The following is a 57,671-nucleotide window of genomic DNA, read 5'->3' on the forward strand; positions in this document are numbered from 1 at the left end:
GTCGGTGCCCCTCATCCACTCCAGCAGCCGGATCGAGCAGCTCACCCGCTCCACACCCACCGTCACCATCGACGGCTCACGCACCGACGCGACCGAGATCCTCGCCATCGACCAGGCCCAGGCCGCCCGCATCGCCACCCAGCACCTGCTGGACCTCGGACACGAGACGGTCTGGCACATCGCCGGGCCGGCGGAGTGGCTCGAATCGGCCCAGCGCCGCGACGGCTGGCAGTCCGCCCTAGAAGCCGCAGGCCGCGCCGTGCCGCCACCGCTGGAAGGCGACTGGTCACCAGGCTCCGGCTACCGCAACGGACTCGTCCTCGCCCGGATCCCCGACGTCACCGCCATCTTCGTAGCGAGCGACGAAATGGCATTCGGGGTGATCAGGGCACTCCACGAAGCCGGACGGCGTGTCCCGGACGACATCTCCGTCGTCGGATTCGACGACATCGAACTCACCGAGTACTGCTCGCCCTCCCTCACCACCATCGCCCAGCCGTTCCAGCACATGGGCGCCCTCGCGGTGACCCACCTGCTCCGCCGGATCGAGGCGCCCGGCCCTCTTCCCGAGCCGCACTCCGTCGAGCCGCGCCTCGTCGTCCGTGCCAGCACGACAACGGCGCCCGGCCGCTGACCGACGCCGTCTCAGAAGATGCCGCGCCATGCACGCCGGTCGGTTGAGGACCGCGCCGGGAGGTTTCCTCGCTCCGCTCACAGCACCGCCCAATAGGTGGCACCGTGGTCCCCTCGGCTACAGCCGTGCGCGACTGCCAGCAGAGCGACGATGCCGAGGCCGCGGCCGTGTTCGTCGTCGGCGCAGCTGACGGTCCAGGCGCCGTCCCGCTCGGCGGGACCGCCGTCGTCGACCTCGATGCGCACGGGGACGCCCGGGGCCGGAGGGCCAAGGCGCAGGGCGATCGAGGGCAAGGCGTGCTCAACGGCGTTGGTGACGAGTTCGGAGACGACGAGCAGCGCCTGGTCGATGATGTCCACCCCCACGCCCCATTCGATGAGGACAGCGGTGGTGATACGTCGGGCGGTGCCGGCTGATTCTGGATGGTGTGCGAGCTCCCAGACAGTGTCCGACCGCCCGGGGGGCTGGGCGAGGGGCCGGCAGGGCGGCTCGTCAGCGAGGCGCGGCTCCGTAGAGGCGATGATCTCGGCGCCTGCCGTACGGTCCCCGGCATGGTCGAGGACTCCGGTGGCGATGGCGGCGATGGCGTTCATAGAGGGCTCCTCCGGCAATTCCCGACTGAGATCCTTTTCGCCCCCCCCTGCTTCCCCTCCATGAGGCCCGCGAATGAAGATCGAATGGTCACCGATAAGGTCACGGCGAGGTCACGGAACGCCCCGGTCGTACGGAATCAACAAGTACAAGAGCACGTAGTCGGGCGCGGGACGCAGGCCTGCTGGCACTTCTTTGTCGAGCTTGGCGAGGAACTTCCTGAACTCAGCGGCCCCGTGGCGGCGGTGGAGGGAGCCGATGACTTTGCCGGTTGCCACCTCCAGAGCGGCGAAGAGGGTGCCGGCTCGCCCTCGGACCCTCACACCCTCTCCAGCCCTCGGGTTCCCTGCCCGCATCAGCGCGATCGTCCTCCCCTCGCGTGGCACCAGGACCTTCTCCGGTGGGTCGAGGTAACGGCCCACCACGGACCCGCTGTTCATCGACAAGGCCCGCGACGCGCGGAAGTAGTCGTGGCTGCGTCGTTCGGGGACTCCGGGCATCATCGGCAGGACCGGCTGGGACCGGTCCAGGACCTGGATCTGCGACGGTTTTCCTGGACAAGGCGGGACTTGCCGACGCCAGGGGCTTCACGAATGGTGCCGCTCTTCCCTCGTAAGGTGAGTGAGGGTTGTGGCCGTGCCCGGTGGTAGCACACCGGTGGCGCGGATCTCACGGGACCAATCCGTCGTGGCGAGGTCGGTCGAGCACCACCACGCTGCTGTCCTCGACGGCCCTGCCCGTCGACGACCACTCCCGCGTCGCCTACAGCGATCCAGAACCCTGCGAGCTGACTTGGTCTCCTTGGCGCTGCTGCTGGTGAGGAATACGGCGACGTCCACGGGTGTGCGGAACCTGGCTGTCGAGGGTGGGATGGTGTGGCCGTTCTCCGCGAGGAGGGGCCGGACTTGGTGAACGGCCCTGGTCATGGTGTGGGCGTTAACTCCGAAGAGCTGGGCGATCAGGTCTCGGGTTCCGAGTTTGCGCAGGTAGAGCACAGTGGCCAGGACTCTGTCGGGGATGGTCAGCTTGTCCTTGGCGCCGGCTCCGCGAGCACGGACGCGTTCGCCTCCTCGTTGCTGGGACCGCCAGTGTTCACGTATCTCATCGAGTTTCCGGGACAGCTCGTCGACGAGCTCGTCCAGCACCTGCTCCGTCATGCTGGTCAGTTCCGGACTACGCAGACCGCCGGCGCAGGACTGCGGTGGCAGGCCCTCAGCTGCCCCGGGTCCTTGGTCGCCCCGGCCGAGTCGTGCCGTTGTGGGTGGAGGGTGTACTTCCAGTCGCTGTGGAAGCGGTGCCGCTGCATGGGCAGGGCGTCGATGTCGCTGTCGGTGACCTTGATGCCGGTGTCGTAGGTGCCAGGGTCGAGTTCCGCGTGGACTCTAAGTCCGGTGTGGGCGGTGGTTGCCTTGATGCTGTTCACGATGACGTCGTAGCTGTTCAGTGGCCTGCCTCTCCAGTTCATTGAGATGTGGGAGAACAGCCGGTGCTCGATCTTGTCCACCTCGAGGTGCCCGGCGGCATGTGGCAGACCGTGATCTTCAAGCCTGTCTCGGCAGCCAGGGTGGCGAGTTCGTTCTTCCAAGCGCGGGTGCGGTATCCGTTGGAGCCGCCCGCGTCCGCGGTGATCAGCAACCGGGCGGCCTGAGGGCAGTCGTGACTGCCACGGGCCTGTCACCAGCGACGGATCGAGGCAACGGCGAACGCGGCCGTGTCATGATCGGTGACGACGTTGACCCAGCCGGTGTTCGCGGCAACGTCGTAGATCCCATACGGGATCGCCTTGCCAGGTCCCTGCCGGTCAGGGAAGTGGGTCTTGACCTGGGTAGGCCGTCCTTTCCGATGCCACTCGCGGCCTCCGTTCTTGTACCGGCCAACCAGATCCTTCTTCTTGGTGTCCACGCTGATCACCGGGTCGCCTGCACCCATATGCTCCTTGGCCCGGTCGTTGATGTAGCGGAACTGGGCATCCCGGTCGGGATGCTGCCTGCCTTCGAGGGTTCTGGCGTTGGCCTGGAGACTGAACCCCTCCTCCCGCAGCAGGTCGGCGACGGTATCCGCCGAGAGGCGGTGGCCCTGCCCGGTGAGCCCTGCGACATAGCCGGCTGACCAGGCCACGGTGCGCTCGATGATGCAACGGTGGCGACCCAGCCCCTGCGGGGACTCCACACCTTTGCGGGCGAGGCCGCCGCAGGCAGATGAGCGCGTATCCCAGGGTGAGGGCGGGATGTCGGCTCGCCCACGGCAGCGAGGGTCCGAGGACGGAGAAGGAGCCGGATCGACTGTTTCTCGCTGTGCGGCCCGGCCGCCCGCTCCGTCCTCGGAGAGGGGCAGTGACTCGTCGCCAGGTGGCCTCTGATTCCGGTGACGCAACCGGATCGCCGGGCGCTGTCCGGCGGTCAGATGTCGACGGTGAGGAAGAGATCCGGGTCGAGGGGTGCTCCTGTGGTCAACTCTGCCCAGATGACCTTGTTGGTAGGCCCGAAGCGTTTGCCCCAGCGGCCCGCGAACTGGGCGACCAGGAAGAGTCCACGACCGCCCTCGTCCTGGACTTCGGCGTATCGCAGGTGCGGGGATGTGCTGCTGCCGTCTGTGACCTCGCATATGAGGGTGGGCTCGTCGTACAGCAGGCGGACACGGATGGGTTCGGAGCCGTACCGTATGGCATTGGTCAGGAGTTCGCTGAGGATCAGCTCGGCGGCGAATGTCTCTCCGGTCGGCATCCACGACTCCAGTTGGGCCGCCACCTCCCTGCGTACCGGCGCTACGGCCGACGGCTCCTGGGGTACATCCCATTCAACGACGTGTGAAGGATCGATCCGGTTCACCCGGGCCACGAGCAGCGCGATGTCATCGCCCGAATTCTTGGGTGCCACTTCTTCGATGACCTTGGCGCAGATGGCGTCCGGGCTCCCGGTGCTACGGACTAGGGTGCGACGCAGCAACGCCAAACCGTCGTCCGGGTCGCGACCCCTGCCGCTGATCAGGCCATCGGTGAACAGGACCAGGGCGCTGTCGGCGGGCAGGGTGAACTCGACGGTTTCATAGGGCAGCAGGCCTCCCAGGCCCAGGACAGGTCCGCTGGGTGCCGCGAGGAACTCCACGGTGCCGTCGGGCTTTACCAGGGCCGGTCCGGGTTGACCGGCGGAGGCCATCGTGAGGATGCCGGACACCTGGTCGTAGACGGCGTAGAGACAACGCGCACCGACGATCGTGACGTCGTGACGCGGCTCAGGGGCGGTCGTGTCCTCTACGTCGACCGGCGCCTCACGAGCCTCAGGTGTCCGGTACGGTATCGCGGATTCGTCGTGCTCGATGACAGAGACGAGGTCGTCGAGGCGGGCGAGCAGTTCGTCGGGCGGGAGGTCGAGAGAGGAGAAGTTGCGTACCGCAGTCCGCAGCCGTCCCATGGTGGCTGCGGCGTGCAGCCCGTGGCCGACCACGTCACCCACGACGAGGGCGACTCGCGCCCCTGGCAGTGGCATGACGTCGTACCAGTCTCCCGCAGCCCCGGTATGGGCGGGCAGATAGCGGCGCGCGACTTCGAGGGCGCTCGGTCGCGGCAGGGTCCGAGGCAGCAGACTTCGTTGCAGGGTGACAGTAAGACCGTGTTGCCATGTGTAGCGGCGGGCGTTGTCGATACAGAGGGCGGCGCGGACCGCCAGCTCCTCGGCAAGGGTCACGTCCTCTTTGTCGTACGGCTCGGTGCCCGCTGCGCGCCAGAAGGTGACCACTCCGAGGATGCGCCGACCAGCCCGCAACTGGGCCGTAATGACCGAGTGCATGCCGTAGGCGCGGACTTCCCTGGCCTTGTCGGGGTCCTCAGTCTCCCACGAGGGCCCTTCGTCCATGACGGCCCCGACCATGGGGCGCCGCGAGTGGATCTGCCATCCCTGAGTGGTGGAGGGGACAAATGTCGTGCGGGCCCCGGGGAGACGTAGGGGATGATCGGGCCGGATGGCAGCGATGGCTACCCGCTGCATTTGGATCCGTCCCTCAACCGGTTCGTCTCCGTGCAGGACGGGCTCGGCGAGATCGACGGTCGCGAAGTCCGCGAAGCGGGGCACGGTCAGTGCCGTCAGCTCTTCGGCCGTGCGCACCACGTCGAGTGTCGTTCCCAGGTACACGCCGGCGTCGTAGAGCAGGCGCAGCCGGCGATGCGCGGCCTCCGCCTGGCCGGTGACCCTCGCAAGTTCGGTGGTGTCTCGCAGGGTCACCACCGTGCCGTACCGGCGTCGGCTGCTGGCGGTGGTGCGCACGTTCACCGCCAGCACCCTGCCCCTGACAGTGTGCACCTGGTCGCTTGCCGGACGGCCGGAGGCGAGCAGTTCGGTGATCCCCGGCGGCAGGCCCAGTTCGGTCACCGCTTGCGACGTCCGGTGGGCGGGGAGTCCCAGCAGATCGGTGGCCTCGTCGTTGGCCAGCGTGACCTGGCCGTCGGGCCCGATGATGAGCACGCCCTCGCGGACCGAGTGCAGCACCGCATCGTGGTGCTCGTACATCTGTGTCATCGCCGCCGGGCCCAGGCCGTGTGTCTGGCGGCGTAGCCGCCTGCCGATCAGGCCCGTCACCGTAGCCGACAACGCCAGGGCGCCTGCCGCCGCGCCGAGCAACGGCGCCAGTTGCCGGTTCACACTCTGGTTGACCTTTGCTACGGGATAGCCGACCAGCACGGCTCCCACGACTGATCCATCCGCTCGCAGAACGGGGGCGGAAGTGGCGACGACAGAACCCACGGAGCCGGTGAACGTACTGGTGGCGGTGCCCCCGGCGAGCGCTTCTCGCAGGTCCGGGTTGATCACGTCGAAGTGGCCGACGAGCTGCCGCTCCGGGTGGGTGATCCGGGTACCTTCATTGTCATATATGACGATGTACGCGACGCCGGCGCTGCGACGGATCTGTGTGGCCACGGGCTGGAGGGCGGCGGTCGGATAGCTGCTCTGCAGCCCGAGCGCGATCGACGGGGAATACTCGAGCGTCTGCGCCACGGCGAGCGTACGGGCGCGGGCGCTCGCGATCTCCGACTGTTCGGTCTGCCGCACCAACACCAGGATGGCTGCCCCTACCAGCAGGACCACGAGGACAAGTTGCGACAGCAGGACTTGTGTCGCAACGCTACGCCTGCCGGCCCAAGACTGGAGCGCTCGCGGCACGCGCCTCAGTTGGCCGGCGACGGATGACATCGCTCTGCGGATAGGCTTCGAATGGGATATACCACCCATGAGGGTATTATCGCCTGATAGACGAGAAGGCGCCGCTCATCCTTCCCCTCGGCCGACCTGGCGACAGGCCCGGAAAGTGATACCGGGATCGTCGGGCTCAACGATCCCGGGGAGCGAGCCGCCCTCCCGCAAGGGCGTGACGTAGCGAGTAGCTGTCACTTTGCGAGATCATCTGCGGCCACTAACCCCCACCCGCGGTAGGGGGCGGCCCGCCCCACCGATGACACGGCCCGGCCATCTCCTCCCGGCAGGACAGAGAGGCCCCATCACGGAGTGGCCGCAGGTACGGTCACTCCGCGTCTTTCGTCTCTCTGCGCGTGACCTCGGCATCGGCGTGCTCCAGGGCCCTGCAGAAGGGGCACAGGAGTTGCTCGTCGCCGTCCTGGCCGGCCGTATCCGTCCCGTACGCACCCGGAGGCTCGACGCGAACTCCGGAGACGTACTCATCGTGTTGACGCGGACGCTTCTTCATGGTGAGCCAACCGCAACCTCCGCGGGCCAGGTGCGGGCCGTTGCGTTTACCAGCAGGAAAGAGACATTCACGCCCCTTGGAACCAGAAGGGTCACGATATGACCACAGAGAGTGTCCGAAGTTGCTCGCCGCCTTCTCCGCCTCCCTGGCTCCCCGCCGCGCAAGCCGGCTCATCCTCCTGGGCGTCGTACGCTCCCCCACACCCGGGATCGCCCCATACGTGAAGCCGGACGAACCGGGCGAGCACGCGCGTGTGCGCCGGGCAGGTCAGCCTGCTCGGCGCACAGCTCGAATGGCCTGCCGACAGCGGTGGACGGGCGGACAGCAGGTCACCGGCAGGGCTGGGTCAGCGGCGGTGGCGGTGGCCCCAGGACTCGGTGTCGACGGTGCGGCCGCGGTCGTCGCGGAGGGTCGCGGTGTCGGAGCGGTTGTCCCAGACGTAGTTGCGGCGGTCCTGGAACAGGTCGGTGCGGGTGTCGCGGCCCTCACCGGTGTGGATACGGATCGTGGAGCGGCCGGCGAGACGGACGTCGTTGAAGTGGTAGCGGTGGCCGTCCTCGTCCTGCAGGGTCCAGCCGTCGAGGTTGACCGCGTGACGGGTGTTGTTGGTGATCTCGACCCACTGGGCGTTCAGCGACCGGTTGGAGCGGTTGCGCGTCCGGGGCCGTACCCGCGACGGCTCAGTTTGACGTTTCACCAGCTCACAGCATGAGCGTCCGCCCGCTCCAGACCCCAGCCCCTCACCAGGCACAACCCGGCGGCCCGGGCGCCCCGCGAGGGATAGGCCGGTCTGGCCCCAGCGGTAGGCCATGCGGGAGAGGACGGGCGTGTCCTCTCCGGGCGGGTCGTCGGTGCGGGCCAAGCTCGGGCCATGAAACCCACTCGTATGCGCGCGGCCGCGCTCTCCACCGTGGCGGCCGCGGTACTGGCGGTCACGGGCGCCGGCCCGGCCGAGGCCCAGGCTCAGACTCAGACTCAGACTCAGACTCAGACTCAGACTCAGGCCAGGCCCGTCACACGGGCCGCAGTACCTCCCGCGGACCACAACTGCATCGGTCCCGACGGGACCAACCTCAACACCTTCCTCGGCATCAGCGAGCGGATCATGGGTCCGCCGGGCTGCCGCGAGGCCTTCGTGGGCGAGCAGTGGTACCGCTCCTTCCCCTCCTGGGGCACGGCCGCCGACGGCGACGACGCCCGCTATCCCCGCGGCTACACGCCCGCCCGCTTCGACCCGATGGACGACTTCGTCTCGAAGTTCCAGGGGGTCCGGGTCGTCAGCGACATCGGCACGGACCGGGAGCAGAGCCGGACCTTCGGTCCGGAGACCCTCCGCCGGATCGCCCCCTTCGAAGGGCTCCCCTTCGCCTCCTTCGCCGCGGGCCCGCTCCCCACGCTCCCGGCCGGCCGGCATACGTCGACGGTCTTCATGCGGCTGAGCGCGGAGCACTGCGACGGACTGAGCCGGCGGCGCGCGGTCAGCTGCCTGCCCGGAGGCGAGTCCCTCTACACGGGCCCGACGCCCGTCACGTTCTTCCTCAGGAACGCCTGACCGAAGCGTGGGGCCGGGGCGCGGACGGTGCACCCCGGCAAAAGGCGGGCCCTACCTCCCGCTCGACTGGCCCCGCAACGCTGGGCATGTGAAGGTCAACCAGCACCGCGCCGTGACCGGCCGGGTCAAGACCCTCCCGGTCAACCCGGCTGCACGGCGCTGTCCGGCGCCGTCGACTGGATCACGCGCACAAGACCGCCCTCAGTCTGGTCCTCGCGACGAAGACCTCAAGATCCGCAATATGAGCAAGGCCCCGGAGGCCGACCCCGGGCTGGCCGGGGCCGCACGGCGTCTGGAACAAGCCGGGTTCGATGTGGACGTACGCGTGGGTGACGGTGCGGGTGGGACGCCGGACGGCGGGACGCATGACCGGCTGATCGCCTGCGGGCATTTCGCGCTGACCGTCGCCGAGGACACGCATGGCGCGACGGGCCGGCTGCAGGGGCTCTCGTTGTTCGTGGGCGACCGCCACACCACTGCGGCGTCCCCGGTGCCGCCGCCCCATCGCCCTCGCCGGCGGCGGACCGGCAGCCCACGGACGAGGAACTGTTCGCCGATCTCGACGCCGGACATCTGCTGTTCGCGCTACGCGTCTCCCACCCCCCACATCGTGGTGAGTGTCGACCGGTCCGGCACCGGGGGCACGGGTGAACGTGCGGGACACGTGCGGACGTACCGCGCACGCCGGGACGTCTCCGCCATCGAGTTCGCGATGCGTCCCGGGCGTACCACGCCGAGTCCGTGACATTGCACGTCTGTCGCCAGTGGTCTGCCGACAGCGGTTGCCCCCCTCGACGCATCGTCACGACTCGCTGCAGAGAAGCGAGTTGTTCCATCGTCGACAGTGTCGGAGCCGTCGCGGCTCTGCTCGAGAACCCTGCGTGTGACTCTTGTTTTACCGGTCAAGAAGAGCGTAGGTTTCTTCCCGTCAGCAGTCCCGAGAACCGGACCACTGCTGGGCAGGGCATGAACCATTCGTCAGACCCCCCACAGGTGCGTCACGTTCCCACGACTGGCCTCCAGCCAGCGCACGCCTACGCGCCGACTGGTAAAGCCACCCGCACCGGCGCGACTGTTCGCTTTCCGTTGCCATGCTTTCGAGAACGCGCGCAGCGCATACGCACCTTCCTCTCTCCTCGTCATTTCTGTGTCCCATACGTGGGCCGCCGACGGCGTTTCCGGTGGTGATGGTCAAGGTGCGGGAGCGAATGGTCTACGCGAGGCGGCCGCCTTCGACGACCTGACACGGTTTTCCCTTACTCCGGGAGCCGCACACGAAGCGGCAGCCCGTCCGAGGTGGTGGCGGTCAGGGCTGTGCCTGAGCGCAGTCGGAGCGTCCACGGTCAACGGCGACCACCAAACTGCAGAGCTGCAACGGCGGGACCGGCCAGCAGTGGACGCGCGGCTTATTCCACCTGCCACTCGGGCGCAACAGTGACAGGACACGCAGGGTCTTTCGGTGGCTCGGGAGCGGTTCGAACCGAGTCGTACCGGGAGACCCTGGTCTCGTCATACCTGCCTGAGGGCGCTCCCAAAGAGCCGATGTTTGGACCGGCCCGAACAGGATGGTTTTCTCCGCACATGGCAAGAGCACACTCGAGGCGTGTGGTCCCCCGGCCCTTAGCGGCTCACGAGGACATTGCCGCCGCGCTCCCCGACGCCGAACTGGGTTCACTGGTACGCGCGACGGGTGACGCGTCCGCACTGTCCGAGCTGTATACGCGTCACCAGCCGGCGGTGCTGGCCTACGCCCGTACGTTCGTCCGCGATCCGCACACCGCCGAGGACCTGGCCTCCGAGGCGTTCGCCCGCACCATCCGTGCCGTGCGGGCCGGCAAGGGGCCCGAGGCCGCCTGGCGCCCGTACCTCCTCTCCGTGGTCAGACACACCGCCGCGGACTGGGCGGACTCGGCTCGACGCACCGAACTGATCGAGGACTTCGAGCGATGGTTCGACGCGTGGGGCGGTGCCGTCGGCAACAGCACGGATGAGGCCGATACCCAGAGCAGCGAGACCCGGATGCTCGAACTGGAGGACCGCAGCATGATCCTTCGGGCCTTCCGCTCACTGCCCGATCGCTGGCAAGCGGCCCTCTGGCACAGCGTGGTCGAGGGTGACACGACGGCCCGTACCGGGGCCCTGCTCGGGGTCTCGCCCAGTGGGGTCGCCTCGCTCACCGCCCGAGCCCGTGAAGGGCTGCGCGAGGCGTACCTCAGCGCGCATGCCGAGAGCAGCAGTCGCAGCGAGGGCTGCCGTCGCTACAGCGCACTGCTCGGGGCTGCGATTCGCCGGCCCGGAGGGCGAGAGCACCGTCTGCTGAAACGCCATCTGGACAGCTGCGCACACTGCCGGCACGCCGTCGTCGAGCTGACCGACCTCAATCAGCGTCTGCGAGCCGTGCTTCCCGCCGCTCTGCTGCTGTGGGGCGGCCCCGCCTACCTCGCCGGCCGCTTCACGGACGTGGCCGCGGGCGCAGCCAGGGGCACAGGAGACAGCGGGGGAGAAACGGCAGGGAGGGGGGCCGCCTCTGCGGCGAAGGCTTGGGGAGCGGTGGCCGTCTCCGGCCTCGCTCTCGGGAGCCTGCTGTTCCTTCAGCACGATGACGCGCCCACTTCCACCCAGCCGCAGGCAGTGGACGCCCCCACTTCCGCCCCGCCGCAGGCAGTGGAGGGGGAACGAACTCCCAGCGCAACCACCCCAACGACAACCGCCCCACCTGACCCGCTCGACGCACGGAAGAGCGGAATTCCGCTGGCCGAACCGACGAAGTCCGCCGGGCCCGCCTCGTGGTCCCCGGTGGCTGACGACCGCACCCGGCTCCGCCTGGCCGCGACCGGCCAGTGCGTCGAGATTCCGGACGGCCGGGATGCTATCGGCGTCCAGGCCAGAGAGGCACCGTGCGACGGCGGGCCGAATCAGCAGTGGGACCTGCTGCGCCCGGACCGAAGCAACCGGGTGCAGCTGCGGAACGTCGGCACGGGCAAGTGTTTGGCCAACTCCGCTTCGGAGGAGGACGGTTCGCCGGTCGTCCAGGCCGTATGCGTCCCCGAAGCAACCCGACAGCTATGGACCCTGTACGCCCCGGCCCGTTCCGGCGAGGCACGGTTCATCCAAGAGGGCGACACGATGTACCTGGGGCTGAGCGACTGGTGGAAGGCCGAGAAGGGCAGGCCACACGAGTCCGGCATTGGCACCAGTCACCACTACTACGGTTCGCCGTCGTTCGGCTTCGTCTACGACGGGGCCCTCTTCGACGAGAAGCCCCCGGCCGGGTAAAGGGTTGGCAAAGGTGCGGGACGGGTCCGGAGCTGCCGACTCTGTCACTACGAGTCCATCCGCAACCAAGGATCCCCATGCACAAGTACACCCGAACAAGCATCGCCTCCGGACTGACTGCAGGCGCCCTCCTGGGCGTCGTCTCCGCGACGAGCTCGGCGCATTCCGCGGAACCCACCGCTGAACAGCGGCGCGCCCTCGTGGTCGTCGTCAACTTCAAGGATGCCGAACACCCCGACACCGACCTCATCAAGGAGAACGCCAGGAGCCGCTACTTCAGCGGCAGCATGTCCCTCGCCGGCTACTACAGCAAGGTGTCGCAAGGCGCCTTCACATACGTCCCGGCAGTCACGGAGCAGGTCGTCGGTCCGTACGAACTGGACCTGCCGCAGAACCCGTGCAACGCGGGTGCCGTCAACGCGGCCACGCGCAAGGCCTTGCAAGAGGACGGCTTCGTCGAGGGCGACGACTACGACAGCCTGTCGATCATTCAGCCCGGGAGCAAAAGCAAGTGCGCCTGGTCCGGCCTGGGGTCGGTGCCAGGCCCCAACACCTGGATCAACCTGGGGGAGCACGACGAAGTGGGCGAGGCTCTGCTCATTCATGAGTTCGGCCACAACCAGGGCTTCGGCCACAGTGAGCGTGAGGTGTGCGCCGACGGCGACGTGAGCCGCTGCACCTCGGGCGGTGACAGCCGGATGACGCCCATGGGCGGTGGCGGCAGCGGAGTGGGCTTTTCCGCGCCCGAACTCATCAGCCGCGGCTGGCTCCCCGGCGGGCAGGCGGTGACGGTGGAGAAGTCGGCCACCTACAAGTTGAGCCCCCTGTACGGAGACGGCGGTGACGGGGTCCGCGCGCTCGACATACCGATGGGCGAGGACCGCCTCGTCATCGAATACCGTCGGCCGGATCCCGGGTACCGAAACCGCGCCGGCGTCCTCGACGCAGAAGCCGAAGGTGTGCACGCCTACCGGGTACCGGGCGGGAACTACAACCACGCCCGCCTCATTGTTCCCACCAGTGGTCGGAGCAGTGTCCGTGCCGACCCGATCAAGAGCCTGACCGACACCTTGAACAAGATCGAGGTGAAGGTCGGCGCATCCGGCAACGGGTCAGCCGTCGTGACCGTGAACCTGAACGGAGTGAAGGCCGACGCCGATACGCAGAAACTGACGGAGAAGGTGGATAGCCCTACCCCGCAGACCCAGTCGGGAGACGGCAAGCCGGCCTCCGAGGACGGAATCGACATCTCAGGCACCGGTGACCGATCGGCGGAGAATCCGAACGACACCGGCAGCGGTGCCGGCACCGACACCGACAGCGGTTCCGGCACCGGCACCGGCAACAGCAACAGCACCGACGCGACGGCGGAGGCTGGAACGCCCGACTTGGCCGAGACAGGAGCCGACACCACGACCCTTGTGCTGGCTGCCTCCGGCGCAGTGCTCGTCGTACTCGGCGGCCGACTGTTCCTGAGTAGGCGCCGGCGGGGACACGCCCGAACCTGACTCCGGGTACGGATCCCCGATCGGGCGACACCCCGACCGTGTAGAGCAGCGGGCCGCACGGAACTCTCCGTGCGGCCCGCACCGGAACCGGGCTTCGGCCTCCCACTTGCGACCCGGGCATCTGGGCCTCGGGTCCGGCATGACTTCCCCGCTTGTTGTCCATGGTCCGGGGGCGCCGGGCCCGGAGGCACCACCCCCAAGACCTGCGATCGGCAGGGGAAGAAGTTATGCCGACGGGACATCCAGCGGGCAGGGGTGGTTTCGCACAAGCGCACGGAAAACGCTGGGGTGCTCTCGGAGGGGGAAGTTCCGAGAGCACCCCAGCTGGGTCCCCCTATGCGCGGACACATAGGAGGAGGACTGATTCGTGCCGGTTCCGATCCCGCTTCTCGTCCTACGCGAAGCGGGAGATGATCAGCGTGACGCTGATCATCGCGCCCGTAGAGAGACTGGTTTCACCATGAGGCAACGCCGTTCAGAATCATGAGGTTGAGAGCCAGTTGGAGGGTGAGTACGCAGATGAGCGCAGCGGTCCCCCCGCCCCGGGGCCGGAGTTCGCCGGCCACCCCGGCCGGCACTTCGACTTTCCGGCTGACCGGATCTACTCAGTGATGGTCACGGCCGGATCACATGGAGCGGTGGGCTTGATGGTGCGAGTGGGCGTGGGCGTGGCCGACTCGTCGCCGGGGCTCTTGAAGCCGCCCATCATGGTCGTTCCGGTCGAGTCATGCACGCTCTTCAGCGCCCCAGGGCAGGCCGAGGACTTCTGGCGGAAGTCTCCCATGGACCCGGTCAGCGCACCGTTGTTCGCTGTGGGATTGCCGAACTTGACCTTGTAGTACGGCCAGGTGGTCGAGTTGCACGGCGGCATCTTCGGTCCCCTGTAGCGCTCTACCCAGGAGACATCCCAGGTAGAGATGTTCCGAGCTGCCGTACCGACGCTCCATTGGCCGACGACCGTCGACGCACCGGTTTCGGTGTCGATCACCCTGCCAGTCAGCTGGGTACCCGACTTCACGACCTGAAGCCGGTACGCGTGCCCGAGCGCACCCTTGATCGTGGTCTTGCACGAGACCCCGTTCGGGCTGCCGTCCGCGCCGCCGTGGCAATTGGGGTGGCTGGTGTGCGAGTCGGCCCGGAACGAGCTGAAGATGACCAGGAACTGCCGCACGCCCCGGGAGTCGTGGGGGACGGGCTGCATACCGATGTAACCGCCGTCACCACCGCCGATAAACTTGAACTGGTTCCCGAAATAGAACATCTTCTCCGGCTTTGCTGCATCGATCTGCTGATAGAAGCTCAGTTCGGTTACGCCGTTCTTTGCGCCAGGGATCGACCAAGCCATGGAGGGCGTGGAGGCGAGTGCCGCGTTCGTACTCCAGAACACCATCGCCGATCCGCCTGCAATGCCGACCGCACCTATGACTCCCATGAGCTTCCGGTTCCGACGTATGTGCTTTCCCACGGAGTTCGTCCTGTCCTGCCGGGTGCACGGCTCTGCCTGTGGCTGTAAGCCTTGCACGGTATGGGATCCAAGCCTCACGGAGTGAGGACGCGAGTCGCGGCGCTCAAGGCTTTCATGGCCCGCCAGAAAACGCGTGGCAGCGACCCTGAAGACCTTCGGGTACCCCGCAACTGCAACTGCAACGTAATTTCGCCTCGCCGAACGAGTCAACACTCTTAAGAAACACGTAAGGAAGCGATTACCCCCTGCTTCGATTCCCCTGCGACAAATCGACGGCGCGCCTGATAAATTGGAGTTTCCACCGGAACTCGGCCTCCGCTATCCGGATGGAATTCCTGTCCTCTGGTGGCGCCTTCTGGCGGCACCTGAAGTGCTCCCCGCGCCGTCGTGAAGGGAAATCGTGGATGACCCCCCAGCCTGATCCCGCCCCACTGTCCGACGGCTCACTGACCGCCCGCATCCGCCGTAGCCCTGGCTCGGATCGAAGTTCCGAATCCCCCAAGCGGGATGGCGAGGCGTCAGCCCGTGCTGAGCTCCGTCGGCGTCACGGCGCCGCCGTGCTTGCCTACGCGCGTCGGTACACTGACTCGCCGGACGCCGCGCAGGCCCTGGCCGCCGAAGCCTTCGGGCGTACCGTCGCCGCCGTGCGGGCTGACCAGGGGCCGGCCGGGTGGCGCACCCGACTTGCGGCGGCTGTTGAACACACTGCCTCGCACTGGAGCGGCGGCTCGCGACACACAGAACTGAATGCCGACGTGCGGCAGCGGTACGAACTTCTACGGCAGGGTCCGCGACTCGACCCGGTCACGGCGGATCCGGGGGACCCCGGAACGGCCCCACATGGCTTCCTTACGCTTCCTGAGGAGTCCCAGTCCGTGCTCTGGCTGCGACTGGTCGATGAACAGTCGCCCCAGGAGGTCGCGGTCATCCTCGGAGTCTCCCCCGATGAAGTCACCCCCCTGACCGCCCGGGCGCTCACACTGCTCCAGGCCGCCTATCTGCGGGCGCACTCCGCCCGGCACCATGACGATGACTGCCGCCACTATGGCCGGCTGCTGGTCGAAGCCGCGCGCAACCCGGACCGCCCGATCCGCGGGCTGTGGCAGCACGTCGATACGTGCGTGTCCTGCGGGTCCTTCCTATGTGACCTGAGACGGATCGAATCCGCACCCGGTGAGCTGATCCGGACCTCCGTCATGCCCAGTGCGCTGGCCGGCGGAAAACTCGACTCCCACGGGATGTCCGCTTCCTTCGCTCGGAAGCCGGATGTCGGCCGGGTCCCTGGAGCAGCCGTAGTGAAGTCGCGAGGCCGGTGGAGCAGTTGGCGGACGATCGCAGGGTGCTCCATCACCGCGGCGGCGATCGCCACGGTTTGCGGGATGGTCCTGGTGCCCGACCAGCAGGTAGGAAACAACATCAACCGAAAGCCGAGCTCGCCGCCAACAGCCCTTCCTGAGTCAAAGGTTGCACGGACCCTCCACCCCACGGCTGATGCCTCAACAGTGGCCAAGGGAAGCGCATCGGCCTCACCTGTCCCCAAGGCGACCGCACCAGCCTCACCTCTTCCCAAGGCAACCGCACTGCCCTCCCCCAAAAGAATCCCGACCCAGGGAACCGTCAGCCCACTGACCTCGGCCGCCGCGAGTACCCCTTCGCCAGGCAAGTCCGCGGCGCCGACGGACGCCGGGCTGGTCAATGGTGGCGTCGAAACCGGTGCGATGGATCCTTGGCGCTCCTACAACTCTGCATGGCCCGAAGCATCGAGCCCCCGGACCGGCAGCTTCGCTCTGCGACTGGGCGCGCACCCGTCGGGGGCCGAACAGGACCTCGCGGTGGCTCCGAACACCACCTACCGGCTCAGCGGTTGGACCGTCGTCACAACGGAGGGTGACCTCGCCACCCTCGGGGTCAAGAACTACGGTGGGCCGGAGCTCCGCGACCCGGTCGGAGCAACCGAGTACACCTACCGCACGATCGAATTCACGACCGGCCCCGATGACTACCGGGCCACCGTTTACTGCTTCAAAGCCGCCGGCACCGAAGCCGCCTACTGCGACGACGTGACAGTCATGCGCCTGTGAGACCCGGGGACACCGAGCGGCTGGAACAGATCGGTTCCGGACCTCATCACAGGGTCGGCGTTCTGCAGTTCCCTCTGGTCCGCCATTGGGACCCAGCTGTTGATCAGCACTGGCGTGCGTGAACAAGGACATCATCGCGGCCAACCAGAACACCAAGGTGGGCAGCTGCCTCGCCTCGCGCCAGGGCACGGAACAACGCCTCCGGCGTCGATGTGGTCGTCAAGCCCCTCGCCCACGGATCCCGCGCGGGTGATCCTCAACAAGTACGCCACCGTCGCCACCACACGCAGGCAGCTCCCCCACCGTTGGCAAACACCAGAAGGCCAACTTCAAGGTCCTCCCCGGCTCATCCCGGAGCGCCACAGCAGCTGTCGGTTAGATACAGGCTCACTCCCCGGCTGACCGCAGGCCGCAATCTACTTGCACGCCTACAAGAGCGCTGCCAACGGCGCCATCGTCGACCTCTACGACTGCTCCGGCAACGACAACCAGCAGTGGCAACTGCCTGGCCGGCGCCAGGATCACCTCACTCACGCATACCGACCTGTGCATGGCCGAAGGCTGCAGTCCTCAGACGGCGTCCTTGCAGCGGCGCCGACGCCCGACAGAACTGCACCTGAAGCGGCCGCACCCCAGGGCTGTGGGCTGTCGGCCCGATGCACCGGGTCAGCGTGCCACACTGCACGGCCCGTTGAGGCAAGGCCCTTGGGCCACCCATGACGTGCTGGCCTGGTGGTTCGGCGTGGAACGTTCCACCGTCACCCGGACCCTCACCAAGGTGCGGCCCCTGCTCGCCGAGCCGGGGTGCACTGTCAGCCCGGATGTACGCCTGCGGACCCCGAGGTTGTCGACCTCGGCGCGAGCGGAAAGAGCGGCATCGTCGACGGCACGGAGTGCTGGTTTTCGGCAGCCCGCCGCCGGCCGCAAGGACCGGACAGGTTGATCTCGGGCAAGACCAAGCAGAACGCCGTCAAATCCATGGTGGTCATGGACGGCGTAGGGCACGTGCTGTGGAGCAGCCCAGTCCGCCCTGCAAGCGGCGGGCTTCACCCACGCCCCGCCAGTGAGGGCTGGTCATGCTCTTGGCCGACGGGCCCGCGGTCGAAACTCCTTACCTATGTCCGCTACCAGGGTCTGGGCGCGCATACAGGCGGCCGGGGGTGACACCTCGGCACCGCAAGCTCAGAAGAACGCCCCTGAGCGGTACGAGGAGATACGCGAGCGCCAGCGCAGGGCACGTTCCTCGCGCCGTATCCGGGTGGAGCACGGCATCGCGCACCTCGAGAACTGGCGGGCCCTGACCCGCCACCGCCACCGCTGCCGCCACCGCTGCCGCTGCCGCTGCGGGCAGGCGAGCGACACCATGCAGGCTGTCGCCAGCCTGTGGTCCCACGGGCAGACCGTGGACCTGAGCCCGCCAGGGCAGACGTGAACGCGGACTTCACCGAATTCTTCTGACGCCTCACCGCCTACCGCGCCCGAGCCCGTTAGAGGTGGAAAGTCCGTCCTGCCGTGCGGAGTTACCAGCGGACGGCCCCCGTCGTACAGCACGGGTACGCATCTCTTCACCCCTTAGCATCGATTGATCATTTGATCATTTGATCCGTTCGTCTTGACTCTGATCAACGATGAGGCTCACGATGTCCGAAAGCCAGCTCCGGTCGGGCTCTCCGACAGCCACTCTCCCCCCACCCCCGCCCTACCACCCGCTGCTTCCAGGAGCCCTGCATGCGTGGTCCCCATCTCGCAGCCGTGTCGGCGAAACGTGCCACTACCGCGCCAGCCCTCCATCCCACTCGCCTGCTCATCGGCCGAAGTGGCCGTCGCCGCCTCCTCCGCATCACACCCCAGCTCCCAAGCCGGCCTCGAGAAGTTCCATTCCGGCGGCAAGGGCGGCTACGTCAGATCTCCGAAACGCTGAACGTCGGCTCCGATGCATGGCGGCCACCGCCCACTCGCCGGAGCCTCGGCGCCACTCGACCTGCCTGGTCCCCGCCTCCCCGGAGCACCCCAAATCGGCCGAGTGGCTGCCCTGTTCGTCAGCTTCCGTGCCGATGGAGGCATTACCTTCCTGGAAGAACGCCTACGAAATACACGGATCGCACATTTTCCATTGGCCACCCAATGACCTTCCTCCCCCTCCGTAGCGCAGTCGCTATTTCCTCGATCAATGTCGACTACCGGCCGAAGTATTGAAAACCATCCCTCCCGGCCCTTAGGACCAAGAACTCTCGAACCACATATTCCCGGCACATTAACTACGGAACGGCACCATGTCCTTTCGGAATCGGAGCATCACGCTCCCCCCTCCCATGCACAACCGGACCGGCACCAGGTCCCGGGGGCAGGCTCTGGACAAGCGGGCGATCCGCGTCCCACCACAGGGCTCCGCGAGGCGGCATTGGCCCTCGGCCGGACAGAGTGGGCCACCAGCCGCTCGTACGTGCCGTGCGGGCGCGACCGCCACATGCACGGTCCGACGCCTCGAACTTTCGAACCCTCGACCCCTTCGGCGGCAAATCGACTGCAATATGCGGGCGCAAGGGGCCCGCACAGCGAGCTACGTGGAAGCCAAGGAAGCGCCATAATTCGACTCCGAGTGCGTGGTGTAACACTGGGCACTCGCATCACTGAATCGGGACAGCGCGGGTTCCGATGTCCACGGCCGACCCGACCGCCACCAGGATCACCGGAATGGGAGATGGCCGTGAGCGACAACCGAATCAGAAATTACCGAAGAAGAATGGATCCGAGACGGTGTACCCCCATGCGAGCGTCCTTGTGGTAGAGGACGACGCGACTGTACGAGCGCATCTCCTGGAGGTACTGACCTCCCACGGACATGCAGTGCGAAGTGTCGGCGACGGCTTCAGCGCGTTTCGTGAGGTGTCCCGTGCCGGTCTGGACGCCGTAGTCCTCGATCTACCGTTGCCGGACATCGACGGCGGCGACGCGCTGCGCATGATCCGCAGCATCTCACAGGTCCCGGTGCTGGTCGCCACGGCTTGCGACGAGGACGAGGAGATCGTCAACCTCCTCAACGCGGGAGCTGACGACTGCCTCGTCAAGCCTTTCTCCGGCGGGCAGTTGGCGGCGCGCCTCGGAGCGGTGTTGCGGCGGGCCCAGCTGTCCCGATCGGCTGCTGGGCCGGAGTCGGCGGCTTCCGTCGCGGTCGGCGATCTGCAGATTGACCGACTCGCCCGGACGGCCTCCCTCGGCGAGCTCGAACTACGACTGACGCGAAGGGAGTTCGACCTTCTCTGGTTTCTCGCTCAGCACGCCGGCCAAGTCGTCTCCAAACGAAGGATCCTCACCGAAGTCTGGCGCGAACCTTACATCGATGACCAGACCATCGACGTGCACCTCTGCGCGTTGCGCCGCAAGCTCGGCGAGCGAGGTACCCGCCCGCACTATCTTCAGACGGTGCGCGGGGTGGGTATCAAGATGGTAGCTCCCCGATGAGGCGGTCCCTGTCGCCATCAGCCCTGGTCATCACCTGCGGGATCTCGTTCATTCTCCTGATGTCGTTGAGCGTGCTCGTGGTCCGCCAGGCGCGTGCCCAGAGCATCGCCGCGGCCGAGCACCGGGCTGCGGCGCTGGCGCCCGTAGTTGCACTGAACACCAGGTGTCGGCGTACTCGCCTATGTGGCTCTGGCAAGAATTTCGTAGCCGGAGGTCATCTCGATGACACGGTCTTTGATGTCTCTGATACTGGTGTGGCGGTTCTCGCCCGTACGAGGTCCGGTGTTCCCGTACGAGGTCCGGTGTTCCCGTACGAGGTCCGGTGTTCCCGCAGGACGTACGAGATGCAGCCGGCTCAGCGATTGGTGCCACAGCCGCTACGTGCGGCGCCTCTCCGACGTCTCTCTTGGGGGCCGACCCGTGCGCATCGACTTGTCCATACGCCGTCTGTACTGCGAAAACGCGACGTGCCCGAAGGTGACCTTCGCAGAACAGGTGCCGGGGTTGACCGTGCGTTACCAGCGGCGGACACCACAATTGCAGCGCCTGGTGGAGGACGTCGGGGTGGTGCTGGCTGGCCGGGGCGGTTCCCGGATGCTTCGGACCCTGAACGTCAGGCTCCCCGGGTGCTGGGGGTGGACGACTCCGCGCTCTACGGCGATACCTACGGCACCCTTTTGGTCGACGCCACCACCCGGCTCCCGCTCACACTCTGGGAAGGGCGCGACGCCGAACAGTTCAGCATGTGGCTCCGCGAGCACCCCAGTGTCGAGGTCGCCTGCCGCGACGGCTCCCTCACTTACCGGCAGGGCATCGCGGGCGGCGCCCCTGATGCCGTGCAGGTCAGCGACCGTTTCCACCTTTGACCGGGCCCACACCTGGCAGGAGATGATGCGTCGCCCACCCCGCAAGCCTTCCAGCCTGGATCCCTATCTGGACTACCTGCAACAACGCTGGGACGAGGGCCAGCACAGCGCGAAGATCCTGCACGAGGAACTCCAGGTCAAGGGCTACCTCGGCAACTACCAACGCGTGAAAATGGCCGTCGCACCCCTCAGAAAGAGCCTGCCCCTGGACGAACCACGCGAGCGACCGCCCTCCCCTCGCGAGGCCGCCCGCTGGATCACCACCCACCCGCACCGCCGCAATCTTCACATCAACGACCGCCTGCCCCGACTCCTTGACCACTGCCCTGAACTCAGCCAGGCTCACGATCTCGTCCGCCGGTTTGCCGCCATGCTCGACAACCGCGACGCGACACCCCTCCCGGGCTGGCTGAACGTCCTCGCAAACAGCGGCCTGGTCTCTCTCGTCGGCCTCGCCAAAGCCCTGTGTGAAGACCAGCATGCCGTCACCCAGGGAATCACCACTCACAACTCCGGTGTCAACGAGGGCCGCATCACCGACGTCAAGCTGCAAAAACGCCTGATGGCCGGACGCGCCGGCGTCCCTCTCCTCCGCCACCACGTCGTTCTGATCGCCCACCTCCGCCGCCGCTATGCGGACCGGCCGACCGTGTCATCGAGATGATCTCCGGCTACGAAATTCTTGCCAGAGCCGCCTATGTGCAGAGCCGCGTACGGATCAACGTGCAGAGCAAGGAGACCTGTGAAGCACGAGCGTCATTGTTCGAGATGATGGGGCGGTGTCTCTTCGCTACTTCAATCGGACCGGCTGGACCGCGATCTTCAATGGCACCGACACCGAGATCGGCCGCATGGTGCGTGTATAGGGCTGGGACCAGGCGACCGGGACAGCTCTGGTCGTCGATCCCAAGCGTGGCGCCCTGCGTCCGGTGACGGACTACGAGGACTTCTCCCACTTGGAGCGAGCCGACCAGGTCGTGGCCGCGGTGCCTGGTGGAGGGTGGCGGGTGCACTGGAAGAACGAGGGCCCAGGGGGAACGCCGCTGACGGAAGAGGTACTGGCCTGGCTCATCACGTCGCAGGGGCGGGCGACGGCCATCACGGTCGATGCCCAGGGGCATGTCGAGGATGCTGATGGCGCCGATGCCTTCATCCCGCCGGGCGAGGGCCCGGTGTCTTGATCGCAGCCGGTCAGGCCACGTTGTCGTCGAGGCTGGTGAAGTAGATCGAGTAGCCGGCCCGGCAGGCTGCGACCGCCACTGCGACGGCGATGTGCGTCTTGCCGACCCCCGGCGGCCCGAGCAGGGCCGCGTTCGCCTTGCCCTCGTCGAGCGTCTTGTGGTGTGGCAGCCGGGAGAGCCGCAGGCCCTGGCGGAAACGGGCCTGGCGAACCCGACCGCTTCTGGGTGCAGCGGGACCGTCTCGCCTGGAGTGACGTGGCGTCGGACAACGGGTCTTGGTCCGGTCGTGGACGATCGTCATCGGCACCCCGCCGGGGTGTGCGAACGCGCGGCGGTGGCAGTCGAAGAAGGTCTGCAAGTCCTGGCTGGTGGTGAAGCAGCAGAACGGGTCGCGCGAGTACGACAGCGTCACCCCAGTCCACTTGGGAATGGGCGCCGGGGATGACCTCAAAGCAGCGGTGCATGCCCGCCACCTCGTTCGGGGTGATGCGAGTTCCTCGGCGATCCGGGGCCGGACCTCCCGAACGTAGAGCTTGGTTCGCTGGTACCGCAGGGTGGAAGGACGCAGGACGCGCCTGATGAGTGGCTGTTCGCCGTGACCATCTACGCGCTTGTGTCCGGCTGTGCCTGGCGGGCTCTATCGCCCTGCTTCGGGACATCGAAGTCGACCGCCCGCCGCCGGTTCCTGATCTGGTCGAAAGCCGGAGTGTGGGGCCGGCTGCATGAGGAGATCCTGCACCGCCTCGACGACGCCGGTCTGCTCGATCCCTCCCGAGCGGTCCTCAACTCGGCCCGCGTGAGGGCGAAATGGGGGGCGGCCTCGCAGGGCCGAGCCTTGCGGACCGGGGTAAGGAGGGTTCCAAGATGCACGTCCTGTCGGACGCGAACGGACTGCCTCTCCTCGTCGGCCTCGGCCGCCGACACCCACGACAGCCAAGCTCTGATGCCCATGGCGCTCGGTCACCACACGAGACACGCCCCCAACGCGGCCGTCATTTCAAGCCCCAGCGCCTGCACGCCGACAAGGCCTACGACATACCTGAACTGCGGAAATGGCTACGCAGCAAGCTCATCGGCGTCCGCATTGCACGCCAGGGCATCGAGTCCAGTGAACGACTCGGGCGCCGCAGGTGGGTGATCGAGCGGACCAGGTCCTGGCTCACCGGATGCCGCCGACTCAACCACCGCTACGAGCGCCACCCCCGCAACTACCCGGCCTTCTCGGTCTCGCCGCTTCCCTGTGCTGCTACAAACGGCTCCTCCGCCTCACCACCTGGGACACGGTCATGGTGAGGGGTGGCGAGGCGTGTTGTTCAGGCAGTGCGGTGCACATCGTCTGCGAGGACGGGGTGGGCGAAGGGCCGGCCGGTGCTCCACAGGGCGAGTTCATCCGCGGCGGCGGCGGCCATCCGGTGGAGTTCCCGCCCGAGCGAGCCGGCGACGTGCGGCGTGAGCACGACGTTCGGCAGGTCGTAGAGCGGGGAGTCGGCGGGCAGCACCTCGGGGACGGTGACGTCGATGACGGCGTTGAGTCGCCCGGAGGTGAGTTCGCTGATCAGGGCGTCCTGGTCGACGAGGGAGCCGCGGGAGGTGTTGATCAGAGTGCTGCCGTCCCGCATCAGGGCGAGCCGACGGTCGTTGATCAGGTGGCGGGTGTCCGGTAGCTCGGGAGCGTGCACGCTCACCACGTCGGAGGTGGCGCACAGCTCGTCGAGACCGACGGCGCGGGCACCCAGACGGGCTGCCTCGGCAGGGGGCACGTACGGGTCGTGCAGCACCAGGTCGAGGTCGTGCGGGCGCAGCAGTTCCAGAACACGACGGCCGATGCGGGAGGCGCCGATGATGCCCACGGTGCGCCGGTAGTTGCCCGCGTCGGCGTAGGCGCCCTGCCAGTCGTGGGAGGACCGGCGATCGCGGTAGTCCTCACGGATGCGGATGAGCTGCTTGTTCGCGAGCAGGACGGCGACGACGGTGTACTCGGCGACCGGCAGGGCGTTGGCCCAGGCCGCGGAGGCGACCTCGATGCCCCGCTCCCAGCAGGCGTCGGTGATGTGGTGCTTGACCGATCCCGCGGCATGGATGACAGCCCGCAGCTTGGGCGCGGCGGCCAGCACGCTCTCGTCGATCGGCGGACAGCCCCAGCCGGAGAGGACGACTTCCGCGTCTGCCAGCGCGGCCAAGGCCTCGGGGGTGGTGAAGTCGTCGAGGACCAGGCCGGGGTCGAGCTCGGCCAGTGCCGTGAGCCGGGCCATGGTGTGCTCGTCGATCAGTCGCCCTGCGAGCTCCGGGTGCATGGCGAGGACGACGCGGGGACGGCGCACCGCCCTGTCGTCGGTGGGCAGCGGGTCGGGCATGGAGTTCTCCTCCTCGGTGACGGCGCAGAAACTGGGGCTCATTTGACGCTCCCCGCGGTGAGACCGGCCTTCCAGTGCCGCTGGAGAAGGATGAAGGCAAGGACCAGCGGGACGACGGCGAGCAGTGCGCCGATGACGACCAGCGGGTAGTACTCGGGAAACGCCTTGGTCTGGACGTTCCACGTGAACAGCCCCAGGCTGACCGGGAACAGCTTGTTGTCGGAGAGCATCACCAACGGCAGGAAGAAGTTGTTCCAGATAGCCGTGAACTGGAACAACAGCACGGTGACGAACCCCGGCATGACCATGCGCAGACCGATCGACCAGAAGATGCGCAGCTCCCCCGCGCCGTCCATGCGCGCGGCCTCCAGTACTTCGCCCGGAACGTAGCCGGCACAAAAGACACGGGAGAGGTAGACGCCGAAGGGGTTGACCAGAGAAGGGAGGAGTACGGCCCAGTAGGTATTGACGATGCCCACCTCGGAGGCGAGCAGGTACATCGGCAGGGCGAGCGCGGTGGTCGGCACCATGACACCGACCAGGACCAAGCCGAACACCTTCTCCTTACCGGGGAAGGAGTAGACGTGGAAGACGTACCCGGCGGCGACGCAGATCAGGGCGCACAGCAGCGCGCCCAGCCCGGCGTAGAGCAGGGAGTTGGCGAACCAACGGAAGTAGATTCCGTCGCCGGCGGCGGCCAGGTCGCCGAGGTTCTTACCTAGGTTGAGGTTCTCCAAGGTCAGGGCGTTCCCGCCGAGCAGGTCGGCGGTGTTCTTGGCCGCGGCGGTGAGCAGCCAGCCGAGTGGCAGCAGGGTGTAGGCGGTGGCCAGCACGAGCGCACCGTTGACGGCGGTCTTGGACAGGCTCCAGTGGCGGCGGGGGCTGCTCATGAGGCGGCCTCCTTACGGCGTTCGGAGCGGGACCGGGAGATCCGGGTGACGACGAAGGACAGCACTGCGGCGGCGACCGCGAGCAGCACCGAGGACGCGGCGGCAAGGCCGTAGTCGCTGCGCTCGAAGGCGGCGGTGTAGGCGTACATATTGGGGGTCCAGGTGGAGGTGACGCCCGGGGCCGTCCCGTGGAGGATCATGGGTTCGGTGAAGAGCTGGAGTGATCCGATGACGGTGAACAGGCCGACCATGGCGAGGGAGGCGCGGATCAGCGGGACCTTGATGCTGAGCGCGGTGCGCAGCGGGCCGGCGCCGTCGACGACGGCGGCTTCGAGTACCTCGCGCGGGATGGCCTGGAGGGCCGCGTAGAAGATGACCACGTTGTAGCCGGTCCACTGCCACAGGGCCATGTTGACCACGGCGGGCAGCGGGTGGCCGAGCGGGTCGGGCTGGGTGCCGAGGGCTTCCAGCGCGTCGAGGACCGGGCTGATGCCGGGGGTGTACAGGTACATCCAGATCAGCGCGGCGATGATGCCGGGAACGGCGTGCGGGATGAACAGGGCGAGCTGGAAGAACCGCTTGGCACGGGCCAGTGCGGAGTCCAGTACCAGAGCCAGCACGAGGGCGAGACCGACCATCACGGGGATGTACAGCAGGCAGTACTGGGCGATGGTCAGGAACCCGTCGCGGAATCCCTTGTCCTCCAGGGCGCGAGTGTAGTTGCCCAGGCCGGTGAAGACGGTCTCGGTGCCGCCGAAGCCGAGGCCGCCGCGCTGCTCGGTGTACAGGCTGAGGTAGATCGCGTAGCCGATCGGCACGAGGGTGCAGGCTGTGAACAGGGTCAGGAACGGGGCGAGGAGTACGGCGGGTGCCCCGTACCGCCCGCGCCGCCGGAGGGCGACGGCGCCGGGCGTTTCGGTGCGGGTGTGTCGGGTCGTCACCGGGCGACCTTCAGACCGCGGGTCTCGAACTCGTCCAGAGTGTTTCGCTGGGCGGTGGTGAGGGCGTCATCGATGGTTCCGGTCTTCCCTGCGACCTTGCCGAAGGAGTCCTTGAGCGATCCGTTGGTGACGCCCATGGCCGGACCCCAGGCCCAGCCGGGCCTGATGGACTTGGCGGCGTCCGTGTACACGCTGTAGATGTCCTGCCCGCCGTAGAAGTCGGTGTTGAACGCCTGCTTGGCGACCGGGATGAGCGCGGTGGCGGCGGGGTACGAGGAGGAGCTGCCGGAGGCGATGCGGGCCTTGATGCCCTCGGGCGTGGTGGTGGCCCAGGTGGCGAACTCGACAGCGGCCTTGGCCTTCTTGCTGTCCTTTGACACGGCGAAGGTGGTGCCGCCGAGCATGCCGCTGGCGGGCTTTCCGTCCCAGGTGGGCATGGGGGCGACGGCCCAGTTGCCGCTCATGTCGCGGGTGGTGCCGAGGTTGGCCTTGAGGACACCGGCGCCCCATGAGGCGCCCAGGTAGCCGGCGGTCTCGCCCTGCTGGAGCGAGGCGGTCCACTGCTGGCTGAAGGAAGGCTGGACCTGGACCAGGTCGTCGTCGATCAGCTTCTGCCAGTACGCGGAGACCTTGTCGGTCTCGGGACCGGTCAGGTTCACCTTCCACGCGTCGTTCTCGGCGGTGAACCAGCGGGCGCCGCCCTGCCAGGCCATCGCCTCGAAGGTCGTGGGATCGTCGGGGAAGAACGTGGCGATCCGGGTCTTCGGCTGGGCGGTCTTGAGCTTCTGGGCGGCCGTGCGGAACTCGCCCCATGTCTTGGGCACCGTGATGCCGGCCTTTTTGAAGAGGTCCTTGCGGTAGTAGAACGCCTGAGGCGCGACGTCCAGGGGCAGGGCCCAGGTCTTGCCGTCGAGGGAGGTCAGCTCGGTCGCCTGAGGCAGGTACTTGGCCTTGAGGTCGGCGTCGACGAGCCCACTGATGTCCTGGACGGCGCCCTGGCTGACGAAGTCGGGCAGCTGCGGGTACTCGACGTTGAAGACGTCCGGCGCGTTGCCGGCCTTGATCGCGTTGGAGATCTTGGCGTAGCCGCCGGCGTTGCCGGAGGGGATCTCCTCGAACTTGATCCGGATGTCCGGGTGGTCCGCGTTGAAGGCGGTGACGACTTCCTGAGTGCCCTTGGCCCAGCCCCAGAACGTGAGGGTGACCGGCTTGCCGTCTTCGGCGGAGGTGCTGCCGCCGCCGCTGCCGCAGGCGGCGAGGGCGGTCCCGCACAGGGCGGCGACGGTGACGGCGGCGCTGGCGCGGAGAGCTCTGCGACGGGAGAACACGAGTGAGCGCATGGCACGGCTCCTAGAGGGAGGTCACGGGTTCCGGAGAGGTCGGCCCCTGTTTCAGGAACGTGAACGGAGGTCGACTGGCAGCCATCCTGAGCAGATGCTTGATCAGAGTCAATAGGTTGGGATCAAATGATCGATATGATCGAACTATCGATCGTCGCCCGCAGCCCCTCAAGTGTGGCTCTGAACTGGGCTTGTCGCCATAGTTGCCGCGACATTCCCGGGACATTACGATCTGATCAAGCAGTTCATTTGATCTAATCGCCTTGACGAATGATCAGTCGGTTTCTAGATTCCGCCAGGGACATCCGCCCACCGGCCCTACCGACGAAGGACGCACCCATGCCACTACCCCCGGAAGACCGACACCTCAGCCCGCGCACGGGCTGGACCAGGGCGCACTGGGAAGCGGTGGCCGACGACCTGCTCACCGCCGTCCGCCCCTACGCCAGCCCGGCCCACGCGCTGATCAATCTGCCCGGCACCCGGCCGAGCTGGTCAGGCCGCCGATCCGACGGGCTGGAAGGCTACGCCCGGACCTTTCTCCCCGCCGCCCTGCGCATCGCCGGAGCGGGCGGCGCCGACCCCCATGGCCTGCTGGAGCGGTACGCGGACGGACTCGACGCCGGGACCCGCACCCCCACCTCGGAGCGGGACATGGCCGACGGCGACCGCGAGTCCTGGCCGCTGATCACCGACCGGGGCCAAGCCATGGTCGAGGCCGCCTCCATCGCCTTCGCGCTTCGCCTCACCCGGCCCTGGCTCTGGGACCGCCTGGACAGCGGTGTTCGTGAACGGGTCGGCCGCTGGCTTACGGGCGCCCTGCACCACGCCCCCAACGACAACAACTGGTGGCTCTTTCCGCTCTCCGTCGGCGGATTCCTCGCCGAGGCGGGCATCGAGGAGAAGGACGCCCGAGCCGCCGTCCGTCAGGGCCTGGAGAAGATCGACCAGTGGTACCTCGGTCATGGCTGGTACACCGACGGCCGCCCTCGCGCCTTTGACCACTACAACGGCTGGGCCCTGCACCTCTACCCGGTCCTGCACGCCCACCTCGCCGGGGACAAGGCGGTCCTCGCCCAGTACGGAAGCCGACTCGCGAGTCATATCGCCGGCTACGCACACACTTTCGGAGCCGACGGCGCCCCCATACACCAGGGCCGCTCCCTCACCTACCGCTTCGCCGCCACCTCATCCCTGTGGGCCGGTGCGCTCACGGGCCACACTCCGCTGCCGCCCGGCGCCACCCGCCGCCTCGCCTCCGGAGCGCTGCGCTATTTCCTGGACCGCGGCGCCGTCGACGAGAACGGCTTGCTCACCCTCGGCTGGCACGGCCCCGAACCCCGGCTCATCCAGCCCTACTCCGGCCCCGCCTCCCCCTACTGGGCGGGCAGCGGCTTCCTCGGCCTGCTGCTGTCCCCCGAGGACCCGGTATGGACTGACCGGGAGGAGCTCGCCCCCGTAGAGACCGGCGACACCGTGCTCGCCCTGCCTCAGCCGGGCTGGCTGGTGCAGTCGACCGCCGCTGACGGACTAGTTCGCCTCCACAACCACGGCAGCGACGACCAGCCAGCCGACCATGTGCAGCCCGACAATCCGCACTACGCGCGCCTGGCCCACTCCACCGCCACCGGCCCCACCCACGAGGGCACCGCCGACAACCACCTCGCGCTGCTCGTCGGCGGCGAGCCCACCGAACGCGGCAGGATCCACCCGCTCGGAGCCGGACCCGGCTGGGCCGCGTCCACCTGGCGACCCCACGCCGCCGGCCACGAGCTGCCCGGTGTCACGGTCACCTCGCTCACCGTCGCTCACGGCCCCGACGAGGTTCGTCTCCACCTGGTCACCGGCGCCGAGCCGGGCACCGAAGTCCGCCACGGCGGGTGGGCCGTCGCCGGCACGACCGTAGAGGCGGGCCCCGGCGCCGTCGCACGCGCCGACGGACGCCTCACCAGCGAACTCATCGGCCTGCACGGCTTCACCACCGCCGGGACCGTGCCCGTCCCCGGCGGCACCGCCTACGGCATCGAAGCGGCCCTGCCCGTTCTCACCGGTGCACTCCCCGAGGGCACCGCCCTGCTGGCCTGCGCCGCCAGGCTCACCGCCGCGACCAGCCCGTCCCCGCTCACCGATCTGGGTCTCACCGCCCGGCCCGGCGCCCCCTGCCACCTGGGCGTGCGCTGGACCGACGGCTCCATCTGGGAGATCCGCATCGATACCGGCACCGTCTCCGTCACCCCTCTGAACTGAGATCCGTATGCCCCTCGCCCTCTCCACCCTCGGCCTCCCCGGCACTCCCCTCGACCAGGTGGTCGGCCTCGCCGCCGACCACGGCTGGAACGGACTGGAACTCCGCTGCTCCTCCGACCAGCCCATCCGCCTCCAGCTCGATCCCGGCCAGCGTCAGCACGCCGCCCGGACCTTCGCCCGTGCCGGCGTCGTGCCGCTCACCCTCGCCTCGTACATCGGCGTCGCGGCACCGGGGCCCGACGGGCCCGTCGTCGACGACCTGCTCGCCCATCTCCGGCTCGCCGCCGACCTCGGCTGCCGCTATCTGCGGGTCTTCCCGCACGGCGGCCCCGGCGCCCTCGGCACGGCCGACGCCAGGGCCGTCCGCCGACTGCGAGAGGTCGCCGGCCAGGCGGCACTGCTCGGCGTCCGCATACTCGTCGAGACGCACGACTCACACCGGTCCGCCACCGTCCTCGCCGGCCTGCTCGACCAGGTCGGCCACCCTGCGATCGGGGCCGTCTGGGACCTCCTGCACACCTGGCTGGCGGACGAGACCCCCACCGAAGCAGGCCGCGTACTCGCTCCCCATCTGGGTTACGCGCAGGTCAAGGACATCGCTTCCGCCGGCGACCTCACCCCGATCATCCTCGGCGACGGCGTCCTGCCGATCGCCGAATGCCTACGGCTCCTGCCCCGCAGGAGCTGGGTCGCATGGGAGTACGAGGCACCCTGGCACCCCCGGGCCGCCCCACTGGCACCGCAGCTTCGCGCAGGCGCCGAGTACCTCACAGGCCTCCGCTCCGAATGACGCAGGCCCTTGGCACGACTGCCCGCCCAATCACGCCATGAACGGGCGGGCAGCGCACAGGCGCCGGGTCAGCCACCGCAGGAGGTGCGCACCCGCAGCGTGGGCAGCAGGGAGGTGCGGTGGACCGGCAGCTCGGCGCCTGAGGTGAGACGTCGCAGCAGCAGCTCGAACGCGGCCTCGCCCACGGCCCGCTTGGGCGGTGCGACGGCCGTCAGCGGCGGGGCGGCCAACGCGGCGAACACATCGTCATAGGCGATCAGGGCCACGTCACGGGGAACCGCGAGGCCGAGAGAACGCAGCAGAGGCGGCAGCTGTATGGCGTCCTGGTCATTGTGGACGAGCACCGCCCGAGTGCCCGCCGCGGCTGCGTCAGCGATCTGCCGGGCCAGCCGTCCGGGGCTGGACGGCACCCCTTCGTCGCCGAATGTGTCGAGCACGGGCAGGGATTCCATGCCCAGCAGCCGCATGCCCTCCACGTACCCGGCACGTACCTCTTCGGCCGTCCACGAGTCGCTGCGGGCGGCCAGCACCACGCTGCGGTGGCCGAGCCCGGCAAAGTGCCGCAGGGCGCGCAGCACGCCGTCGCGATGATCCGAGCCGACCGCGTCCAGCTGCGAGCCGGGACCGTCCGGAGTGGGGGAGCGACGCTCCACCAGGACGGCGGGCACCAGCAGTGCGTCGAGCCACGCGCAATCGTCCGCCGTCGTGCCCGGCAGCAGACCAGGAGCGAGGAGGACGCCCTCGGCGCCCGCCTCGAGGAGCCGGTCGACCTGCACCCGGTCGTCGCCCGTCCCGTACGGCGCGATGCCGAGCACCAGCCGTACCCCCGCGGCGGTGGCGGCCGAACGAACGCCCGCGATGACCTCGTCGAAGTAGGAGCCCACAGAAGGCACCAGCAGTCCGACCGTTCGACCGGTCGCCGTACCGCCCGGACCCGGTAAGCGATCAGAACCCGGGCGCTCCAGCGAGACAAAACCGTGCGAGCGAGTGAGCCGCCCCGCGTCGGCCAGCACCGTGGCATCCCGACGGACCGTGACCGCTGGGATACCAAGCCTGACGGCGAGGTCGGTCAGGCGAACCTGGCCGCCGAGTTCACCGATGGCCGTCACGATGAGCCTGCGGCGCTCTTCCCCCGAAATACCCACCCTGTCCTCCATCAGTCAGCCCCGCGCGGCTATTCACCTAGCAAGCGATCGAAAAGTATCATTCGATCGAAGTGCGATCAACTGATTTGGGGGTTTGCGTTTTCCGCCGTCGGCTTTCCGCCACGCGCGGACCAGCAGTAAGGCTCGGACGGGCCTATGGTGCCGCACCACCGAGGGCTCAGCGGTCGATAGATCGGATCCAGATCGAATGGTAGATTTCTGACCAACCGGGGCCGGAGCCCTTGCTCCGGGCGGACAGCGTGGGCAGGAGAGTGTCATGTCGATCTCGGCCGACGATCGCCGAGCCCGGATCCTGGCAGAAGTGCAGAAGCTCGGCTCGGTCCGCGTGGTCGAGCTCGCGGAGCGGCTCGCCCTTCCCGCCGTCACCGTCCGACGCGACGTCGCAGCCCTCGCCGACTCCGGCATGGTCCGCAGATCCCACGGTTCGGTGTCCGTGGCAACCCGGCAAGACGAGCAGGCCGCGGACGGACCAGCCCTGGGCTTGCTCGTACCGTCGGTCGGACAGTACTTCGACGAGGTCATCGCGGGCGCACGGGACGCGGCCGGCCGTGCGGGCACACACCTCGTCCTCGGCATCTCCTCCTACAAGGCCAGCATCGACCAGGCCCAGGTCGAGCAACTGCTCAAGTCCGGCGTCGAAGGGCTCCTCCTCGCCCCCAACTGGCTCCCCGCCGACCGCCCGGGCGACCAGGACTGGGTCAAGGAGCTCCCGGTACCCGCCGTCCTGGTCGAGCGCCGCCCTGCCCTGGGCAGTCCGGCCGCGGAACTCGACTCGGTCTCCTCCGATCACCGCCACGGTGTACTCGCGGCTCTGCGCCATCTGGCCGCCCTCGGGCGCGAGCGCGTCGCCCTCGTCGCCCGCCGAGACACCTGGACCGCCCACCAGGTCCGCCTGGGCTACGCCGACGGCTGCGAACTGCTGGACCTGCCGGCTGAGCCCGTCATCGACAGCATCTCCCCCCAGACGGACGCGAACAAGGTCGCGGATCGGCTCGCCGAGGCATGCGAGGGCGGCGCGCGGGCAGCCCTTATCCACAACGACCAGGACGCCATCCAACTGCTCCCTCTCCTGCGCGCACGAGGACTGCGGGTGCCCGAGGACCTGGCGGTCATCAGTTACGACGACGTGTTCGCCGCCCTGGGAGCCCCGCCGCTGACCGCGGTCGCCCCGCCGAAGAAGGCCGTGGGGGCCGAAGCGGTCGCGCTGCTCCTCCGGCGCATGTCGAGCAGCGTCACCACCCCCGTCCCCATCCAGCACGTGCAGCTGCTGCCCGAACTGACGGTCCGCGAGTCCTGCGGTGACGCAGCAGGCTGAGAAGCGGTAAACCTGTATCAATCTCCAGAACATAGGTCATTCGATCCAAATAGTTGATTTCGATCAAATGACCTGCTTACGGTGGGGTCACAACGCGCCTTCGGTGACATACCGGCCTCCGGTTCCCTGATCCCTCGTGCGCGGTCCTCCGGCTCCTGAAGGAGTCATCATGAGCTCTCCCCAGTTCTCAGTGGCACTGACTCCTGCGGAAACCTCGGAGGAGATCCACCACCGGCCGGGCCGCGTCAGTGTCGCCGTCGTCCCCTCACTGCCGGCATCGGTTTCGCACCTCAGGCGTCTCGTGCGCCAGGAGGCAAGGCGCTGGCTACTGCCAGAGGACGTGGAGGAGACGCTGCAGCTCGTCGTCAGCGAGCTGGCCGGCAACGTGGTCCTGCACAGCGCAAGTCCGTACATCGCCCTGCTCCTGAGGACCGAGGCCGGTGTGCTGATCGTCAAGGTCAGGGACGGAGGCCGGTGGGGTGACGGCTCCCCCTCCACCGCGCGCGAGGACGACGACTGCTACGGGCGGGGCCTGCTCCTCGTCGACGCCATGGTCGCCCGGCTCCAGGTCGTCCGTACCGGGACCGGCAGTGAGGTGGTCGCCGAGATCGACATGCCGACGGCAGCCGTCCCGGGGCGACGGACCGCCGAACAGCGTCTCGAGGTCCAGGTCGGACGTACGAGCGAACTGCCGTGATCCACTGAAGGTCGTCCTTCGGGAGCTCGCGCGTCGGCGCCGGGCCTGCGTGGCCGGAGGGCGGTACACGCCGACGGACGATGCCGGCCGGGGCCCAGCGGGCCCCGGCCGGCATCGTCAGGTGTTGCCTACAGTCCGGGGCCGTTGTAGGCACCTCGGTGGGGCTTGGCGGTCGAGGAGACGGGGTTGCCCCAGTAGTCCCGGCCTCCGTTTCCGGGGATCACGGTGCCGTTGTTGAGACCGGGCGAGGTCGACTTCAGCTTGTAGCCGTCGACGGAGTAGATCGTGTCGCCGCCGCTTCCCGGGTTCATGAACATCGGGTCACCGGCGATGCCGTTCGCGGTCGGCTTGGGCACGCCCTGGAAGACGTTCCACAGCCAGGTGACGCCGACCGTGGGCAGGCTCGAGTCGCTCGTGCCCACCCAGATGTTGTTCTCGACGAGGCTTTCCTCCGGCAGGGTGATGTTGAACTTCTTATCCGTGCAGTAGATGACGTTGTTGTACATGTGCAGCGCGGAGAGGCCGGCGCTGACGCTGCTCATGCGGCAGTCGTTCTCGGAGATGTTGTAGCGGATGACCTGCTTGGCGCCGCCGACGGTGCCGCAACCGTCGCAGTCGAGGAAGAACCCGCCGATGTTGTCGCGGCTGAAGTTGTACTGGATGAGGCAGGTGCCCGTGTTGCCCCAGTCGCAGTCGAAGGCCTGACTGTCGGCGACGGACATCCTGGTGATGCCGTACACGGCGTTCTTCTGCATGGTCGGGTTGTGACTGCCCAGAACCCAGATCCCGGCGAAATTGCCGCCTGAGAACGGGTACACCCCGTTGCCGACTCCCGAGGCGACGTTGTACTGGATCATCGGCGCGTTCGCGAAGCTGGCGATGATGCCGTCGCCGCCGACGTCCCTGATGGTGTTGTTCTCGATGCGGACGTCGGTCCCCTGGTTCGTCATGGAGCCGACGCGGATCTTGAGACCGCCTCCGCCGGTGTTGGTCACCGTGTTGTGGTGGATGTAGACGTCGCTGAGCTTCGAGCCGGTGCCGGTCGCACCGGTGACGATGCCGGCAGACTGCACGAAGTCCTCGGTCGTCGTCCCTGACTTCTTCGTCTGCCCCGCGACCCGGTCGATGACCAGATTGCCGATGTCGAAGCCGGTGTGCGACTGGTTGTCCGTCGCGGAGATACGCAGACCGGTGCGGCGAGCGAGAGAGGACGCCGGGTTGGTCAGCTTCAGGTTGCTGACCTTCCAATGGTCCTGATTGGTCAGGGTGACAGCACTTGCCGCGCCGTCACCGTTGATCACCGGCAGCGCGCCGGTACCGTACTGCGTGATGGTGATGGGAGCGGCCTCGGTCCCGCTGCCTTGGGGCGCGAGGGTCCCCGTACAGGTCGTGCCGGAGGCGAAGGCGAGCGTGTCGCCCGGGGCGTACGTCTCGGCGTTCACCTGGGACAGGCTGTTGTAGGGGGACGCCTGACTGCCGTCACCCGATGCCGAGCGGGAACAGTCGACGTACGTGGTCGTGCCTGCGGCCATGGCCACCTGCCCTGGCAGCACCGCCGTACCGACGAGGGCAAGGGAGATGGCCAGAAGCCCTCCGCCGAGGGCCTGCCGTCGCTTCGTAGTGGTTCTCATGATTCGTACACACCTCTCTGGGGGCGGGGAGTGGCCAGAAAGTAGGCGCAGAGATGTGATCAAGTCAAGAGATGTTTATCGATCGATCACATATGCTCAATCATTGATCTAATGATCACTGCGTCTCGGATGTGCGGTTCCTTGATTGCAGAGGCTCATCTACTCACGTTGTCGAGCACCTCTGACTTCCTGGACTCCACCGCACGGTGTCTGCACTGGAGCAGAGCCGATCACTCTGCCGTTCAGCACCTTCGAAACGGTGAGCAGATTGGTGAAACCCGCACGTAGCCGTGGTTGCGGTGTCGGGGTACTCCGGGCATCGTCGGCGGGGTCGGCTGGAACCCGATCAGGGGGCTCGTCGTCTCATGCGTCGTCCAGACGGCGCGCCTGCGGTGGTGGTGGAGCAGCCAGGTTGGACGAGGGGATGAGGTTAGCGCCAGTCGCGTCGCGGGAGCAGTCGCCGAAGGCAATCTGCAGCTTGGCCCGTGCCTGGATGACACAGTGAAGAAGTGGTCTGGGCCGAGGAATGCTCCGGTCGGCAAGGTCGAACTACCGCACCTCACCCCGGGTGAGGGGACCAGCATGGCGGCGTACAAGGGGCGCCGGCCGTTGGGGCGCGCGGGTTCGAGCGGTTCTACGGCTTCCTCGGCTGCGAGTCGAGCTGCTGATATCCGGATCTGGTTCACGACAACCACCAGGTCGAGCCGCCGACCACACCCGAAGAGGCGCATCACATCTTCCTGGCGGAGCGATCCGGCGCCACCACTCGCTCGGCTTCCGCTTCGCGCAGGATCGGCTTCACATCACTCGTCTTGAGAGGTCCGACGAGGATGCGATCCGCCTGCTCCTGACGGTCGAGAGGAGGAGCGGGTACACCCGGAAGGGGCGCCCCGGTACAGAACACTTCCGCCGTCTCACGAGTCCAGAACCGGGCAACGATGTCCGCCTGGTAGCGGAGAAAGTCGTTGATCTGTTCAGCACCCCACAGGTCCAGCTCGAGGTCCTCGTGCTCCCCTTGGAGAGCAGCCAGTTCGTCAGCCAGCTGAATACGCTCAGTGGAGGCGGAAGTGGCGATGATCAGATGGCCGGCCCCGAACGGTCGCCTTCCGCCCGTGAACGTCTCCACGACCTTCCGCAGGTCCCCCGCAGTGAACTCCTGGTAGTCCTTGCATTGGACGACGACGAATCGGCCGTCCACATCCCGGCCGGCAAGGTCGATGCCGTGCTGAACCTGCCCCTGTACGCCGTAGCGGCGAAACCTGATCCCTCGGATGGCGAGGACGCGACTCGAGGACGCGACTCAAGACCGCGAGCATCAGCTTCTCAGCCTGAATCACCCCGATCCGGCTGATGACGCACCGGTGCGCGCTCGCGACCTCGCGTCGATAATTGCGCCATGCTGCGCATTCGCAAAGCTCATCCACGCGATCTCGATCTGACACGCCATCAGGGAAGTCGGCATTGGGTCAGCATCAGTACCGCACGAAACCGCCCTTCGCCGCCACGGACCGCCGAGATCGACACATCGCGTCACATGCTCTGACCTGCAAAAACCCTGCTCAGCCACTTGCCTGCTAATCGCTAGGAGGTATCCGTGAGGATGCTGATCAATGTCCCCGAGACCGTCGTGGCCGACGCGCTGCGTGGCATGGCAGCCGCTCATCCCGAGCTGACCGTGGACGTGGAGCGGCGGATCGTGGTGCGGCGGGACGCGCCCGTGGCCGGGAAGGTGGCCCTCGTGTCCGGGGGCGGGTCCGGGCACGAGCCCCTGCACGGGGGGTTCGTCGGGCCCGGGATGCTCGCGGCGGCCTGTCCCGGGGAGGTCTTCACCTCGCCCGTGCCCGATCAGATGGTGCGGGCCGCTGCCGCCGTCGACAGTGGCGCCGGGGTCCTGTTCGTCGTCAAGAACTACACCGGTGACGTGCTCAACTTCGAGATGGCCGCCGAGCTGGCCGAGGACGAGGGCATCCGGGTCGCGAAGGTCCTCGTCGACGACGACGTGGCGGTGACGGACAGTCTCTACACGGCGGGGCGGCGCGGGACCGGCGGCACCCTGTTCGTGGAGAAGATCGCGGGGGCCGCCGCCGAGGAGGGCGCCCCGCTGGAGCGGGTGGAGGCGATCGCCCGCGCGGTCGACGAGCGGTCCCGGTCCTTCGGGGTGGCGCTGAGCGCGTGCACCACCCCCGCCAAGGGCAGCCCCACCTTCGATCTCCCGGAGGGCGAGCTGGAGTTGGGCGTCGGCATCCACGGCGAGCCCGGCCGCGAGCGGCGCGCCATGATGACCTCGCGGGAGATCGCGGACTACGCGGTCGACGTCGTGGTCGAGGACCTGCGCCCCTCCGGGCCGGTGCTCGCGCTGGTCAACGGAATGGGCGGGACCCCGCTCCTGGAGCTGTACGGCTTCAACGCCGAGGTGCAGCGGGTGCTCGGCGAGCGCCGGATTCCGGTGGCCAGGACGCTGGTCGGCAACTACGTGACCTCGCTCGACATGGCCGGCTGCTCGGTGACCCTGTGCGAGGTGGACGAGGAGCTCCTGCGCCTGTGGGACGCGCCCGTGCAGACGCCCGCGCTGCGCTGGGGCCGGTAAGACGGCGGATGAAGGAACGGCGTGGGATGGGGAACCTGATGGAGAACGGGGTGGAGAGGTGACCGGGTTGACGGAGACGTACGGCGCGGAGTTCCTGGTGCGCTGGCTGGAGGCGACGGCCGCGGCCGTCGACCGGGAGGCCGACCGGCTCACCGAGCTGGACTCGGCGATCGGTGACGCCGACCACGGGGTCAATCTGAAGCGCGGGTTCGCCGCCGTGACGGAGCTCCTGGCGAAGGAGCCGCCCGCCACGCCGGGTGCGGTGCTCGTCACCGCCGGGCGGCAGTTGATCTCCACCGTGGGCGGGGCTTCGGGACCGTTGTACGGGACGCTGCTGCGCCGCGCCGGCAAGGCGCTGGGCGAGGAGGAGCACGTCAGCAGGGAGCGGCTGGCCGAGGCGTTCGGCGCCGGGGTCGCCGCCGTGTCCCAGCTGGGCGGCGCCCAGGTGGGCGACAAGACGATGCTGGACGCGCTCGTCCCGGCCGTGGAGGCGCTGCGGGGCTCCTTCGGGGCGGCGCGCGCGGCGGCCGAGGAGGGCGCCCTCGCGACCGTACCCCTCCAGGCCCGCAAGGGCAGGGCCAGTTATCTCGGGGAGCGGTCGATCGGGCATCAGGACCCGGGGGCGACCTCGTCGGCGCTGCTCTTCGCGGAGCTCGAAGGGGCGGCCCGGGCGGAGGGGGGCTCGTGAGCGCGGCGGCGCCGGTCGGCATCGTGCTGGTCTCGCACAGCGCGGCGGTCGCGGCCTCGGTGGCGGCGCTGGCGCAGGGACTCGCGGGCGGCGGCGGGACCGCGCCGATCCTCCCGGCGGGTGGCCTTCCCGACGGCGGTCTGGGGACGAGCGCCGAGCTGATCTCCGCGGCGGCGAAGGATGTCGACCGCGGAGCCGGGGTGGCGCTCCTCGTCGATCTGGGCAGCGCGGTGCTGACTGTGAAGGCGATGCTCGCCGAAGGCGACGAACTGCCCGATGGCGCCCGCCTGGTGGACGCGCCGTTCGTCGAGGGCGCGGTCGCGGCGCTGGTGACGGCGAGCGCCGGCGGGGACCTCGACGCGGTGGTCGCCGCGGCCTCGGAGGCGTACGCCTATCGCAAGGAGTGAGCGGGGGCGCATGGGTGCGGAGTGAGTGCGCGGAGTGACCGAAAGGCCGCACCGGGTGGCGACCGTGTTGTGATGTACCTGGTCAAAGCACTAGTGTCGCAGGGCCTTGGTGTTCGGGAAACCGGTGCGGTACCGGTGCGGCCCTCGCCACTGTGATCGGGAGTTCCGGCTCCACACCCGGGGGAAACACCTCGGGGAAGCCACTGGACCGTCGCGGGAGACCGCCGCGGTGTGGGAAGGCGGAGCCGGGACGTATGACCGTCAGCCAGGAGACCGGCCAGGGTGCGTTGTCCATCCACGAGGTGCTGGAGAGGGTCTCCCGACCATGCATATAGCCGAGGGGTACCTGCCCCCCGCTCACGCCGCCGCCTGGGGCGTCGCGGCAGCTCCGTTCGTCGTCCACGGGGTCCGCGCGCTCACCCGCGAGGTGCGGTCCAACCCCGAGTCCACCCTGCTGCTGGGCGCCTCCGGCGCCTTCACCTTCGTCCTCTCCGCGCTCAAGCTCCCCTCGGTGACGGGCAGTTGCTCACATCCGACGGGTACGGGGCTGGGCGCGATCCTGTTCCGGCCGCCGATCATGGCGGTCCTGGGGACGATCACCCTGCTCTTCCAGGCCCTGTTGCTCGCGCACGGCGGGCTCACCACGCTCGGCGCGAACGCCTTCTCGATGGCGATCGTCGGGCCGTGGGCGGGGTACGGGACCTACCTGCTGGTGCGCCGGTTCGGTGCGCCGCTGATGGTCGCCGTCTTCTTCGGCGCGTTCGTCGCCGATCTGTCCACCTACTGCGTCACGAGCGTCCAGCTCGCGCTGGCCTTCCCCGACCAGGGCAGCGGCGTGATGGGCGCCCTGGCCAAGTTCGGCGGCATCTTCGCCGTGACGCAGATTCCGCTGGCGGTGAGCGAGGGCCTGCTCACCGTGCTCGTGATGCGGCTGCTCACGCAGTCGAGCAAGGGCGAGCTGGCCCGGCTGGGCGTCCTGGCCCGGCCCGCCGCGAAGCGACGCGAGGAGGCGACCGCGCGATGAGCTTCACCGTCAGCCGGAACACGAAGATCAACGCCCTGCTGCTGCTCGTCGTCGCCGCGCTCGCGGTGCTGCCGCTCGCGCTGGGGCTCGGGGACCACAAGGAGGAGCCCTTCACCGGGTCGGACGCGGAGGCGGAGACCGCGATCACGGAGCTCCAGCCGGAGTACGAGCCGTGGTTCAGCCCCTTGTACGAGCCGCCGTCCGGGGAGATCGAGTCGGCGCTGTTCGCCCTCCAGGCGGCGCTGGGCGCAGGTGTCCTCGCGTACTACTTCGGCGTGCGGCGCGGACGCCGGCAGGGCGAGGCCCATGCCGAGGCGAAGGCGGCGCGGGCGGCCGACGGGGCGGGGACGGGGACGGGGACGGCCGAGGGGGCGGGGACTACCGGCGACGCCGACACGCCGGTGCCCGTGCCGGCGCCCGTCGCGGTGCCGGTAGCCGTGGCGCCCGAACGGACCGAAGCGCACGAGGTGTCCGGTGCGTCCGAAGCGCCCGACGCTCCCCCGGTCGACGGCAAGGGCGCGTAGTCGCCGATGCTGCCGATCGACGCGGCTGCGCACAGCAGTCGCTGGCGCCGCCGCCATCCCGTCGAGAAGGCCCTGCTCGGCTTCGGTCTGACGCTGTGCGCGATCTCCCTGCCGCCATGGCCCGGCGCGGTGCTCGTGGCGGCGGCCACGCTCGTGGTGCTGCTCGGCCCGGCCGGGGTGGCGGGCCGTCAGCTGTGGCGGGCGTTCCGCGTCCCGCTCGGCTTCTGCGTCACCGGAGCGGTGCCGCTCCTCTTCGAGGTGGGCGGGGCGCGCGGGTTCGTGGCTCTGGCGCCCGGCGGGCCCGTCCACGCGGGTGAGCTGCTGCTGCGGACCGCTTCGGCCTCGCTGGGCGTGCTCCTCTTCGCGTTCACGACGCCCGTCTCCGACGTGCTGCCCCGGCTCGTCCGTGCGGGGGTTCCGGCCCCCGTGGTGGACGTGGCGCTCGTGATGTACCGGATCATCTTCCTGCTGCTCGACTCGCTGTCCAAGATCCGGCAGGCCCAGGCGGCCCGCCTCGGGCACACGACCCGGGCGGCGACCTGGCGTTCGCTCGCCGGGCTCGGCGCGACCGCGTTCGTCCGTGCCTTCGACCGGGCGCAGCGGCTCCAGTCGGGGCTCGCCGGGCGCGGTTACGACGGGACGCTGCGGGTCCTGGTCCCCTCGGCGGCGGTCTCCCGCCGGTTCCTCGCGGCGGCCGCCGCGCTGCTCTGTGGGCTCGTCGCCCTGACCCTCGTACTGGAAAGGCTCCTGCCGTGACACCTCCGACGACGTCGCCGGCTCCCGTGGTGGAGCTGGTCGAGGCGGGTTTCGCCTACGAGGACGGGCCGGCGGTCCTGTCGGGCGTGGACTTCTCGGTGCCGGAGGGGCGGGCGATCGCGCTCCTCGGACGGAACGGCAGCGGCAAGACGACGCTGCTGCGGCTGCTCAGCGGGGGGCTGCGGTGCGGGAGCGGATCCCTGCTCCTGGACGGGGCGGAGGTCTCGTACGACCGAAAGGGTCTGACGAGGCTGCGGACCACCGTGCAGCTCGTGGTGCAGGACCCGGACGACCAGCTCTTCGCGGCCTCGGTCGGGCAGGACGTGTCGTTCGGTCCGATGAACCTGGGGCTGCCCGAGGAGGAGGTACGGCTCCGGGTGCGGGAGGCCCTGGAGGCGCTCGACATCGTGGCCCTGGAGGACCGGCCGACGCATCTGCTGTCGTACGGGCAGCGCAAGCGGGCCGCGATCGCGGGCGCGGTGGCGATGCGGCCCCGGGTGCTGATCATGGACGAGCCGACGGCCGGACTCGACCCGCACGGGCAGGAGCGGCTCCTCGACGCCCTCGGGCGGCTCCGCGCGTCGGGTACGACGGTGGTGATGGCGACGCACGACGTGGATCTCGCGCTGCGCTGGGCGGACGAGGCGGCGGTGCTCTCGCCCGCCGGCCTGCGGACCGGGCCGGTCGCCGAGCTCCTCGCCGACGACGAGCTGCTCGACGCGGCACGGCTGCGACGGCCCTGGGGCACGTCCGTGGCCCGGCTGCTCCGCACCCACGGGCTGCTCACCCCGGGCGTGCCCGAGCCGCGCACGCCGGAGGAGCTGGACGCCTGGCTGAGCGGGGGCGACCCGGTGGGCGCGGGGCCGGTGGGCGCCGGGCCGGCGGGCGCTTGGCCGATGGGTGCCGGGTCGGCGGGTGCCGGGCCGGTGGGCGGGGGCGGCGCCGGCTCCCCCTCGCTTGCTACCGAGTAGTAGACATCACGTTCCGAATCTTCTGCAACTAGTTGCATAACGAGAAGGGCTCCCCTAGAACTGGGATCGACCGATCCTGCGCGAGGAGGCGCCCCATGACCGCCAGCCCGACCCCGTACCCGCATCTGCTCAGCCCGCTCGACCTCGGGTTCACGACCCTGCCCAACCGGGTGATCATGGGCTCGATGCACGTCGGGCTGGAGGAGACGGAGCACGGCTTCGAGCGCATGGCCGCCTTCTACGCGGAGCGCGCCCGCGGCGGCGTCGGCCTCATCGTCACCGGTGGCATCGCGCCCAACGAGGCCGGCCGCCCCTGGGACGGCGGAGCCAAGCTCACCACCGCGGAGGAGGTCGCCGAGCACCGGCTGATCACCGACGCCGTGCACGAGGCCGGCGGCCGGATCGCGATGCAGATCCTGCACTTCGGCCGGTACGCGTACCACCCCGGCCTCGTCGCGCCCAGCGCCGTGCAGGCTCCCATCAGCCCCTTCGTCCCGAACGAGCTGACCGACGCCGAGGTCGAGCAGACCGTCGAGGACTACGCCCGCTGCGCCGAGCTCGCCAAAGAGGCCGGGTACGACGGCGTCGAGGTGATGGGCTCCGAGGGCTACCTCATCAACGAGTTCATCGCCGCCGCCACGAACCACCGCGACGACCGGTGGGGCGGCTCGTACGAGAACCGCGTCCGTTTCCCGCTGGAGATCGTCCGCCGCATCCGCGAGCGGGTCGGCGAGGAGTTCATCCTCGTCTACCGCCTCTCCATGCTGGACCTCGTCCCCGGCGGCTCCACCCTGGAGGAGGTCGTCCAGCTCGCCAAGGAGATCGAGGCGGCCGGCGCCACCATCATCAACACCGGCATCGGCTGGCACGAGGCGCGCATCCCCACCATCGCCACCTCCGTGCCGCGCGGCGCCTACACCTGGGTGACGAAGAAGCTGATGGGCGCGGTGTCGGTGCCGCTCGTCACCAGCAACCGCATCAACACCCCCGAGGTCGCCGAGGAGATCCTCGCGGACGGCCGCGCCGACCTGGTCTCCCTGGCGCGTCCGTTCCTCGCCGACCCCGCCTTCGTCGCGAAGGCCTCGGAGGGCCGCGCCGACACGATCAACACCTGCATCGGCTGCAACCAGGCCTGCCTGGACCACACCTTCAACCTGAAGATCACCTCCTGCCTGGTCAATCCGCGCGCCTGCCACGAGACCGAGCTCGTCCTGGCCCCGACCCGCCTCGCCAAGCGCGTCGCGGTCGTCGGCGCCGGCCCCGCCGGACTCTCCTGCGCGGTGTCGGCGGCCGAACGCGGCCACACCGTCACCCTCTTCGACGCCGCCGCCGAGATCGGCGGCCAGCTCAACATCGCCAAGCGCGTGCCGGGCAAGGAGGAGTTCGACGAGACCCTGCGCTACTTCCGCGTACAGCTCGCCGAGCGCGGTGTCGAGGTGCGCCTGAACACCCCGGTCACGGCGGGCGACCTGGACGGCTACGACGAGGTCGTCGTCGCCACCGGTGTCTCCCCGCGCACCCCGGGGATCGCGGGCGTGGACCACCCGAGCGTGGTCAGCTACCTGGACGTGCTGCGGGACGGCGCGCCGGTCGGCGAGCGGGTGGCCATCATCGGCGCCGGCGGCATCGGCTTCGACGTCGCCGAGTTCCTCACGGACGGCGGGGAGGGCGCGAGCCAGGACCCCGAGACGTACTTCCGCCAGTGGGGCGTGGACACCTCCTACGAGAACCGGGGCGGACTGCGCGCCCCCGAGCGGACCGCGCCGCCGCGCCAGGTCCACCTGCTCCAGCGCAAGAGCACCAAGGTCGGCGCCGGCCTGGGCAAGACGACGGGGTGGATCCACCGCACCGAGCTCAAGCACCGGGGCGTCGCCATGGTGGCGGGTGTGTCGTACGAGCGGATCGACGACGAGGGGCTGCACATCACGATCGACGGCGAGGCCCAGCTCCTGCCGGTCGACACGATCGTCCTCTGCGCCGGCCAGGACCCGCGTCGGGACCTGTACGAGGCGCTGGTGGCGGCGGGCCGCTCCGCGCACCTGATCGGCGGCGCGGACGTCGCCGCCGAGCTGGACGCCAAGCGGGCGATCGACCAGGGCACGCGGCTCGCCGCCGCCCTGTGACCACGGGCACCCCGTGACCGCGGGCGCCTCGTGACCACGGACGCCCCGTGACCACGGACGCCCCGTGATCACGGGCGCCACGTACCACAGGCGCCCCGTGACCGCCGCCGCCCTGTGATCCGCGTGGCCGACCACTCCTAGGATGCGAGCATGTCCCTCCCGCACGCGATCCTCACCGCGTTGCTCGAAAAGCCGTCCTCCGGCCTCGAACTGACGCGCCGCTTCGACAAGTCGATCGGCTACTTCTGGTCGGCCACGCACCAGCAGATCTACCGTGAGCTGGGCAGGCTGGAGGAGGCGGGGCACATCCGCGCCCTGCCCGCTCCGGTGCCCGCGCGCGGGCAGAAGAAGGAGTACGAGGTACTGCCGGCGGGCCGGGCCGAGTTGAGCGGCTGGGTCGCCAGGTCCGAGGACCCGAAGCCGATGCGAGCCGCCCTGCTGCTGCGGATGCGGGCGGCCGCGATCGTCGGCGCCGAGGGCCTGCGGGCCGAGCTCGATCGCCACCTCACCCTGCACCGCGGGCAGTTGGAGGAGTACCTCGCCATCGAGGAACGGGACTTCCCGGCGGAGCGGCGGCGTACGGAACCCGACCGGCTGCGCCATCTCGTCCTGCGGGGCGGGGTGGAACTGGAGCGGTTCTGGGTGGAGTGGCTGACGGGGGCGCTGGCCGAGCTCGGGCCGGAGGAGTGACCCGCCCGAAGGCGCACGAGCGCGGCTGACGACTCCGTCCACCCCATCGAGCACCCGCGCCTCGGGGCACGCGACGCGGCCCGCACCTCCGTGGATACTGGGCAGTTGTAGTTCCACGAACGAAAGGGCGGGCATGGCCGACGACTTGGGGCACCGCGCGACACGGCACGCGGTGGTCATCGGGGGAAGTCTCGCTGGACTCCTGGCCGCGCGGGTGCTGGCCGAGCACGCGGAGAAGGTGACGGTCGTCGAGCGCGACCGCTACCCGGAGGGCCCGGAGGCCCGGCCGGGCGTACCGCAGGGCCGCCACCTCCACGTCCTGATCGCGGGCGGGCAGCGGGCGTTCGACGAGCTGCTTCCGGGGTTCATGGCGGAGCTGGGGCAGCTCGGGGCGCCCAAGGTGGGCATGCCCGAGGACATGATCCAGTGGCAGAGCGGCAGGTGGTTCCGCCGGACGTCCGCGACCGCGCACTTCTACGCGGGTCCGCGCCCGCAACTGGAGTGGCTGGTGCGGCGGCGGGTGCTCGCCGACCCGCGCATCGAGCTGGTCGAGGGCCACGAGACCGTGGGCCTGACCGGCGACTCCTCCCGCGTCCGCGGCGTACGGCTGCGCGAGCGCGGCGCGGGCGCCGAGAAGCAGACCCGCGTCCTGGAGGCCGATCTGGTCGTGGACGCCTCCGGGCGGTCCACGAAGGCGGCGGACTGGCTGGCGGGGATCGGCGCCGAGGCCCCGCACGAGGAGACGCTCGACACGGGTCTGGCGTACAGCACGAGGGTGTACCGGTCACCGGCCGACACCCCGGACACCGACGCCATCGGCTACAACATCGTGCCCAACCCCTCCCAGGTGTACGGCGGTGTCGTGCTGCCCCTCGGCGACGGGCACCACCTGGTGACCCTTTCGGGGCTGCGCGGCGACGAACCTCCCACGGAGGAGGGGGCGTTCGAGGAGTACGCGAAGCGCCTGCCGCACCCGGTGGTCAGCGAGTGGCTGACCCGGGCCGAGGGGGCGTCTCCCGTGTACGGCTTCCGCGGGACCGCCAACGTCCGGCGCCGGTACGACCGTCCTGGCCGCCGCCCCGCCGGCTTCCTCGCCACGGGTGACGCGCTCTGCGCCTTCAACCCCATCTACGGGCAGGGCATGGCGGTCGCCGCGATCACCGCGGTCGCCCTGCGCCGGGCGCTCGCCGACCCGAAGCGCACGGCGACCACACGGCAGGTGCAGCGCGCGCTCCTCACCGCCTCGCAGCAGGCCTGGGACATCTCGGCGGGCGCCGACAAGAAGATGCCGGGCGCCACCGGGGACGCGGCCCGCCCGGGGCCGATGGACAAGGTGGTCGGCTGGTACCTGAGCCGCGTGCAGGAGCGGGCCGCGGGCGACCCGACCGTCGGGGCGCCGTTCCGCGCGGCGACCCACCTGACCGCCCCGCTGACGTCGCTGTTCGCCCCGGCCGTGGCGCGGGCGGTGCTGTTCGGGCCGGCGCACACGACGCCGGCCGGGCCGCCGCTGCGCCGCGACGCGTAACACCACTGGAGCGGCGGGCCCCGGGCGGGCGGTTCAGGCGCCCGGGGCCGCCGTCACCACGCCGGCCGCGATGGCCGCGCCGAGCGCGGAGTAGTCGTCGGCGTTCTGCTCGGCGTAGGTGAGCGCGAAGTCGGCGACGGCGCGGTCGAAGACGTCCGAGGTCCCGAGGTAGCCGGCGATGGCGATCCGGTCGCCGGAGCGGGCGTGGGCGCGGGCCAGGGCCCGGCCGCAGAGCCGCGCGTAGTCCCGGAGGGTGGCCGGGGACATGGTCTCCACCTCGGCCGAGCCCTTCATGTCGCGCAGCTGGCGCCAGTAGAAGTGGCGTTGCCCGGGTCCCGTCATCCAGCCGAGGAAGATGTCGCTGGCGGCCTGGGTGAGGCGTTGTCCGCAGACGACGCGGCGGCCCTGGTGGTCGTAGGCGGTCGGCGGCAGGTGGGGCTCCAGGACGGAGCGGCCGGCCTCCTTGATCTGGAGGATGAGCGGGTCGCCCTCGTCGCGTCCTTCGAGGAGGAGGACGAAGCAGCGGGTGCCCACGCTGCCGACACCGACGACCTTCCGGGCCGCCTCGACGAAGCGGTAGCGGTCGAGCAGGAGACGTCGCTCCTCGGAGAGCGAGCTGCGGTAGTCGCTGAAGATCTTGCCGAGGGCGACGCGGTCGAGGTCCGTGGTCCGCTCCAGGAGCGGCGGGTCGTCGACGATGTGCCGGGCTCCGGACCCGTCCGTCTCGGTGAGCTTGGCGAGGGCCTGGAGGCTCGTACGGCGGCGGGCCTTGGCGAGCCGGTTCGCGAAGCGGACCCGGTCGTCGCGGCGGACGAGGGGCAGCAGTTCGTCGGCGGCGATCCGCTCGTACCAGACGGCGAGTTCGCCGAGCTCCGCGAGGTGGATCATGCCCGTGCGGTACGCCTCGGTGGCCACGAGCGCGGCGCGGTGGGCCTTGGCCCTGGTGCTGCCGTTCTGGAGGGCGGCGACGGTGACGCTGGCGGCGAGTCGCTTGACGTCCCATTCGAAGGGTCCGGGGAGGGTCTCGTCGAAGTCGTTCACATCGAAGAGGAGCGTCCGTTCGGGTGAGGCGTACACGCCGAAGTTGAGCAGATGGGCGTCGCCGCAGAGCTGGACGGTGAGTCCCGTGTGGCGCTGGGGGGCGAGGTCGGCGGCCATGACGGCGGCCGCCCCGCGGAGGAAGGCGAAGGGGGAGACCGCCATCCGGCCGTAGCGGAGCGGGGAGAGCTCCGGCAGCCGGTCCTCCGACTGACGCTCCAGGACGGCCATCGGGTCGGGGCGCTGCGAGGAGGGTATCCAGCGGCCGTGGGAGGAGCGTGGGACGTGCTTGCGTGCCGCCCGGCCCCGCGCGGCACGCTCCGACGGTGTCGTCATCCGGCCTCACCCGCCTCTTCCGCCGCCGTGGCCCTGTCCTCGCCACCTGGACCCCATTACAAGCTGCGGCGCTCGTTTCGGCCACTCTGACGGGCCGCTCTAGCAAAATGGTTTAGACCAATGATAGGAATTGATCACCGATACGGCCCATGCGGTCACGCTGTGCTTAGAGAGGGTTGATCATGGCCGAGCCCGATACCGAGGTGGCGGAAGTGCCGCTCTATCTCCGGGTCGCCGCCGTCCTGCGCGACGATCTCGCCCACCGGCGCATCTCCCCCGGGACCCGGCTCCCTTCGGAACGGTCCCTGTCCCAGCGGTACCACGTCAACCGGCAGACGGTCCGCAGCGCGCTCCAGCTCCTGCGGGACGAGCGCCTGGTGGTCACCGACCGGCGCGGCACCTTCGCCGCCGCGGCGGGCACCGAGCCCGAGCCCGCCGCACCCGCGCTCACGGCCCGCCGGCCGAACTTCCCCGGCGGTCCGCGCGTGAGCGAGGCCCTGGTGCGGGCCTCGCTCACCTGGGAGCCGCCGCCCACCCCGCTGACCTCCCGCCTGCTGCTCGCCCCGGGCGAGCCGACGCTCGTCCACCGCCATGTGGTGCTCGGGCCGCAGGGGACGGCGCTCCAGCGGGCGGTGTCGTGGTTCTCCCGTCCGGCGGTCACCGAGATCCCCCAACTGGCCCGCTACAGGCGGGGCAAGGACGGCCATCACCAACCCGACCTGCGGCTGCTGTACCACTGGATGCACCAGGCGGGGCTCCGGATCACCCACCGGGAGTCGGTCGGCGTACCGTCCGGACCGGACGCGCCGTACGACGCGTCCGGCGGCGCGGCCCGACTGGTCGTCCACCGCGTGGTGAGCGACCAGCACGGGCACGCGCTGGAGATCACGGACATCGACTTCTCGGCCCAGTCGGCCGCCTGGACCTACGAGTTCAGCGCCTGAGGGCTCCGACTTCCCGGACTGCGGCTACGGGGTCGTGATCAGCGGCCTCGGTGGGGTCCGCATACCGTTTCCGATGTGGAAGCTCGGGTGCGGGGGCTGGTTGTAGGCGGTGTTCTGCCAGGCCAGCCCCGTGCGGTACATGGTGTCGTGCAGCAGGGTCGTGATCCGGGTCCCCGTCTCGTACGGCGTCGAGTAGATCCGGAGCGCGGTGTTGTCGCTCGTGCGCCACACCACCTCCTCGCGCCAGTCCCCGAGGATGTCCCCGGAGAGCGCGGGCGTGGCCTTGGTGGTGTTGTTCGACGCCACCGAGGCACCGGTCAGGAGCCGGGTCTCGCCGCCGGTGCCGTACTTGTCGATCCGGGTGCCGTCGAGGAGTTCCCTGGTGGTGTCGCCGTCCCACCAGTTCAGGAAGTTCGCGGACGAGGGCTCGCGGCCCTTGGTGGCCCCTGCCTCGTCCCGTATCGAGGTGTCGGACGAGGACCACACCTCGGCGCCGTCGTTCCCGGCCCAGATGTCGCCGGCGACGCCGCGCCCGTTGTCGCAGCAGGCGGCCAGTTGCCAGCGGACGGCGCCGTTCGCCGGGTCGATGTACAGCTGGGAGGGCTGTGAGGAGGACTCCGAGACCTTGAAGTACTCCAGACCGGCGGTGCCCGGGTCGAGGTCGCCCAGGTGCTGGGCGTCGCCGTGGCCCGTCCTCGTCGTCCACAGACCGTTGCCGTTGTCGTCCACGGCCATCGCGCCGTAGACGATCTCGTCCTTGCCGTCCCCGTCCACGTCGCCCACGGAGAGGCTGTGCGAGCCCTGGCCGTCGTAGCCCTTGCCCGCGTTCGTGGAGCTCGACGAGTCGAAGGTCCACCGGCGGGTGAAGGCGCCGCCCCGCCAGTCCCAGGCGGCGACGACGCTCCGCGTGTAGTAGCCGCGCGCCATGATCAGCGAGGGCCGGGCGCCGTCGAGGTACGCGGTGGCGGCGAGGAAGCGGTCCACCCGGTTGCCGTAGCCGTCGCCCCAGGAGGAGACGGTGCCGCGCGCGGGCACGTAGGCGGTGGTGCCCATGGCCGCGCCCGTGAGTCCGTTGAACATGGTCAGGTACTCGGACCCCGCCAGGACGTACCCGCTGCTGTTGCGGTGGTCCGCGGAGGCGCTGCCGATCACGGTGCCGCGTCCGTCGACGGTCCCGTCGGCGGTCTTCATGGCCACCTCGGCCCTGCCGTCGCCGTCGTAGTCGTACACCTGGAACTGCGTGTAGTGCGCGCCGGAGCGGATGTTGCGGCCGAGGTCGATCCGCCACAGCCGGGTGCCTTCGAGCGTGACGCCGTCCACCACGGTGTTGCCGGTGTAGCCGGACTGCGAGTTGTCCTTGGCGTTCGTGGGCTGCCACTTCAGGACGAAGTCGAGGTCGCCGTCCCCGTCGAGGTCGCCGACGGAGGCGTCGTTGGCCTCGTAGGTGTACGCCACCCCGTCGGGCGTGGTGCCGCCGGCCGGCGGGGTGATCGGCACGTCCTTGTAGCCGGTGCGGAGCTGCACGGCGTGCACCGAGTCCGTCTGCTCAGCTCCGCCGACGACGGCGCGGACCGTGTAGTCGGCCGTGCTCGGCGCGCCGGAGTGGAAGAAGTTGGTGGACGCGGTGACGGGAGCGGAGTTCACCTTCGTACCGGCCCGGTACACGTTGAAGGCGACGGTGTCCGGGTCGGTGCCCAGCCAGCGCCAGCTGACCAGGTTGCCGGTCCCTGTGTGGACGCTGACCACGCCCCGGTCGAGCCGCTCGGCCTGCCGCGCGGTGGCGGCGGACGCGGTTCCGGTGGTCGCGGTGAGCGCGGCACAGGTCACGACACCGGCCACGAGCGCGGCGACGAGACGGCGGGCGGCGACGGGTGGTTGCGGGTACTGCACGAGTCCTCCTGCGGGAAGAGAGCCGTTGCGTACCCTCCAGTCGTCGCCGCCCGCGAATCGGTTGCCCGTCAATCGGCCGCCGATCGGTCAGCCGCCCGTCAACCGGCCGTCTGTCAGTCAGCCGCCCGTCGGTCAGCCGCCGGTCGACCGGCCGGCCGTCGGTCAGCCGCCGGTCGACCGGCCGCCCGTCAGTCGGTGTCGCGCGGGTCGAAGGAGTCGGTGTCGACGGTCAGCGGCTCCGGGAAGGCCTGGGCCACCGACTGCCAGGGCGTGAACTTGAAGTTCGTCCCCTCGCGTTCGCCGTCGGCGGGGGTGGCCTCGCCGTCGTGGGTGATCAGCATGCCCTGGGGGAAGCTCCGGCCGAGGGGGACGTTGACCACGGTGCTGCCGTCGGAGTGCTGCACTCCGTCGGTGGCGGCGCCGTCGCCGATGGCGAAGGAGCCGAGGAAGGCGTTGTCGCCCTCGCGGTCGTAGACGGCGAAGGTGTTGTCGCCCTGGCTGGAGGCGAGGACATAGCCCGCGCCGTCGCCGGCGTGGTAGACGGTGATGCCCTCGGCGTCGGCGCTCAGGTGCTCACCTCCGAAGCCCGGGTCGTGGGCGGTGTCGACGACGCACTCCTCCTCGGCGGTGTCGTACGTCCACGGGGTGCCGTACTCGCGGACCCGGTCCAGGAGTTCGGGCGCCTCGAACTCGGCGTCGTCGAGCTCCACGCGCCAGAGACCCACGGCCTCCTGGGCCGCGTAGAGGACGTGCTCCTCCTGGTCGACGGCCATGCCCTCGACCTGCGGCCGCTCTCCGGGGTCGGCGCAGGGGCGCCAGGAGCTCCCGTCGGGGAGGGTGAAGGAGGCGGGCAGGTCGAGGGTGTCCGCGGTGCGGTAGCCGACCCGTCCGCCGCGGTCCTCCAGTTCGAGGAGGCGCAGGCTCGTCTCCTCGCGCCGCGACACGACGACGTAGGCCTCGTCGTCGTCGCTGTAGGCGGCGAGACCGTACGTGGTGTGCTGCTCGTCCACCTCGGTCTCGTCGGCGGCGAAGACCGGGGCCACGCCGGCGGCGGTCACGTCCCGCAGCGGCGGGCGGCCCGCGGCGACGGCGGCGGGGTCGATGGCGTAGGTCCGGACCCGGTCGCGGCCCCGGTCGCTGACGACGGCCAGATCGGTCTTCCGGCCGCCCAGTTCGAAGCCGTAGACGATGTCGACGTTGTTGAAGCGGCCCGGCGCGGCCTCCTCGCCGGGGGCCTGCGGTGCGGCGATGTGCTGGAGCCGTCGTCCGTCGAGGCCGTAGACGTCGAGCCCGGCCTCCTTCAGGGTGCCGATCACGATGCTCCGGCCGGGGCGCTCGGGGTCGACCCAGACGGCGGGGTCGTCGGCGTTCGCGTTGCCGCCGGCCTCGTCGTCGTACACCGCGGGCGTCTCGACGCGTGCGGTGACGGGGACGACGGGCCGGGGGGTGGTGGAGGCCGCGGTGACCACCGCGAGGGCGGCGGCCAGAGCGGTCAGAGCGGAAGCGCTCACGGTACTCCTCGGTAGCGTTTGCGGACGGGCGAGACGCTACGGGCGGCGGATGGAGTGCCGGGTACACCGCCGTGAACACCGGATGGACCGTGAACCCCCGCCGTGTGTGAGGGGGTTCACGGTCCATCGGCCCGGTTGTGCGCGGGGGCCTGTGGCTTGGAGGGGCTTGTGGCTTGGAAGGGCTTGTGCGGTTCTAGACGATGCCCTCCGCGATGTCGGCCTCCTCGCGGGCCGTGCCGTACGTGGTCGGGGTGCCGTACGAGCGGCGGGCGACGTACCACCAGACGCTGGCGAGGACGAGGACGACGGCGAGCGCGATCACCGCGTAGTTCATGGTGTCGACCGTCACCGGGGACTTCTGCGGCAGGCAGAACAGCACGGTCACCAGGGCCACCCAGACGACGGCGGTCCAGCCGATCGGCTTGCTCCAGCGGCCCAGGCTCCACGGACCGGGGGTGAACCTCTTCCCGGCGCGCAGGCGGAGGTAGATCGGGATGGCGTAGGCGGGGGTGATGCCGATGACGTTGATCGCGGTGACCGCGCCGTAGGCGGTGGCGGAGTACAGCGCGGGCGCGGCGAGCAGCGCGGCCACGGCGACGGCGAGCCAGACGGCCGGGACCGGGGTCTGCGTGCGGCCGCTGACCTTCCGCCAGATCGCCGAGCCGGGCAGGGCGTTGTCGCGGCTGAAGGCGAAGACCATGCGGCTCGCCGCGGCGACCTCGGCGTTGCCGCAGAAGAGCTGGGCGACGATCACCACGAGCAGCAGGGCGGTGGCGCCGCCGGAGCCGAGCGCGTCCAGGAGGATCTGGGCGGGCGGCACGCCGGTGGCGCTGTTCTGCGTGGCGGCGTAGTCCTGGATGGCGAAGCTCAGCCCGGCGAGGAGGGCGAAACCGGCGATCCAGGAGACCCAGATGGCCCGCACGATGCCCTTGGCGGCGGTGACGGAGGCGTTCGAGGTCTCCTCGGAGAGGTGGGCCGAGGCGTCGTAGCCGGAGAAGGTGTACTGGGCGAGGAGCAGGCCGATCGCGGCGACGTAGAAGGGGTTGGCCCAGCCGGTGTCGTTGACGAACTCGGTGAAGACGAAGTCGACGGACTGGTGGCGGTCGGGGACGAACGCGAGCGCGCCGACGATGATCGCGACGCCTGTCAGGTGCCACCAGACGCTGATCGAGTTGAGGACGCTGACGAGGCGGACGCCGAAGAGGTTCAGGACGGCGTGCAGGAGGAGGATCGCGAGGAAGATGAGGAAGGTGGAGCCGGCCGTGGGCTCGAAGCCCCACTGGAGGTTGAGGAAGGCCCCGGTGAAGAGGGCGGCGCCGTAGTCGATGCCGGCGATGGCCCCGAGCAGGCCGAGCAGGTTCAGCCAGCCGGTGTACCAGCCCCAGCGCCGTCCGCCGAGCCGGTCGGCCATGTAGTAGAGGGCGCCGGAGGTCGGGTAGGCGCTGGTCACCTCGGCGAGGGCGAGGCCCACGCAGAGGACGAAGAGGCCGACGCCGGCCCAGCCCCACAGCATGACGGCGGGACCGCCCGTGCCCATCCCGAAGCCGTAGAGGGTCATGCAGCCGGAGAGGACCGAGATGACGGAGAAGCTGATCGCGAAGTTGCCGAAGCCTCCCATGCGGCGGGCCAGGACCGGCTGGTAGCCGAGCTCTCTGAGCCGCGCCTCCTCGTCCTGGGCGGGGGGCGGCTTGCGTATCGCGTCGGCGGGGGCCGCGCTGCGGGACATGGGATTCCTCCGGGGGACGGGCGGTGAGCGGGGACGGGAGCGGTACGTACGGGGGACCGGCGGGGCCGGTTCAGCCGCCGAGACAGCGGGCGCGGGCGCGCAGGAAGACCTCTTCGGCGAGGGCCCGGTCGTCCGGCTGGGCGGTCCGGTAGGCCCAGGGCAGCGTCGCGTAGTACGGGCCGAGCGCGTCGAAGACCCGGGCGGCGTCGTCGAAGCGGAGGGCTCCGTAGAGGGCGTGCGCCAGGTGGTTCAGGTCGAGCAGGGAGGCTTCGTCGGTGGCGCAGAAGAGGAACCAGGTCTCCAGGGCGCGCTCGGCGTCGCGTACGGCGTCCTCGGCGACCCAGTGGAGGTCGAGGGCGCGTTCGTGGCCGCGCTCGCGGCGGTAGCGCTCGACGCGCACATAGAGCGGGAGGGCGTGGAGGGAGGAGCCGACGGGCGCGGAACTGGCCGCCCACTGGGCGTAGTTGACGGCCTCGGAGAGCGGCCCGGGGCTGCGGGCGTAGACGAACTGGAGCATGCGGTGATGCGCTTCGCGGTTGTACGGGTCGCGCTTCTCCGCCTCGGCGAGCAGCCCCCAGGGGCCGGGGGCCAGCATGGGGGCCGGCGGGGAGAGGCGGTGCTCGGCCATGCGCTGGCGTCCGTCGAGCGCGGCGAGGGCGAGGAGGCCGACCCAGGGCACGGGGTCGGCGGGGGCCAGTTCCGCGGCCTCGCGGCAGGCCGTCCAGGACTCCTGCCAGAGTTCGCGGGTGCGGGCGTGGCCGGCGCGGTGGGCGCGGACGGCGCGCTCGACGGCGACGCGGCTGTGCATGACGGTGGCGGCGATGCTCCCCGGCTGTTCGGTTCGCCAGGTGTGGACGACGTCGGTGCCCGCGGCGACGGCCGCGAGGACCTGCGTGCGCCGGGTCCAGCCGTCCCACCCCGAGGTCTCGTCGAGCAGCCTGGCCATCGCCACCCAGCGGCCGGTACGCAGGTCCTGGACCGCGTTGCGCAGGGCGTGGTCGTGCCCCGCGGGGTGATAGACGGGCCGGAAGCCGTGTGCGGCCATCAGGGGGTGGGGCGTGGTGTGGGCGGCATGGTTCCTCGGTGGGTGGAGGGGGTGGTCAGTCCCCCGGCGGGCATCCCGGCCTGTGATCGGCGATCACTATAGAGGGCTCTGGACTCGACCACTCCACTCTTCTTCGTGACAGTAACTATTAAGACAGCGACTGATTTTGACTGATCGTCAGATACTGCGGGCGACCTGACGCTGTCACCCGCCGACGCTTGACGCCGGGCCCCGGCGACGGCACCCTGACCCTTTTCGGTGATCGGACGATCACGCTCCGATCCTGCGACGGGAGCACCAGAATGACGGGCGGCCCGGTACTCGCCGTGGACCAGGGCACCTCGGGCACGAAGGCGCTCGTGCTGTGCCCCGAACGCGGAGTGATCGGCAGCGGCTCGGCCCCGGTCCGGCCGCGGTACCTGCCGGGCGGCCGTGTCGAGGTCGACCCCCGTGAGCTGTACGACTCCGTCGTCACGGCCGGACGGGCGGCGCTCGCCGAGGCGGGCACACCGGTCGCGGCCGTGGGCCTCGCCAACCAGGGCGAGACCGTGCTCGCCTGGGACCCCGCCACCGGCGAGCCCCTCACGGACGCGCTCGTCTGGCAGGACCGCAGGGCCGCCTCCGTCTGCGAAGGACTCGCCGACCACGCCGAGCAGTTGCGCCACCTGACGGGCCTGCCGGTGGACCCCTACTTCGCCGCGCCCAAGATGGCCTGGATCCGCCGTCACGCCACCGGCTCGGGGGTCGTCACCACCAGCGACGCCTGGCTCGTCCACCGGCTGACGGGCGCCTTCGTCACCGACGCGGCGACCGCCGGGCGTACCGGACTGCTCGATCTGGACACGGTCGCCTGGTCCGACACGGCCCTCGACCTGTACGGCCTGAGCGGCGAGCGGCTGCCCAGGGTGGTCGACTGCGACACCCCGGTCGGCACCACGACGGCCTTCGGACCGCCGCTGCCGCTCACCGGTCTCCTGGTCGACCAGCAGGCCGCCCTGCTCGCACAGAGCGCGAGCGATCCGGCCGCGGCCAAGTGCACGTACGGCACGGGCGCCTTCCTCCTCGCCCAGACCGGGCCCGAGCCCCGGCGCGGCACGTCCGGCCTGGTGAGCTGTGTCGCCTGGCGGCTCGGCGGGCGCGTCGACCACTGCCTGGACGGCCAGGTGTACACGGTCGCCTCGGCCTTCCGCTGGCTCACCGATCTGGGCGTCCTCGCCGGGGCGGAGGAGATCGACCCCGTGGGGGGCGGTGTGCCGGACGCCGGCGGCGTCACCTTCGTCCCCGCGCTCGCCGGCCTCGCCGCGCCGTGGTGGCGGGGGGACGTACGCGGCTCGCTCACCGGCCTGGGACTCGACACCACCCCCGGCCATCTGGTCCGCGCGCTGTGCGAGGGCATCGCCGCCCAGGTCGTGGAACTCGCCGACTCGGCCGCCGCGGACCGGGGCGCACCGCTGACCTCACTGCGTACGGACGGGGGCCTGACCCGGTCCGCGCTGCTCATGCAGACCCAGGCCGACCTGCTCCAACTGCCGGTCGAGGTCTCTTCGTTGCCCGACGCCACGGCTCTCGGGGTGGGCGCCGTGGCCCGGCTCGGACACCACCCGGGGCTCTCGCTCCGCGAGGCGGTGCCCGAGTGGAAGCCCTCGGCCGTGTACGAGCCCCGGATCTCCGGCGACGAGGCGGCGGAGCGCCTGGACCGGTTCCGCACGGCGGTGTCGGCGGTGCTGGGCCGTACGGGCACGGGTGGCGGCGGAACGGGCGCGGCCACGGCAGGCGGGGGCACGGGCGCGGCCACCACCGACGGGGGCACGGCCGCGGGCGCCACCGGTGGGGGCTCGGGCGGCGGGGTCGCCGAATGAGCGTCACCCGCACGGGCCCGCTCCCCACGGACCGGGAGGCGGAGTACGACGTCGTGGTGGTCGGCGCGGGAGTCGTCGGCTGCGCCATCGCCCGCGCGCTCGCCCGCCACCCGCTGCGGGTCGCGCTCGTGGAGGCCGCGAACGACGTCGGCGACGGCACCTCGAAGGCCAACACGGCCATCCTGCACACCGGCTTCGACTCCGTGCCCGGCACCCTCGAAGCCCGCCTCGTCCGCGAAGGCCACCGCCTCCTCGGCTCGTTCGCGCGGGAGGCCGGCATCCCCGTCGAGCCGCTCGGCGCGCTGCTCGTCGCCTGGGACGAACAGCAGCGCGCCGCGCTCCCCCG

46 protein-coding genes, 5 pseudogenes and 1 riboswitch (2 of these 52 cut by a window edge) are annotated in these 57,671 nt (G+C 69.7%); of the genes and pseudogenes, 30 read left to right on the forward strand and 21 right to left on the reverse strand.

The genetic code is table 11. The features are described from left to right. A protein-coding gene (locus OG361_RS02580) for a LacI family DNA-binding transcriptional regulator (RefSeq protein ID WP_405851626.1) crosses the window boundary here: on the forward strand, positions 1-634 show its 3' portion. 401 nt of this gene lie to the left of the window's left edge; 634 of the gene's 1,035 nt are visible here — the last part of the coding sequence; the start codon falls outside the window, past its left edge; its stop codon occupies positions 632-634. A 77-nt stretch (positions 635-711) separates the two neighbouring features. Here the strand turns inward: OG361_RS02580 and OG361_RS02585 are convergent, their stop codons facing one another. From OG361_RS02585 to OG361_RS02610, 6 genes and pseudogenes are all read right to left on the reverse strand, one after another. Continuing rightward, complete coding sequence (locus OG361_RS02585) at positions 712-1,227, reverse strand: ATP-binding protein (RefSeq protein ID WP_405851627.1); 516 nt, start codon at positions 1,225-1,227, stop codon at positions 712-714. Between the two features lie 219 nt (positions 1,228-1,446). Beyond that, positions 1,447-1,779: pseudogene (locus OG361_RS02590) on the reverse strand (hypothetical protein); the annotation flags it as partial. 273 nt (positions 1,780-2,052) lie between these two features. Beyond that, positions 2,053-3,313: pseudogene (locus OG361_RS02595) on the reverse strand (ISAzo13 family transposase); the annotation flags it as partial. Positions 3,314-3,624: 311 nt separating this feature from the next. Continuing rightward, a complete protein-coding gene (locus OG361_RS02600; RefSeq protein ID WP_405851628.1) occupies positions 3,625-6,303 on the reverse strand; it encodes a SpoIIE family protein phosphatase in 2,679 nt (892 codons plus the stop codon). 433 nt (positions 6,304-6,736) lie between these two features. Beyond that, positions 6,737-6,919 (reverse strand): hypothetical protein, encoded by a 183-nt coding sequence (locus OG361_RS02605; RefSeq protein ID WP_405851629.1) that lies wholly within the window; start codon positions 6,917-6,919, stop codon positions 6,737-6,739. 346 nt (positions 6,920-7,265) lie between these two features. Then, positions 7,266-7,730, reverse strand: a complete 465-nt coding sequence (locus OG361_RS02610) for a lamin tail domain-containing protein (RefSeq protein ID WP_405862022.1) — start codon at positions 7,728-7,730, stop codon at positions 7,266-7,268. Positions 7,731-7,790: 60 nt separating this feature from the next. Between OG361_RS02610 and OG361_RS02615 the strand changes: the two genes are divergently transcribed. The 4 genes from OG361_RS02615 to OG361_RS02630 all read left to right on the forward strand — a co-directional run bounded on the left by OG361_RS02615 (position 7,791) and on the right by OG361_RS02630 (position 13,255). Then, positions 7,791-8,471: a hypothetical protein gene (locus OG361_RS02615; RefSeq protein ID WP_405851630.1), complete on the forward strand. Its 681-nt coding sequence runs from the start codon at positions 7,791-7,793 to the stop codon at positions 8,469-8,471. A gap of 88 nt (positions 8,472-8,559) precedes the next feature. Continuing rightward, positions 8,560-9,216: a hypothetical protein gene (locus tag OG361_RS02620; protein ID WP_405851631.1), complete on the forward strand. Its 657-nt coding sequence runs from the start codon at positions 8,560-8,562 to the stop codon at positions 9,214-9,216. A gap of 860 nt (positions 9,217-10,076) precedes the next feature. Next, the gene (locus tag OG361_RS02625) at positions 10,077-11,747 is read left to right on the forward strand and encodes a sigma-70 family RNA polymerase sigma factor (RefSeq protein ID WP_405851632.1); all 1,671 of its coding nucleotides are present in this window, start codon (positions 10,077-10,079) and stop codon (positions 11,745-11,747) included. 77 nt (positions 11,748-11,824) lie between these two features. After that, complete coding sequence (locus tag OG361_RS02630) at positions 11,825-13,255, forward strand: LAETG motif-containing sortase-dependent surface protein (RefSeq protein WP_405851633.1); 1,431 nt, start codon at positions 11,825-11,827, stop codon at positions 13,253-13,255. Between the two features lie 601 nt (positions 13,256-13,856). Here the strand turns inward: OG361_RS02630 and OG361_RS02635 are convergent. Next, positions 13,857-14,720: a hypothetical protein gene (locus OG361_RS02635; protein ID WP_405851634.1), complete on the reverse strand. Its 864-nt coding sequence runs from the start codon at positions 14,718-14,720 to the stop codon at positions 13,857-13,859. Between the two features lie 875 nt (positions 14,721-15,595). Here OG361_RS02635 and OG361_RS02640 point away from each other — a divergent pair. The 6 genes from OG361_RS02640 to OG361_RS02665 all read left to right on the forward strand — a co-directional run bounded on the left by OG361_RS02640 (position 15,596) and on the right by OG361_RS02665 (position 22,310). Further along, positions 15,596-16,801: a hypothetical protein gene (locus OG361_RS02640; RefSeq protein WP_405851635.1), complete on the forward strand. Its 1,206-nt coding sequence runs from the start codon at positions 15,596-15,598 to the stop codon at positions 16,799-16,801. 1,117 nt (positions 16,802-17,918) lie between these two features. Further along, complete coding sequence (locus OG361_RS02645; protein WP_405851636.1) at positions 17,919-18,233, forward strand: transposase; 315 nt, start codon at positions 17,919-17,921, stop codon at positions 18,231-18,233. 1,223 nt (positions 18,234-19,456) lie between these two features. Continuing rightward, positions 19,457-20,263 (forward strand): response regulator transcription factor, encoded by an 807-nt coding sequence (locus OG361_RS02650; RefSeq protein WP_405851637.1) that lies wholly within the window; start codon positions 19,457-19,459, stop codon positions 20,261-20,263. A gap of 626 nt (positions 20,264-20,889) precedes the next feature. Further along, positions 20,890-21,129: a transposase gene (locus tag OG361_RS02655; RefSeq protein ID WP_405851638.1), complete on the forward strand. Its 240-nt coding sequence runs from the start codon at positions 20,890-20,892 to the stop codon at positions 21,127-21,129. Between the two features lie 22 nt (positions 21,130-21,151). Further along, positions 21,152-21,793: a hypothetical protein gene (locus OG361_RS02660; protein ID WP_405851639.1), complete on the forward strand. Its 642-nt coding sequence runs from the start codon at positions 21,152-21,154 to the stop codon at positions 21,791-21,793. A 265-nt stretch (positions 21,794-22,058) separates the two neighbouring features. Then, the gene (locus OG361_RS02665) at positions 22,059-22,310 is read left to right on the forward strand and encodes a hypothetical protein (RefSeq protein WP_405851640.1); all 252 of its coding nucleotides are present in this window, start codon (positions 22,059-22,061) and stop codon (positions 22,308-22,310) included. 16 nt (positions 22,311-22,326) lie between these two features. On the opposite strand, the pseudogene OG361_RS02670 reads toward OG361_RS02665, so the two are convergent. Then, a pseudogene (locus OG361_RS02670) lies at positions 22,327-22,509 on the reverse strand (ATP-binding protein); the annotation flags it as partial. Between the two features lie 5 nt (positions 22,510-22,514). Further along, positions 22,515-22,866, reverse strand: a pseudogene (locus OG361_RS02675) (IS21 family transposase); the annotation flags it as partial. 39 nt (positions 22,867-22,905) lie between these two features. Here OG361_RS02675 and OG361_RS02680 point away from each other — a divergent pair. Continuing rightward, a pseudogene (locus OG361_RS02680) lies at positions 22,906-22,974 on the forward strand (hypothetical protein); the annotation flags it as partial. 200 nt (positions 22,975-23,174) lie between these two features. After that, positions 23,175-23,603, forward strand: coding sequence for a transposase (locus tag OG361_RS02685; protein WP_405851641.1), 429 nt, complete (start codon positions 23,175-23,177; stop codon positions 23,601-23,603). A 20-nt stretch (positions 23,604-23,623) separates the two neighbouring features. Here OG361_RS02685 and OG361_RS02690 read toward each other — a convergent pair whose 3' ends face one another. The 4 genes from OG361_RS02690 to OG361_RS02705 are packed head-to-tail and all read right to left on the reverse strand — an operon-like array spanning position 23,624 to position 27,835. Beyond that, positions 23,624-24,664: a hydroxyacid dehydrogenase gene (locus OG361_RS02690; protein ID WP_405862024.1), complete on the reverse strand. Its 1,041-nt coding sequence runs from the start codon at positions 24,662-24,664 to the stop codon at positions 23,624-23,626. A gap of 38 nt (positions 24,665-24,702) precedes the next feature. Next, positions 24,703-25,554: a carbohydrate ABC transporter permease gene (locus OG361_RS02695; RefSeq protein ID WP_405851642.1), complete on the reverse strand. Its 852-nt coding sequence runs from the start codon at positions 25,552-25,554 to the stop codon at positions 24,703-24,705. Continuing rightward, a complete protein-coding gene (locus OG361_RS02700; protein WP_405851643.1) occupies positions 25,551-26,495 on the reverse strand; it encodes a carbohydrate ABC transporter permease in 945 nt (314 codons plus the stop codon). The genes OG361_RS02695 and OG361_RS02700 overlap by 4 nt, the downstream gene beginning before the upstream one ends. After that, positions 26,492-27,835 (reverse strand): ABC transporter substrate-binding protein, encoded by a 1,344-nt coding sequence (locus OG361_RS02705; RefSeq protein WP_405851644.1) that lies wholly within the window; start codon positions 27,833-27,835, stop codon positions 26,492-26,494. Before OG361_RS02705 ends, OG361_RS02700 begins: the two co-directional genes overlap by 4 nt. Before the next feature lie 339 nt (positions 27,836-28,174). Here OG361_RS02705 and OG361_RS02710 point away from each other — a divergent pair, with 339 nt between their 5' ends. Together OG361_RS02710 and OG361_RS02715 are read left to right on the forward strand one after the other, a co-directional pair. Beyond that, complete coding sequence (locus OG361_RS02710) at positions 28,175-30,082, forward strand: DUF2264 domain-containing protein (RefSeq protein WP_405851645.1); 1,908 nt, start codon at positions 28,175-28,177, stop codon at positions 30,080-30,082. A 7-nt stretch (positions 30,083-30,089) separates the two neighbouring features. Beyond that, positions 30,090-30,872: a sugar phosphate isomerase/epimerase family protein gene (locus OG361_RS02715; protein ID WP_405851646.1), complete on the forward strand. Its 783-nt coding sequence runs from the start codon at positions 30,090-30,092 to the stop codon at positions 30,870-30,872. A 68-nt stretch (positions 30,873-30,940) separates the two neighbouring features. Here OG361_RS02715 and OG361_RS02720 read toward each other — a convergent pair whose 3' ends face one another. Beyond that, positions 30,941-32,029 (reverse strand): substrate-binding domain-containing protein, encoded by a 1,089-nt coding sequence (locus tag OG361_RS02720; protein WP_405851647.1) that lies wholly within the window; start codon positions 32,027-32,029, stop codon positions 30,941-30,943. 265 nt (positions 32,030-32,294) lie between these two features. On the opposite strand from OG361_RS02720, the gene OG361_RS02725 reads away from it, so the two are divergent. Both OG361_RS02725 and OG361_RS02730 read left to right on the forward strand, forming a co-directional pair. Beyond that, entirely contained in the window at positions 32,295-33,353 is a 1,059-nt protein-coding gene (locus tag OG361_RS02725) for a substrate-binding domain-containing protein (RefSeq protein ID WP_405851649.1), read from the forward strand. A 169-nt stretch (positions 33,354-33,522) separates the two neighbouring features. Beyond that, complete coding sequence (locus tag OG361_RS02730) at positions 33,523-34,050, forward strand: ATP-binding protein (RefSeq protein ID WP_405851650.1); 528 nt, start codon at positions 33,523-33,525, stop codon at positions 34,048-34,050. A 128-nt stretch (positions 34,051-34,178) separates the two neighbouring features. Here OG361_RS02730 and OG361_RS02735 read toward each other — a convergent pair whose 3' ends face one another. Both OG361_RS02735 and OG361_RS02740 read right to left on the reverse strand, forming a co-directional pair. Beyond that, entirely contained in the window at positions 34,179-35,681 is a 1,503-nt protein-coding gene (locus tag OG361_RS02735; protein WP_405851651.1) for a right-handed parallel beta-helix repeat-containing protein, read from the reverse strand. Between the two features lie 730 nt (positions 35,682-36,411). Then, complete coding sequence (locus tag OG361_RS02740) at positions 36,412-36,807, reverse strand: hypothetical protein (protein WP_405851652.1); 396 nt, start codon at positions 36,805-36,807, stop codon at positions 36,412-36,414. A gap of 468 nt (positions 36,808-37,275) precedes the next feature. On the opposite strand from OG361_RS02740, the gene dhaK reads away from it, so the two are divergent. The 10 genes from dhaK (at position 37,276) to OG361_RS02790 (ending at position 46,976) form a co-directional block, all read left to right on the forward strand. Beyond that, complete coding sequence (dhaK, locus tag OG361_RS02745) at positions 37,276-38,268, forward strand: dihydroxyacetone kinase subunit DhaK (protein ID WP_405851653.1); 993 nt, start codon at positions 37,276-37,278, stop codon at positions 38,266-38,268. A 67-nt stretch (positions 38,269-38,335) separates the two neighbouring features. Continuing rightward, on the forward strand, positions 38,336-38,956 hold the full coding sequence (gene dhaL, locus OG361_RS02750; protein WP_405862026.1) for a dihydroxyacetone kinase subunit DhaL: 621 nt from the start codon (positions 38,336-38,338) through the stop codon (positions 38,954-38,956). Further along, a complete protein-coding gene (locus OG361_RS02755; RefSeq protein WP_405851654.1) occupies positions 38,953-39,363 on the forward strand; it encodes a PTS-dependent dihydroxyacetone kinase phosphotransferase subunit DhaM in 411 nt (136 codons plus the stop codon). Before dhaL ends, OG361_RS02755 begins: the two co-directional genes overlap by 4 nt. Positions 39,364-39,427: 64 nt before the next feature. Further along, positions 39,428-39,660, forward strand: a riboswitch (cobalamin riboswitch). Between the two features lie 28 nt (positions 39,661-39,688). Further along, entirely contained in the window at positions 39,689-40,387 is a 699-nt protein-coding gene (locus OG361_RS02760) for an energy-coupling factor ABC transporter permease (protein ID WP_405851655.1), read from the forward strand. After that, positions 40,384-40,911 (forward strand): energy-coupling factor ABC transporter substrate-binding protein, encoded by a 528-nt coding sequence (locus OG361_RS02765; protein ID WP_405851656.1) that lies wholly within the window; start codon positions 40,384-40,386, stop codon positions 40,909-40,911. Before OG361_RS02760 ends, OG361_RS02765 begins: the two co-directional genes overlap by 4 nt. A gap of 6 nt (positions 40,912-40,917) precedes the next feature. Next, positions 40,918-41,667, forward strand: a complete 750-nt coding sequence (gene cbiQ / locus OG361_RS02770; RefSeq protein WP_405851657.1) for a cobalt ECF transporter T component CbiQ — start codon at positions 40,918-40,920, stop codon at positions 41,665-41,667. After that, a complete protein-coding gene (locus tag OG361_RS02775) occupies positions 41,664-42,638 on the forward strand; it encodes an energy-coupling factor ABC transporter ATP-binding protein (protein ID WP_405851659.1) in 975 nt (324 codons plus the stop codon). Before cbiQ ends, OG361_RS02775 begins: the two co-directional genes overlap by 4 nt. 95 nt (positions 42,639-42,733) lie before the next feature. After that, positions 42,734-44,761, forward strand: a complete 2,028-nt coding sequence (locus tag OG361_RS02780) for an FAD-dependent oxidoreductase (protein WP_405851660.1) — start codon at positions 42,734-42,736, stop codon at positions 44,759-44,761. Positions 44,762-44,911: 150 nt separating this feature from the next. Continuing rightward, positions 44,912-45,451: a PadR family transcriptional regulator gene (locus tag OG361_RS02785; protein ID WP_405851661.1), complete on the forward strand. Its 540-nt coding sequence runs from the start codon at positions 44,912-44,914 to the stop codon at positions 45,449-45,451. 133 nt (positions 45,452-45,584) lie between these two features. Then, positions 45,585-46,976 (forward strand): NAD(P)/FAD-dependent oxidoreductase, encoded by a 1,392-nt coding sequence (locus OG361_RS02790; protein WP_405851662.1) that lies wholly within the window; start codon positions 45,585-45,587, stop codon positions 46,974-46,976. 33 nt (positions 46,977-47,009) lie between these two features. On the opposite strand, the gene OG361_RS02795 is transcribed toward OG361_RS02790, so the two are convergent. After that, complete coding sequence (locus OG361_RS02795; protein WP_405851663.1) at positions 47,010-48,350, reverse strand: DUF2252 domain-containing protein; 1,341 nt, start codon at positions 48,348-48,350, stop codon at positions 47,010-47,012. 182 nt (positions 48,351-48,532) lie between these two features. On the opposite strand from OG361_RS02795, the gene OG361_RS02800 reads away from it, so the two are divergent. Beyond that, complete coding sequence (locus OG361_RS02800) at positions 48,533-49,294, forward strand: GntR family transcriptional regulator (protein WP_405851664.1); 762 nt, start codon at positions 48,533-48,535, stop codon at positions 49,292-49,294. A 24-nt stretch (positions 49,295-49,318) separates the two neighbouring features. Here the strand turns inward: OG361_RS02800 and OG361_RS02805 are convergent, their stop codons facing one another. From OG361_RS02805 to OG361_RS02820, 4 genes are all read right to left on the reverse strand, one after another. Then, entirely contained in the window at positions 49,319-51,184 is a 1,866-nt protein-coding gene (locus OG361_RS02805) for a rhamnogalacturonan lyase (RefSeq protein ID WP_405851665.1), read from the reverse strand. A 188-nt stretch (positions 51,185-51,372) separates the two neighbouring features. Then, a complete protein-coding gene (locus tag OG361_RS02810; protein ID WP_405851666.1) occupies positions 51,373-52,695 on the reverse strand; it encodes a phytase in 1,323 nt (440 codons plus the stop codon). Positions 52,696-52,888: 193 nt separating this feature from the next. Then, entirely contained in the window at positions 52,889-54,421 is a 1,533-nt protein-coding gene (locus tag OG361_RS02815) for an amino acid permease (RefSeq protein WP_405851667.1), read from the reverse strand. A 70-nt stretch (positions 54,422-54,491) separates the two neighbouring features. Continuing rightward, complete coding sequence (locus OG361_RS02820; RefSeq protein ID WP_405851669.1) at positions 54,492-55,466, reverse strand: hypothetical protein; 975 nt, start codon at positions 55,464-55,466, stop codon at positions 54,492-54,494. A gap of 302 nt (positions 55,467-55,768) precedes the next feature. On the opposite strand from OG361_RS02820, the gene OG361_RS02825 reads away from it, so the two are divergent. Continuing rightward, positions 55,769-57,325 (forward strand): FGGY family carbohydrate kinase, encoded by a 1,557-nt coding sequence (locus tag OG361_RS02825; protein ID WP_405851670.1) that lies wholly within the window; start codon positions 55,769-55,771, stop codon positions 57,323-57,325. Next, positions 57,322-57,671, forward strand: partial view of an FAD-dependent oxidoreductase gene (locus tag OG361_RS02830; RefSeq protein ID WP_405851671.1) — the 5' portion only. The gene runs 1,069 nt beyond the window's last position; only the first 350 of its 1,419 coding nucleotides appear in the window; the start codon lies at positions 57,322-57,324; the stop codon falls past the right edge of the window. The genes OG361_RS02825 and OG361_RS02830 overlap by 4 nt, the downstream gene beginning before the upstream one ends.

The organism is Streptomyces sp. NBC_00090, assembly GCF_045160815.1.
GTDB lineage: Bacteria > Actinomycetota > Actinomycetes > Streptomycetales > Streptomycetaceae > Streptomyces.

Coding starts and splice junctions, on each gene's coding strand:
- OG361_RS02605 (WP_405851629.1), bottom strand. CDS start 6,919: ATGAAGAAGCGTCCGCGTCAACACGATGAGTACGTCTCCGGAGTTCGC.
- OG361_RS02825 (WP_405851670.1), top strand. CDS start 55,769: ATGACGGGCGGCCCGGTACTCGCCGTGGACCAGGGCACCTCGGGCACG.
- OG361_RS02645 (WP_405851636.1), top strand. CDS start 17,919: ATGTCCGCTACCAGGGTCTGGGCGCGCATACAGGCGGCCGGGGGTGAC.
- OG361_RS02650 (WP_405851637.1), top strand. CDS start 19,457: ATGTCCACGGCCGACCCGACCGCCACCAGGATCACCGGAATGGGAGAT.
- OG361_RS02585 (WP_405851627.1), bottom strand. CDS start 1,227: ATGAACGCCATCGCCGCCATCGCCACCGGAGTCCTCGACCATGCCGGG.
- OG361_RS02615 (WP_405851630.1), top strand. CDS start 7,791: ATGAAACCCACTCGTATGCGCGCGGCCGCGCTCTCCACCGTGGCGGCC.
- OG361_RS02715 (WP_405851646.1), top strand. CDS start 30,090: ATGCCCCTCGCCCTCTCCACCCTCGGCCTCCCCGGCACTCCCCTCGAC.
- OG361_RS02725 (WP_405851649.1), top strand. CDS start 32,295: ATGTCGATCTCGGCCGACGATCGCCGAGCCCGGATCCTGGCAGAAGTG.
- OG361_RS02760 (WP_405851655.1), top strand. CDS start 39,689: ATGCATATAGCCGAGGGGTACCTGCCCCCCGCTCACGCCGCCGCCTGG.
- OG361_RS02815 (WP_405851667.1), bottom strand. CDS start 54,421: ATGTCCCGCAGCGCGGCCCCCGCCGACGCGATACGCAAGCCGCCCCCC.
- OG361_RS02800 (WP_405851664.1), top strand. CDS start 48,533: ATGGCCGAGCCCGATACCGAGGTGGCGGAAGTGCCGCTCTATCTCCGG.
- OG361_RS02795 (WP_405851663.1), bottom strand. CDS start 48,350: ATGACGACACCGTCGGAGCGTGCCGCGCGGGGCCGGGCGGCACGCAAG.
- OG361_RS02690 (WP_405862024.1), bottom strand. CDS start 24,664: ATGCCCGACCCGCTGCCCACCGACGACAGGGCGGTGCGCCGTCCCCGC.
- OG361_RS02660 (WP_405851639.1), top strand. CDS start 21,152: ATGATGCGTCGCCCACCCCGCAAGCCTTCCAGCCTGGATCCCTATCTG.
- OG361_RS02705 (WP_405851644.1), bottom strand. CDS start 27,835: ATGCGCTCACTCGTGTTCTCCCGTCGCAGAGCTCTCCGCGCCAGCGCC.
- OG361_RS02730 (WP_405851650.1), top strand. CDS start 33,523: ATGAGCTCTCCCCAGTTCTCAGTGGCACTGACTCCTGCGGAAACCTCG.
- OG361_RS02790 (WP_405851662.1), top strand. CDS start 45,585: ATGGCCGACGACTTGGGGCACCGCGCGACACGGCACGCGGTGGTCATC.
- OG361_RS02695 (WP_405851642.1), bottom strand. CDS start 25,554: ATGAGCAGCCCCCGCCGCCACTGGAGCCTGTCCAAGACCGCCGTCAAC.
- OG361_RS02685 (WP_405851641.1), top strand. CDS start 23,175: ATGCACGTCCTGTCGGACGCGAACGGACTGCCTCTCCTCGTCGGCCTC.
- OG361_RS02710 (WP_405851645.1), top strand. CDS start 28,175: ATGCCACTACCCCCGGAAGACCGACACCTCAGCCCGCGCACGGGCTGG.
- cbiQ (WP_405851657.1), top strand. CDS start 40,918: ATGCTGCCGATCGACGCGGCTGCGCACAGCAGTCGCTGGCGCCGCCGC.
- OG361_RS02720 (WP_405851647.1), bottom strand. CDS start 32,029: ATGGAGGACAGGGTGGGTATTTCGGGGGAAGAGCGCCGCAGGCTCATC.
- OG361_RS02780 (WP_405851660.1), top strand. CDS start 42,734: ATGACCGCCAGCCCGACCCCGTACCCGCATCTGCTCAGCCCGCTCGAC.
- OG361_RS02785 (WP_405851661.1), top strand. CDS start 44,912: ATGTCCCTCCCGCACGCGATCCTCACCGCGTTGCTCGAAAAGCCGTCC.
- OG361_RS02630 (WP_405851633.1), top strand. CDS start 11,825: ATGCACAAGTACACCCGAACAAGCATCGCCTCCGGACTGACTGCAGGC.
- OG361_RS02820 (WP_405851669.1), bottom strand. CDS start 55,466: ATGGCCGCACACGGCTTCCGGCCCGTCTATCACCCCGCGGGGCACGAC.
- OG361_RS02735 (WP_405851651.1), bottom strand. CDS start 35,681: ATGAGAACCACTACGAAGCGACGGCAGGCCCTCGGCGGAGGGCTTCTG.
- OG361_RS02765 (WP_405851656.1), top strand. CDS start 40,384: ATGAGCTTCACCGTCAGCCGGAACACGAAGATCAACGCCCTGCTGCTG.
- OG361_RS02610 (WP_405862022.1), bottom strand. CDS start 7,730: ATGGCCTACCGCTGGGGCCAGACCGGCCTATCCCTCGCGGGGCGCCCG.